At 43.9% G+C, this 54,864-nt stretch carries 69 protein-coding genes and 2 other annotated features (1 of these 71 cut by a window edge); of the genes, 20 read left to right on the top strand and 49 right to left on the bottom strand.

All coding sequences use genetic code 11. The features are described from left to right. From E2491_RS13985 to E2491_RS13965, 5 genes are all read right to left on the bottom strand, one after another. Window positions 1-31, bottom strand: the beginning of a protein-coding gene (locus E2491_RS13985; RefSeq protein WP_134376230.1) for a sigma factor-like helix-turn-helix DNA-binding protein. The gene continues 617 nt to the left of window position 1, outside the view; 31 of the gene's 648 nt are visible here — the first part of the coding sequence; it begins with the start codon at window positions 29-31; its stop codon lies off the left edge, out of view. Window positions 32-252: 221 nt separating this feature from the next. Next, entirely contained in the window at window positions 253-795 is a 543-nt protein-coding gene (locus E2491_RS13980) for a DUF2812 domain-containing protein (RefSeq protein WP_134376229.1), read from the bottom strand. Then, complete coding sequence (locus E2491_RS13975) at window positions 795-1,130, bottom strand: PadR family transcriptional regulator (RefSeq protein WP_134376228.1); 336 nt, start codon at window positions 1,128-1,130, stop codon at window positions 795-797. The genes E2491_RS13980 and E2491_RS13975 overlap by 1 nt, the downstream gene beginning before the upstream one ends. Window positions 1,131-1,235: 105 nt before the next feature. After that, window positions 1,236-1,742: a GrpB family protein gene (locus E2491_RS13970; RefSeq protein ID WP_134376227.1), complete on the bottom strand. Its 507-nt coding sequence runs from the start codon at window positions 1,740-1,742 to the stop codon at window positions 1,236-1,238. After that, a complete protein-coding gene (locus E2491_RS13965) occupies window positions 1,726-2,373 on the bottom strand; it encodes an NUDIX hydrolase (protein ID WP_134376226.1) in 648 nt (215 codons plus the stop codon). Before E2491_RS13965 ends, E2491_RS13970 begins: the two co-directional genes overlap by 17 nt. A 72-nt stretch (window positions 2,374-2,445) precedes the next feature. Here E2491_RS13965 and E2491_RS17560 point away from each other — a divergent pair, with 72 nt between their 5' ends. From E2491_RS17560 to E2491_RS13955, 3 genes are all read left to right on the top strand, one after another. Further along, on the top strand, window positions 2,446-2,598 hold the full coding sequence (locus E2491_RS17560) for a hypothetical protein (RefSeq protein ID WP_166805893.1): 153 nt from the start codon (window positions 2,446-2,448) through the stop codon (window positions 2,596-2,598). A gap of 131 nt (window positions 2,599-2,729) precedes the next feature. After that, window positions 2,730-2,924, top strand: a complete 195-nt coding sequence (locus E2491_RS13960; RefSeq protein WP_134376225.1) for a hypothetical protein — start codon at window positions 2,730-2,732, stop codon at window positions 2,922-2,924. Between the two features lie 68 nt (window positions 2,925-2,992). After that, window positions 2,993-3,184, top strand: a complete 192-nt coding sequence (locus tag E2491_RS13955) for a hypothetical protein (RefSeq protein WP_134376224.1) — start codon at window positions 2,993-2,995, stop codon at window positions 3,182-3,184. A gap of 34 nt (window positions 3,185-3,218) precedes the next feature. Here the strand turns inward: E2491_RS13955 and E2491_RS13950 are convergent, their stop codons facing one another. Continuing rightward, the gene (locus E2491_RS13950) at window positions 3,219-3,701 is read right to left on the bottom strand and encodes a GNAT family N-acetyltransferase (protein ID WP_134376223.1); all 483 of its coding nucleotides are present in this window, start codon (window positions 3,699-3,701) and stop codon (window positions 3,219-3,221) included. Window positions 3,702-3,792: 91 nt separating this feature from the next. Between E2491_RS13950 and E2491_RS13945 the strand changes: the two genes are divergently transcribed. Further along, the gene (locus E2491_RS13945) at window positions 3,793-4,929 is read left to right on the top strand and encodes a M14 family metallopeptidase (protein WP_134376222.1); all 1,137 of its coding nucleotides are present in this window, start codon (window positions 3,793-3,795) and stop codon (window positions 4,927-4,929) included. 437 nt (window positions 4,930-5,366) lie between these two features. Then, window positions 5,367-5,615: a binding site (T-box leader), on the top strand. Window positions 5,616-5,673: 58 nt separating this feature from the next. After that, entirely contained in the window at window positions 5,674-6,885 is a 1,212-nt protein-coding gene (locus E2491_RS13935) for an MFS transporter (RefSeq protein ID WP_134376220.1), read from the top strand. 115 nt (window positions 6,886-7,000) lie between these two features. Here E2491_RS13935 and E2491_RS13930 read toward each other — a convergent pair whose 3' ends face one another. From E2491_RS13930 to E2491_RS13900, 7 genes are all read right to left on the bottom strand, one after another. Then, window positions 7,001-7,534: a GNAT family N-acetyltransferase gene (locus tag E2491_RS13930; RefSeq protein ID WP_134376219.1), complete on the bottom strand. Its 534-nt coding sequence runs from the start codon at window positions 7,532-7,534 to the stop codon at window positions 7,001-7,003. Between the two features lie 4 nt (window positions 7,535-7,538). Next, window positions 7,539-7,955: an NUDIX hydrolase gene (locus E2491_RS13925; protein ID WP_134376218.1), complete on the bottom strand. Its 417-nt coding sequence runs from the start codon at window positions 7,953-7,955 to the stop codon at window positions 7,539-7,541. A 65-nt stretch (window positions 7,956-8,020) separates the two neighbouring features. Further along, window positions 8,021-8,494 carry a hypothetical protein gene (locus E2491_RS13920; RefSeq protein ID WP_134376217.1) on the bottom strand — a complete coding sequence of 158 codons (474 nt, stop codon included), beginning with the start codon at window positions 8,492-8,494 and terminating at the stop codon, window positions 8,021-8,023. Window positions 8,495-8,540: 46 nt separating this feature from the next. After that, window positions 8,541-9,443 carry a Nif3-like dinuclear metal center hexameric protein gene (locus E2491_RS13915; protein WP_134376216.1) on the bottom strand — a complete coding sequence of 301 codons (903 nt, stop codon included), beginning with the start codon at window positions 9,441-9,443 and terminating at the stop codon, window positions 8,541-8,543. A gap of 16 nt (window positions 9,444-9,459) precedes the next feature. Continuing rightward, a complete protein-coding gene (locus tag E2491_RS13910; RefSeq protein WP_134376215.1) occupies window positions 9,460-10,242 on the bottom strand; it encodes an ABC transporter permease in 783 nt (260 codons plus the stop codon). Continuing rightward, a complete protein-coding gene (locus tag E2491_RS13905) occupies window positions 10,242-11,006 on the bottom strand; it encodes an ABC transporter permease (RefSeq protein ID WP_134376214.1) in 765 nt (254 codons plus the stop codon). The genes E2491_RS13910 and E2491_RS13905 overlap by 1 nt, the downstream gene beginning before the upstream one ends. A gap of 2 nt (window positions 11,007-11,008) precedes the next feature. Continuing rightward, window positions 11,009-11,959, bottom strand: a complete 951-nt coding sequence (locus E2491_RS13900; RefSeq protein ID WP_134376213.1) for an ABC transporter ATP-binding protein — start codon at window positions 11,957-11,959, stop codon at window positions 11,009-11,011. 190 nt (window positions 11,960-12,149) lie between these two features. On the opposite strand from E2491_RS13900, the gene E2491_RS13895 reads away from it, so the two are divergent. The 3 genes from E2491_RS13895 (at window position 12,150) to E2491_RS13885 (ending at window position 14,870) form a co-directional block, all read left to right on the top strand. Continuing rightward, window positions 12,150-12,956 (top strand): inositol monophosphatase family protein, encoded by an 807-nt coding sequence (locus E2491_RS13895; protein ID WP_244093963.1) that lies wholly within the window; start codon window positions 12,150-12,152, stop codon window positions 12,954-12,956. A gap of 120 nt (window positions 12,957-13,076) precedes the next feature. After that, a complete protein-coding gene (gene ccsB / locus E2491_RS13890) occupies window positions 13,077-14,282 on the top strand; it encodes a c-type cytochrome biogenesis protein CcsB (protein ID WP_305778195.1) in 1,206 nt (401 codons plus the stop codon). A 24-nt stretch (window positions 14,283-14,306) separates the two neighbouring features. Further along, window positions 14,307-14,870: a DUF6434 domain-containing protein gene (locus E2491_RS13885; RefSeq protein WP_134376212.1), complete on the top strand. Its 564-nt coding sequence runs from the start codon at window positions 14,307-14,309 to the stop codon at window positions 14,868-14,870. A 664-nt stretch (window positions 14,871-15,534) separates the two neighbouring features. Here E2491_RS13885 and E2491_RS13880 read toward each other — a convergent pair. The 3 genes from E2491_RS13880 to E2491_RS13870 form a co-directional block, all read right to left on the bottom strand. Next, window positions 15,535-16,101 (bottom strand): hypothetical protein, encoded by a 567-nt coding sequence (locus E2491_RS13880; RefSeq protein ID WP_134376211.1) that lies wholly within the window; start codon window positions 16,099-16,101, stop codon window positions 15,535-15,537. A 64-nt stretch (window positions 16,102-16,165) separates the two neighbouring features. After that, window positions 16,166-19,225, bottom strand: coding sequence for an isoleucine--tRNA ligase (gene ileS / locus E2491_RS13875; RefSeq protein ID WP_371414483.1), 3,060 nt, complete (start codon window positions 19,223-19,225; stop codon window positions 16,166-16,168). A 63-nt stretch (window positions 19,226-19,288) separates the two neighbouring features. Then, window positions 19,289-19,523, bottom strand: a binding site (T-box leader). A 391-nt stretch (window positions 19,524-19,914) separates the two neighbouring features. Then, the gene (locus E2491_RS13870; protein WP_134376209.1) at window positions 19,915-20,388 is read right to left on the bottom strand and encodes a GNAT family N-acetyltransferase; all 474 of its coding nucleotides are present in this window, start codon (window positions 20,386-20,388) and stop codon (window positions 19,915-19,917) included. Window positions 20,389-20,484: 96 nt separating this feature from the next. On the opposite strand from E2491_RS13870, the gene E2491_RS13865 reads away from it, so the two are divergent. The 4 genes from E2491_RS13865 (at window position 20,485) to E2491_RS13850 (ending at window position 22,586) form a co-directional block, all read left to right on the top strand. Then, window positions 20,485-20,805, top strand: coding sequence for a YqfO family protein (locus tag E2491_RS13865; protein ID WP_134376208.1), 321 nt, complete (start codon window positions 20,485-20,487; stop codon window positions 20,803-20,805). A gap of 62 nt (window positions 20,806-20,867) precedes the next feature. Then, window positions 20,868-21,176 (top strand): hypothetical protein, encoded by a 309-nt coding sequence (locus E2491_RS13860; RefSeq protein WP_134376207.1) that lies wholly within the window; start codon window positions 20,868-20,870, stop codon window positions 21,174-21,176. A 346-nt stretch (window positions 21,177-21,522) separates the two neighbouring features. After that, a complete protein-coding gene (locus tag E2491_RS13855; protein WP_134376206.1) occupies window positions 21,523-22,029 on the top strand; it encodes a hypothetical protein in 507 nt (168 codons plus the stop codon). Window positions 22,030-22,106: 77 nt separating this feature from the next. Then, a complete protein-coding gene (locus E2491_RS13850; RefSeq protein ID WP_134376205.1) occupies window positions 22,107-22,586 on the top strand; it encodes a GNAT family N-acetyltransferase in 480 nt (159 codons plus the stop codon). A gap of 70 nt (window positions 22,587-22,656) precedes the next feature. On the opposite strand, the gene E2491_RS13845 is transcribed toward E2491_RS13850, so the two are convergent. Further along, a complete protein-coding gene (locus tag E2491_RS13845) occupies window positions 22,657-23,256 on the bottom strand; it encodes a YdhK family protein (RefSeq protein ID WP_244093962.1) in 600 nt (199 codons plus the stop codon). 148 nt (window positions 23,257-23,404) lie between these two features. Between E2491_RS13845 and E2491_RS13840 the strand changes: the two genes are divergently transcribed. Further along, entirely contained in the window at window positions 23,405-23,737 is a 333-nt protein-coding gene (locus E2491_RS13840) for a four-helix bundle copper-binding protein (protein WP_371414481.1), read from the top strand. Window positions 23,738-23,762: 25 nt separating this feature from the next. On the opposite strand, the gene E2491_RS13835 is transcribed toward E2491_RS13840, so the two are convergent. The 8 genes from E2491_RS13835 to E2491_RS13800 all read right to left on the bottom strand — a co-directional run bounded on the left by E2491_RS13835 (window position 23,763) and on the right by E2491_RS13800 (window position 31,455). Continuing rightward, on the bottom strand, window positions 23,763-24,041 hold the full coding sequence (locus E2491_RS13835) for a glutaredoxin family protein (protein WP_134376203.1): 279 nt from the start codon (window positions 24,039-24,041) through the stop codon (window positions 23,763-23,765). Window positions 24,042-24,057: 16 nt separating this feature from the next. After that, window positions 24,058-25,482 (bottom strand): MATE family efflux transporter, encoded by a 1,425-nt coding sequence (locus E2491_RS13830; RefSeq protein ID WP_134376202.1) that lies wholly within the window; start codon window positions 25,480-25,482, stop codon window positions 24,058-24,060. Window positions 25,483-25,558: 76 nt separating this feature from the next. Next, window positions 25,559-26,443: a hypothetical protein gene (locus tag E2491_RS13825; protein ID WP_244093961.1), complete on the bottom strand. Its 885-nt coding sequence runs from the start codon at window positions 26,441-26,443 to the stop codon at window positions 25,559-25,561. Between the two features lie 16 nt (window positions 26,444-26,459). Continuing rightward, on the bottom strand, window positions 26,460-28,874 hold the full coding sequence (locus E2491_RS13820) for a heavy metal translocating P-type ATPase (RefSeq protein ID WP_134376201.1): 2,415 nt from the start codon (window positions 28,872-28,874) through the stop codon (window positions 26,460-26,462). A gap of 88 nt (window positions 28,875-28,962) precedes the next feature. After that, window positions 28,963-29,172, bottom strand: coding sequence for a copper chaperone CopZ (gene copZ, locus E2491_RS13815; protein WP_134376257.1), 210 nt, complete (start codon window positions 29,170-29,172; stop codon window positions 28,963-28,965). Window positions 29,173-29,207: 35 nt separating this feature from the next. Further along, window positions 29,208-29,528 carry a thioredoxin family protein gene (locus E2491_RS13810; protein ID WP_134376200.1) on the bottom strand — a complete coding sequence of 107 codons (321 nt, stop codon included), beginning with the start codon at window positions 29,526-29,528 and terminating at the stop codon, window positions 29,208-29,210. A gap of 130 nt (window positions 29,529-29,658) precedes the next feature. Continuing rightward, window positions 29,659-30,432, bottom strand: a complete 774-nt coding sequence (locus E2491_RS13805; protein ID WP_134376199.1) for an arylamine N-acetyltransferase — start codon at window positions 30,430-30,432, stop codon at window positions 29,659-29,661. Window positions 30,433-30,504: 72 nt separating this feature from the next. After that, window positions 30,505-31,455: a phosphatidate cytidylyltransferase gene (locus E2491_RS13800; protein WP_134376198.1), complete on the bottom strand. Its 951-nt coding sequence runs from the start codon at window positions 31,453-31,455 to the stop codon at window positions 30,505-30,507. A 35-nt stretch (window positions 31,456-31,490) separates the two neighbouring features. Between E2491_RS13800 and E2491_RS13795 the strand changes: the two genes are divergently transcribed. Beyond that, window positions 31,491-32,045: a hypothetical protein gene (locus E2491_RS13795; protein WP_134376197.1), complete on the top strand. Its 555-nt coding sequence runs from the start codon at window positions 31,491-31,493 to the stop codon at window positions 32,043-32,045. Window positions 32,046-32,722: 677 nt separating this feature from the next. Here E2491_RS13795 and E2491_RS13790 read toward each other — a convergent pair. Further along, a complete protein-coding gene (locus E2491_RS13790) occupies window positions 32,723-33,466 on the bottom strand; it encodes a class I SAM-dependent methyltransferase (protein WP_134376196.1) in 744 nt (247 codons plus the stop codon). Window positions 33,467-33,487: 21 nt separating this feature from the next. Next, window positions 33,488-34,192 carry a DUF459 domain-containing protein gene (locus E2491_RS13785; RefSeq protein ID WP_134376195.1) on the bottom strand — a complete coding sequence of 235 codons (705 nt, stop codon included), beginning with the start codon at window positions 34,190-34,192 and terminating at the stop codon, window positions 33,488-33,490. A gap of 162 nt (window positions 34,193-34,354) precedes the next feature. Between E2491_RS13785 and E2491_RS13780 the strand changes: the two genes are divergently transcribed. Continuing rightward, window positions 34,355-34,900, top strand: coding sequence for a GNAT family N-acetyltransferase (locus E2491_RS13780; protein ID WP_134376194.1), 546 nt, complete (start codon window positions 34,355-34,357; stop codon window positions 34,898-34,900). Between the two features lie 43 nt (window positions 34,901-34,943). Here E2491_RS13780 and E2491_RS13775 read toward each other — a convergent pair whose 3' ends face one another. Together E2491_RS13775 and E2491_RS13770 are read right to left on the bottom strand one after the other, a co-directional pair. Further along, window positions 34,944-35,345 carry an RDD family protein gene (locus E2491_RS13775; RefSeq protein WP_134376193.1) on the bottom strand — a complete coding sequence of 134 codons (402 nt, stop codon included), beginning with the start codon at window positions 35,343-35,345 and terminating at the stop codon, window positions 34,944-34,946. Further along, entirely contained in the window at window positions 35,342-35,773 is a 432-nt protein-coding gene (locus E2491_RS13770; protein ID WP_134376256.1) for a DUF1801 domain-containing protein, read from the bottom strand. The genes E2491_RS13775 and E2491_RS13770 overlap by 4 nt, the downstream gene beginning before the upstream one ends. Before the next feature lie 110 nt (window positions 35,774-35,883). On the opposite strand from E2491_RS13770, the gene E2491_RS13765 reads away from it, so the two are divergent. Next, the gene (locus E2491_RS13765) at window positions 35,884-36,168 is read left to right on the top strand and encodes a hypothetical protein (protein ID WP_134376192.1); all 285 of its coding nucleotides are present in this window, start codon (window positions 35,884-35,886) and stop codon (window positions 36,166-36,168) included. A gap of 36 nt (window positions 36,169-36,204) precedes the next feature. Here the strand turns inward: E2491_RS13765 and E2491_RS13760 are convergent, their stop codons facing one another. The 6 genes from E2491_RS13760 to E2491_RS13735 form a co-directional block, all read right to left on the bottom strand. Further along, on the bottom strand, window positions 36,205-36,678 hold the full coding sequence (locus E2491_RS13760; protein WP_134376191.1) for a glutathione peroxidase: 474 nt from the start codon (window positions 36,676-36,678) through the stop codon (window positions 36,205-36,207). 84 nt (window positions 36,679-36,762) lie between these two features. Further along, window positions 36,763-38,100 (bottom strand): HAMP domain-containing sensor histidine kinase, encoded by a 1,338-nt coding sequence (locus E2491_RS13755; protein WP_134376190.1) that lies wholly within the window; start codon window positions 38,098-38,100, stop codon window positions 36,763-36,765. Then, window positions 38,097-38,768, bottom strand: coding sequence for a response regulator transcription factor (locus tag E2491_RS13750; RefSeq protein WP_134376189.1), 672 nt, complete (start codon window positions 38,766-38,768; stop codon window positions 38,097-38,099). Before E2491_RS13750 ends, E2491_RS13755 begins: the two co-directional genes overlap by 4 nt. An 11-nt stretch (window positions 38,769-38,779) precedes the next feature. Further along, entirely contained in the window at window positions 38,780-39,943 is a 1,164-nt protein-coding gene (locus E2491_RS13745) for an ABC transporter permease (protein ID WP_244093960.1), read from the bottom strand. Beyond that, window positions 39,936-40,616, bottom strand: coding sequence for an ABC transporter ATP-binding protein (locus tag E2491_RS13740; RefSeq protein WP_208528077.1), 681 nt, complete (start codon window positions 40,614-40,616; stop codon window positions 39,936-39,938). The genes E2491_RS13745 and E2491_RS13740 overlap by 8 nt, the downstream gene beginning before the upstream one ends. 5 nt (window positions 40,617-40,621) lie before the next feature. Beyond that, a complete protein-coding gene (locus tag E2491_RS13735; RefSeq protein WP_134376187.1) occupies window positions 40,622-41,491 on the bottom strand; it encodes a permuted SH3 domain-containing protein in 870 nt (289 codons plus the stop codon). 270 nt (window positions 41,492-41,761) lie between these two features. Here E2491_RS13735 and E2491_RS13730 point away from each other — a divergent pair, with 270 nt between their 5' ends. Beyond that, entirely contained in the window at window positions 41,762-42,976 is a 1,215-nt protein-coding gene (locus E2491_RS13730; RefSeq protein ID WP_134376186.1) for an MFS transporter, read from the top strand. A gap of 355 nt (window positions 42,977-43,331) precedes the next feature. Here the strand turns inward: E2491_RS13730 and E2491_RS13725 are convergent. The 7 genes from E2491_RS13725 to E2491_RS13695 all read right to left on the bottom strand — a co-directional run bounded on the left by E2491_RS13725 (window position 43,332) and on the right by E2491_RS13695 (window position 47,579). Then, a protein-coding gene (locus tag E2491_RS13725) for an IS3 family transposase (protein ID WP_134376185.1) occupies window positions 43,332-44,902 on the bottom strand; the annotation gives its coding sequence in 2 pieces (ribosomal slippage) (window positions 43,332-44,239 and window positions 44,239-44,902; 1,572 coding nt in all). Between the two features lie 103 nt (window positions 44,903-45,005). Then, entirely contained in the window at window positions 45,006-45,344 is a 339-nt protein-coding gene (locus E2491_RS13720) for a DUF3147 family protein (RefSeq protein ID WP_134376184.1), read from the bottom strand. Continuing rightward, window positions 45,335-45,748: a MarR family winged helix-turn-helix transcriptional regulator gene (locus tag E2491_RS13715; RefSeq protein WP_134376183.1), complete on the bottom strand. Its 414-nt coding sequence runs from the start codon at window positions 45,746-45,748 to the stop codon at window positions 45,335-45,337. Before E2491_RS13715 ends, E2491_RS13720 begins: the two co-directional genes overlap by 10 nt. A 70-nt stretch (window positions 45,749-45,818) precedes the next feature. Next, on the bottom strand, window positions 45,819-46,532 hold the full coding sequence (locus E2491_RS13710; protein WP_134376182.1) for an MOSC domain-containing protein: 714 nt from the start codon (window positions 46,530-46,532) through the stop codon (window positions 45,819-45,821). Between the two features lie 14 nt (window positions 46,533-46,546). Further along, window positions 46,547-46,822, bottom strand: a complete 276-nt coding sequence (locus E2491_RS13705) for a hypothetical protein (RefSeq protein WP_134376181.1) — start codon at window positions 46,820-46,822, stop codon at window positions 46,547-46,549. A 14-nt stretch (window positions 46,823-46,836) separates the two neighbouring features. Continuing rightward, on the bottom strand, window positions 46,837-47,094 hold the full coding sequence (locus E2491_RS13700; RefSeq protein ID WP_134376180.1) for a hypothetical protein: 258 nt from the start codon (window positions 47,092-47,094) through the stop codon (window positions 46,837-46,839). Beyond that, window positions 47,091-47,579, bottom strand: coding sequence for a GNAT family N-acetyltransferase (locus tag E2491_RS13695; RefSeq protein WP_134376179.1), 489 nt, complete (start codon window positions 47,577-47,579; stop codon window positions 47,091-47,093). Before E2491_RS13695 ends, E2491_RS13700 begins: the two co-directional genes overlap by 4 nt. A 164-nt stretch (window positions 47,580-47,743) precedes the next feature. On the opposite strand from E2491_RS13695, the gene E2491_RS13690 reads away from it, so the two are divergent. Genes E2491_RS13690 through E2491_RS13680 form a run of 3 tightly spaced genes read left to right on the top strand, consistent with a single transcriptional unit; the run spans window position 47,744 to window position 51,059 of the window. Continuing rightward, window positions 47,744-48,418: a response regulator transcription factor gene (locus E2491_RS13690; RefSeq protein WP_134376178.1), complete on the top strand. Its 675-nt coding sequence runs from the start codon at window positions 47,744-47,746 to the stop codon at window positions 48,416-48,418. Further along, window positions 48,415-49,878, top strand: a complete 1,464-nt coding sequence (locus E2491_RS13685) for a sensor histidine kinase (RefSeq protein WP_134376177.1) — start codon at window positions 48,415-48,417, stop codon at window positions 49,876-49,878. Before E2491_RS13690 ends, E2491_RS13685 begins: the two co-directional genes overlap by 4 nt. A 59-nt stretch (window positions 49,879-49,937) precedes the next feature. Further along, window positions 49,938-51,059, top strand: coding sequence for a hypothetical protein (locus E2491_RS13680; RefSeq protein ID WP_134376176.1), 1,122 nt, complete (start codon window positions 49,938-49,940; stop codon window positions 51,057-51,059). Between the two features lie 95 nt (window positions 51,060-51,154). Here the strand turns inward: E2491_RS13680 and E2491_RS13675 are convergent, their stop codons facing one another. From E2491_RS13675 to E2491_RS17555, 7 genes are all read right to left on the bottom strand, one after another. Then, entirely contained in the window at window positions 51,155-51,703 is a 549-nt protein-coding gene (locus tag E2491_RS13675) for a GNAT family N-acetyltransferase (protein WP_134376254.1), read from the bottom strand. 13 nt (window positions 51,704-51,716) lie between these two features. Further along, entirely contained in the window at window positions 51,717-51,950 is a 234-nt protein-coding gene (locus E2491_RS13670) for a hypothetical protein (protein WP_134376175.1), read from the bottom strand. Beyond that, window positions 51,950-52,570: an HAD family hydrolase gene (locus E2491_RS13665; RefSeq protein ID WP_134376174.1), complete on the bottom strand. Its 621-nt coding sequence runs from the start codon at window positions 52,568-52,570 to the stop codon at window positions 51,950-51,952. The genes E2491_RS13670 and E2491_RS13665 overlap by 1 nt, the downstream gene beginning before the upstream one ends. A gap of 18 nt (window positions 52,571-52,588) precedes the next feature. Continuing rightward, window positions 52,589-52,957, bottom strand: a complete 369-nt coding sequence (locus E2491_RS13660) for a YybH family protein (RefSeq protein ID WP_134376173.1) — start codon at window positions 52,955-52,957, stop codon at window positions 52,589-52,591. Window positions 52,958-53,002: 45 nt separating this feature from the next. Further along, window positions 53,003-53,452, bottom strand: coding sequence for an NUDIX hydrolase (locus E2491_RS13655; RefSeq protein WP_134376172.1), 450 nt, complete (start codon window positions 53,450-53,452; stop codon window positions 53,003-53,005). A gap of 348 nt (window positions 53,453-53,800) precedes the next feature. Continuing rightward, complete coding sequence (locus E2491_RS13650) at window positions 53,801-54,325, bottom strand: DinB family protein (protein ID WP_134376171.1); 525 nt, start codon at window positions 54,323-54,325, stop codon at window positions 53,801-53,803. 18 nt (window positions 54,326-54,343) lie between these two features. After that, complete coding sequence (locus E2491_RS17555; RefSeq protein WP_166805892.1) at window positions 54,344-54,496, bottom strand: hypothetical protein; 153 nt, start codon at window positions 54,494-54,496, stop codon at window positions 54,344-54,346. Window positions 54,497-54,864 lie beyond the last annotated feature (368 nt).

Here is a 54,864-nt window from a genome sequence, read left to right as displayed (position 1 = left end):
GGCCTTTCACTAATGTCAGGTTTGCGCGCATAACCTTCCCTCCTTCGTACTCTCACCCCTGAAACGAACAGGCTCTGCAAAAAGATATGGGTAAGTGTGTTTTCTTTAAATGTATACCGGGTCAGAACGATGAGCAAATTTGAAACGGGCTGTCAATCAAACGTTTGTTTTACGCTCTAAGGTGTACAGTTGTTATAACTAGCCCTTTCTCCCGCTCTGCGAAAGGTTCTTGATTTAAGTGAGTCAAAGACTTTATCTGAGTTTATATATTTTGTAAACGTAGCCCAGGTACGGAAGACCCGTAAAAATCAGGCTGATGAGTGAGAGGCCCAACAAAACAGACAGGCTGACTGATAAAACAGCTTCAACAGCATCAGGAAACGTTAAGGTATTCACTAAATAAAGCAGCAGTGCGATGCACAGTGTAACTGCCAGAGACCAGATTGCTCCTTTTTTAACGAAGTTCTTTTCATTGGAGTACTTCTCAAGTGTTGAAGGACGATCTGTGTAGATCGGCGTAACACCCGGCTGTGATGTAAAAAGATGAATATAATTCGCCTGAGATCCTACATGTGTCCAACCCGCTTCCTTAAAGAGCTCAAAATACTCTTCATCCGGATTGCTTCTGTAATCAATCGCAAACTGAAGCTCTTGAGGCTCACCTTTTTTGAGGATATATCCCATAAAAGCAAAACGGTCAAACACCCATCCTTTTTTTGAAAGTCTCGATAGTTTCATCATATCCTTTTCTTCACTAAACGCCAGTCCGCCACTCATGATATACCTTCTTTTCATCAAAAATCCTCTCCTTTCTGACTGAATATCGTTTTGGCCTGCTGAATCATTTCTTCTCTTCTTTTAATATCATTTTTCAGAAGCGATATGCCCTGTTCTGTAATGATGTAAGTCTTTTTATCCTTTTCTTCCTCAAGCTGCTCAATCATGCCTGCTGATAAAAGCTTTTTTATCGAGGTGTACATAGATGCCGGACCCACGGTAAAGCTCCCTTTCGTCAATTCCTCGATCGTCTTCATAATTAAATAGCCATGTCTCGCCTCTACAAGAGCCAGCAAAATATAATAATACGTGTCAGTCAGTTCACCAGTCTGAAGTACATCGTTTCTAGCCAAGCAGGAACCTCCTCTACTATATCGTTTAATGATATATCATTAAATGTATTATATCGTTTAATGATATATTAAGCAATAAAAAAAGCAGGATGAGAAAATCCCGCTTTACTCATTAAGTAATATTCTTTTTATAAACGCCGTCTTCCGCTCCGCATAAAGATGTTTGTCATTTTGATGAGCGTCTGCCAGCTCGCGCTTCAATGACTCGTATTCTCTCATGACCTGCTCATCATTCCTCAAAATATCCCGAAGCTTCAACTGTTCTTCCAAATACGGACTTCCTGTTTCGTAAACGTGGATCTGATGCGTTCTCGGCTCTCCTTTACTAAAATAATGACGATCAGGTAAAATCGCTGTCCCTTTATAGTCGTAATCAAGCTTCTCCAGAGGCGCAATGCAGGCTTCTCCAAGCTTAAATGATTCTACCTCGACCGCCATATCAAGGATCGGTTTTGCGCTGAGCCCGGGAACGGACGTGCTTCCAATATGATGCACCTCCAGAATAAACGCACCCGCCAGCTCTTCAATACGCTTCTTTTCAGATTCAAATTCACGCTGCCAACCTTCTGTCCATGGCACGAGAAAAACTTCCCCTTTAGGCAATCCCAGCACGTTTCGCCACCTCAATTTCTTTTTGAAGCCCTTTGATGACCTCATCATAATAAAATGCAGGGTGAGGAACAAAGTTTTCCCTTTCTGCAGGTTTTTTCAGTTCAGCTTGCTCACCATGTTCATCAATCTCAAATCCCTCAATGAGCACCTGATCACGCTTTCCGCTCCAAAGCTCCGCGAATGCATCAAATGGGATTTTCACCATTCCTGCTACTTCTTCGGGCTGCAGAACGAAAGCTCGGATTGGTGTAGTAGATATGTAAACGTATGTATGTGCCAGCTCGCGGTCAATCAGCGCACCATTTTTCACAGCATACGGAATGACGCCGATCGATTTCAAGTCAGACAGTTTCACCCTCAATCCGATCTCTTCCTCTACCTCGCGGACACCCTCCTCCACTGTCTCACCCGCAAGCATATGTCCAGCTGCCGCGATATCGAGCAGTCCCGGGTAATCTTTTTTAACCGCACTGCGCAGCTGGAGGTAAACATATGGAACATCTTTCTCAAAAGCAATGATCCAGCAGTGAAAAGCTTCGTGCCAGTATCCCTTCTCATGAACCTCACGTCTCGTTGCCTCTCCGATTTTTTCATGTTGCTCATTAAATACCGTTAATTTTTCTGATTCCATTCATAAACCTCTTTTCTTTCTTGACATTTGGTACACTTAGTTTAACAAATGATTCCATACAGGAGGAACCCGATGACCATTTTATTCCTGATTCTAGGCGCGGCACTTTTTTGGGCAGGTCTCTTCACGCCCATCAGCAACTTATATACAATGCCACCTGCATTTTTGTTTTTCGCTGGTGCGATTGTTTTGAGTATTACGAGGCCGGGAAAAAAAGAAACATAATTAGTAACGTATCTTCCAACGCCTAATTTCATTTCATCTATTTACCAAAAAACATAAAAATTATTTAAAAAGTACTGGAATTTAATTCTAGAGAAGGTTAAAATGGTAAATATAAGAAGTGAGGTGGGCGTATGGAACTGATGTATATCATGATCATTTTTGCTGTCGTTATTGGTGGCATGGCTATCTATCAACTGTTTAAACAAACCGGATTTTCTTTTTCTAATCAAAATCCAAACTTACTTTTTGCCAAACAGCTGACCATTACCTTGCTTAGCATCTATATTCTCATCGGTTCTGCTTTGGCGTTTGTTTTATTTATGTAGACAATGGAATAAATGAATCTTAGAGATCCCTTTATTCGTATCGAATAAAAAAGAATTGGGGGACTGACATGAATATAAAAATTGCTGCTTTTTTCTCGTTACTTACTGTAGGCTCATTATGTCTTGTATTTTCTAACCTATTGGACCTTCCGGGAATCATCAAAACGGTCATGTTGATTTTAGCTGTTGGTTTGAACATGACAGCGGCAGTTGGCTTGTTTGGAATCGTCCAGAAACAGAAACTTCAGGCTGATGAATAAAGGAAAATCCCCTATAGAACATGAGGGGATTTTTTTAGTTTAGCTGATTTACAAAAAGAACGCGGTCCTGCCCATTACCATCGTAGTCCGGGAACACCGAAATCTCTCCTGCCTGATCAGGACCTTCCTGAATGGAAAATCCCATTTTCCGATGAAACGCAATGGACCGCTCATTTACAGGTGAAGTAACCGCTTTGATGAGGGTGCGGTTTTTCTTTTGAGCCGTCTCAAAGAAGGTCTCATATAAAAGACGCCCTACCTGGTGCCGGCGATAATCCGGGTGGACACCAACAAAGTGGATATACGCTTCCCGTGAATGGCTTTGAGAGAAAAATCCGCAAAGAAAACCGATTACTTCCCCCCTATCCTCTGCAATAAAGCTTGTCTCGTTAAAATGAACGAAAAACAACCTCGGCAGCATGTCCGCCATCCGGCGACCACTCCACCACTCATTTATTACTGGTGAAACACGTTCAAAATCAGATGCCTTCAGCTGTCGAATCAAAACGGATGACATGATCTTTCCACTCCTTTTTTCTATCATACCAAAAGAAGGTTTCAGCCTTCCTGAAAAGTGGAAACCTCTTTATAGGAGAGGAGTGCGTGATATGAAGACCATCGATGAATATTTCCAGAGAGATTATGAAACGTCCAGAGCTGTTTTCCGAAAAAACTTCGAGAAAATCAAGCGCATCTGGCCGAATGCTGAGATGACCACTCATTTTATCGGACAGGAGTCTGATGATAATACAATTGACATGATTTATACAGAGGGCACACATGAGAACGAACGGGTGCTTTTTATGACGACTGGAGAACATGGGATTGAAGGGTTTGCTGGAGCTGCGATGCTCGATGTGTTCGCTCATGAGCTTGCCTATCTGCTCGATGAAAAAAGAACGGGACTATGTCTGATCCATGCCGTGAATCCATGGGGTATGCGTCACCGGAGACGGGTTACTGAAAACAACATCGATCTGAACCGGAATTATCTCGTTGAACCTGAGCAAGTACCCGAAAACGCAAATCTTGAATATGAAAAGCTGCAGGAGTTATTTTTGCCATCTGGGAAGATCGAAAGCCTGCTCGTGGAGAAATCAAATATACGGAACCATATGGCAAAAGGCGCTGTAAATGAAGGCTACAGTGGCTTAATGTCTGCTAAAGGCATGGGCCAGTATGAGTTTCCGAAGGGTGTCTACTACGGTGGCAAGGAAAAAGAAGAATCGGCCATCTTTCTGAAAGGCATTCAGGAAAAACTGCTGGCAACTTTTGATCGTGTCATTCATTTAGACTGGCACACAGCCCTCGGGCCCTCCAATGAAGTCACCATGGTGATGAGCGACCGTGATGGACGGACCGTCAAAGAATTGAAAAAGACTTACGGGTTAAAGAATATTCAGGAGTATGATCCCGAGGATGTCAAAGGGGACTCGACCAACCACTTTTACGCCATCAAAAACCGGATGTATCCTGATAAATACTTATTCTCTGCACTGTTTGAATTCGGCACATTCGGAACGAGTATGTCCGCCACCATCCGTGAATTCCTGACGATCATTCTGGAAAATCAGCTGTATTGGGAAGGCGCCGTCCACGAAAAAGACCGCCAGGAAATCCTCGATGAATTCACAGCCATGTTCTACCCGGATGACCATGAATGGCGCCTCGCCGTTCTTCAGGAAGGCCGGAAAGCAATGGAGAGTGTGTTTCGGAATGAAGGATTGTATGTGATTAAAGGATAAAAGATGTGACCCGGCTGCGGCCGGGTTTTTTGTTGGTTTGACGCGGAGATGGGTTGGTTTTTGACGGAGGTGGTTTCGCGGCAAACTGGGGGTTCGGGGATCAAGAGACCCGCGCCGGATTCCTTCACTCGCTTCAAGGATTCAGGCTTTTGAAAAATTAATTGCCTCGTTTCAGATTTTAATTCCTTCTTTCTGGATTTTTATTCCTTCAATAGACCTTTGAGCCGTTTTTATTCCTTCAATCCATACTCGGATTCCTTCACTCCCTTACCTGAATTCCTTCACTACGATCAATAATTCCCTCACTCCCAAACACACGCCCTGACCGTTTGACGCGGCACCACCCCTGCTGATCGCAAAACAGCTGTTTCCGCGGCAAACTAAAAATCCAAAAAAAGGTGACATTCATTTCCATCGTGTGGTATGATCAATGAAATTTATTTGCGATGAAGAGAAGAGTAGGTAACCAGAATCCTCAAAAGAGAGCTCCGGCTGGTGAAAAGGAGCAGGCTGACGGTTATTGAAACAAGCCTCTGAGCATTTTGCCGGATCCTAAATGGGTGATGGCAGAACGGCTGCTTCCGTTATCGAGCTTGGGTATACGCATAAAGCTGTACCTGAAAAGGTTGATATGGCGACATATGAACAAACTGAGGTGGCACCGCGAATCAAATCTCGCCCTCAAGACAACAGTCTTGGAGGTGGGGTTTTTTATTTTTCAACAAACGAAAAGGCGGTGTTCACATGAGTGTTGCAGCTATACGACTATTGATTTCCATGGGTTTTGCAAGCCTAGGGGGCTGGATTTACTTTATTGCGTTAAACCTGATTATTTTTAACGAGACGGGATCTGCAGCCGCCGTAGCCGCTCTTTACATGATCCGCCCTGTGTCAGCATTGCTGACGACTTTCTGGGGTGGCAGTCTGGTGGACCGTGTTTCTAAAAAACGGTTGCTGCTCTCACTGTTCATTGGTCAGAGTATCCTCGTGATAGGGGTTGCGTTCTCTATTGAATATATTTGGATTTGTTATGTGCTGGTGTTTTTTCTGCAAATGCTGAGCTCTCTTTATGAGCCGGCAATGCTTACTTTCACAGCTGAAATGATTCCTGACCACAAGATGCAACGCTTCAATTCAATCCGCAGCTTACTTGACTCAGGGGCTTTTCTTTTGGGACCTGCTGTGGCTGGAGTCATCCTGATGGCCGGGAGCCCGATGCTTGCTATTTACATGAATGCGTGTGCGCTTGCAGTGGCGGCTGTGCTCATTGCATTTATTAAAGAAAAAGGAAAAAAGAGTGTGTCGATCCCTTCTTTTTCGATAAAAACGGATCTGGTGGCAGACTGGAAACTCGCTCTGTCGTTTAGATACGATCAACCTGTTGTCGCGATCGCATACTTTCTGTTTACAGGCTTTGTTGTAATGCAGACAGCTGTTGATTCTCTGGAGGTTTCGTTTTCAAAAGAAGTACTGCTGCTTTCAGACAGTGATTATGGATTTCTTGTCAGCGTTGCGGGAGCCGGGATTCTAATTGGCTCCGTGATCAATTTGTACGGCGCTGACCGATTCAATATCAGAACGATGATCCAGGCTGGTGCTGTGATGACCGCAGTCGGTTATATGATCTTTGCCACTTCAAATCACTTTATTGTTGCCTGTCTGGGCGTGTTCATCATCGGACTCGCTTTATCTTTTGCGAATACAGGATTTCTGACGTACATTCAAACACATATTCCGGTCGATCGCATGGGCCGTGTGTCCAGCCTGTTTGATTTTATCGGAGCTCTTGGCATTGTCATGATCACAGCTCTGTTCGCATACTCAGCTGAATTCATCTCAATCAGAATGACTGTGTTAACAGGTTCGATGGTCATGCTATTGATCACGATTCTGCTCGGGAGGACACAGTCAGAAACAGGATTTTCTGGTGCAGTCAAAATAAAAAGTGGCGTGTGAAGTTAACAGGGGGGACGGAGCGGGTGCGCCATTTGCCGTGCTCTGTCCCTATAAACATTACTGTTCAACAGGGGACAGGTCTCAATAAAAGGAACACTTCCTCCGTCCCCCTGTTTTAGTATTCATTCTCAAGCAAACTAAACAAAGAGGAGTCCCTCCAGCCATCTCTAATGAACAAATCATCCCGTAACCTGCCATCGTATGTCATGCCTAGTTTTTGTAATAGATTTGAAGAAGCTGTATTTCTGGGATCACATGTGGCAAAGATTTTATGCAGCTCAAGTTCTTTGAATCCATACGCAACCAGCCTTTTCGCTGCCTCTGACGCAAACCCATTACCCCAGAATTCAGGGTGAAGAATATAGGACAGTTCTCCACTTCGATTGTATTCCTTTATATTTAACTCGACAGCACCAATCAGCTGCTTCGTTTCTTTCAAAACAACGCCAAGTGCATATCTTTCTCTCGGTTGATGAAGAGCAGCTTCTAAGGCTTCTATGACGAATTCCCGTGTCTCTTCTTCCGTATTGGGACCCCAAGGTTGATATTTGCTCACATCAGGAATAGAAGCGTACTGATGAACCTCGTACCAGTCTCCATCTTCCAAGTCTCTCAAGATCAATCTGTTTGTTTGCAGTTGTATCTTCATCGCGCTACCTCCTCAATAAATAAGGTACCGTCTTCATTTCCTTAAGCAATCCTTCCTGCTTCACCACAAGTGCATGTTTTTCAGCTTCTTTTAAAGACTGCCATTCAACGGATTCAATTTCTTCCGGGTTTGAAAGATCAATGTCTCCCCCTTTGATTTCCCCAGAGAAAGTAAAAAACACCGCATGATGATTTGGCTCATCAAAAAAGGCTTCTGTCACACATAGGATATTGCCGACCTTTACCTCATATCCTGTCTCCTCTTTCACTTCACGCTCAGCTGCTTCAGCAAGCGTTTCACCCTGTTCAACCGCTCCGCCTGGCAAAGTAAAATAAGACCCGTTCTTCCCTCTATTCTTCACCATCAACACATTTTCATGATCATCATTCAGTACGACATAAACAACATCTACACGTTTCATATAACCATCCTTTTTTAATTCAACATTTAAAAGCGTAGACTCAGGGTCTGTCCCTTAAGTCTACGCTACCTACCTTCCTCCCACTCCCTCAGCAATTCATTGAGGTTTTCTCCTTGTACGTCTTCAGGGGAGCGGCCGTCAATAGAACTGGCCGACCCTGAGATGCCTTCTCCTGTTGGAGATGAGGTGCCGCCGATGATTTGATCATTGAGCATAAAGACCCTGACTTCGACTTTGTCCCCGAAGCCTTCCTGATCTGAATAAATTTCATTAAGTGGATGATCTTCTACAAGGAAGATTTGCTGTGTGATTTCTTCCCCGAAGTATGGCTCTGGTGAAGTTGATTGCACTGCCCAGATGAAATTATGAGGCATGTTGCCAAGATCACCTTTTGTAAATGAGTACGGCTGACTGCCTTCGTATGACTTTACGTCGTATCCAAGATCGATTAAATGCTGCTGTGCCGTTTCAGCGTTCTCGTCTAACTGAGTGCAGCCAGCGAGACCAAGGAAAAGTATAAAAAACAACACCCTTTTCAAAGTCATTCCTCCCGGATCATTTTTACATCTAAAAGACAGTCAGGAATCACACCCACCACCTGCTCTGTGGCAGCAGTTTTGTCTGCACACCTGCTTGTTCAAACCATTCCTTCATGAGTGTCTTTTTCACAAGATATTCTGAGGCTGAATGAGAGACGCCAATCAGTGACATGCTGGTTTCTTTCACATAATGCATGATTTGGCTATATTTCATTTGTCCATAGTTATTATCAATATGGCAGTGAATTTCACCCGATATATATGCCTGTGCGCCTCTTTTTTCAGCTTCCTGTATCCAGTCCACCTTGTCACCGCATGCGGCCACTACCGCAATTTTTGTTATGGACTCAATCTCACAGCCTTCAAAATCAACATACGGAATCTCAAAAATACCCTTAAGCTTTTTCACAAGCCCTGCAGTGGATATCGGATCAATTTCAACTATATGAATCAGAGGATTTCCAAATTCATCAGGTTCAAAACCATCTGTAATGGTTCCCTGTAATTCTGCGATAATGGCTCTGCTCGTATTTAACACGGGATGATAATCCATCGGAATGTGACATGTGTAAATGGATAGCTTTCTCCGTCTGATTTCAGTTAGATAATAACCGTCTATTGGAACAAATCCTTTGCCTGATACACCAAGTGGATCCCCACATTCCATCACAAGCGGGTGATGCATAAATAACAAATCTCCTTCTTGTCCCTCTTGTAAAAACCGTTCCAGTACTTCCTCCGTTGGAAATACAGCCAGAAAAACGGACTGAACCTCCGGCGCCCCTTTTATCATCAGTCCGTTAAATAGCTCATTGAATTCCTTCTCAAAATAAGACTCCCAACCTGGCGAGTACACCTGTGGTATAAAACGGCTGAAGGCTGGGTCCTTGCCGTATTGATGAATAGAAAACTCTTGATTTAATGCTTGCGTCAGCTGTGAAAGCTTCATTCTTACACCCCTTTATTTAAGCCGACTTCACAAGCGCGCCACTTCTTCTTGCGGCGTATTCCATCACTTTTACGATTAAAATTGCGACGGTCAGATAACCGAGACCGATCAGTGCTTCTTTCATTAAGAGACTTTGGACGTTGTAGGCTTCCAGTCCGTAAAGGGTTCGAAGCGCTTCAATGCCGTGAGTCAGCGGCAGTATTCTGGAAATGCTCTCGATCCAGGCCGGTAAAAGATGCGCTGAGAAGTGAACGCCACACAAAATTTGCAGCCCGCCGAGGACGAGATTTAAAAACAAATTGATGTTTGAAAACAGCAGACTCAGGCACGCAAAAAACAGACTCAATGACAGAACCGAAAAGGTCACAACTAACACGATAAGCAGCAAATTCCCTAATTCATCCCAAGGAATATTGACCTTGAACAGCAGCTGTCCAATCAACAATCCAAATAAAAAAACAAACAGTCCATCAGCTAACGGCACAATTGATTTTCTGAAAATGACCACAAACGTATTCATGGGTGCCGCAATATTCAGCTCAAGTGTGCCAAACCGGCGCTCCATCCTGAACATCGTAATGAAATTGATGATCATGATTTGGGCAGCGTAAAAAGCGATGTTACCTATGATGATGTAAGATAAATAACCTGATCCGACAAGTGCGCTTGCAATCGCCGCAATGAATACATAATGCAGCATTGGATCAATAAGGCGAAAGAAGAAAAACAGTCTGACAGAATGAAAGGAATACAGTGCTTTAAACGATAAATACGAAAATCCATTTAACCTACCCGTCATCACATCACCCCCCAATTCCCTTTACTCCGGAGCGCGATCTCAATGCGTCTATAAAATAATAATCCAACAATTAAGTACACCCCACTCAGTAAAAGTGAAAAACCGGCCTGCTGATACACCTCAGATGACAAACTGAGCGAGCTATAGACAGCCTCCACTCCCCAGGTCATCGGAATGCAATAAGCCAGCACCTGCAAAAACAGCGGGAAGCTTTCAACTGGCAAGAAGACACCACAAAGAACGATCAGCGGTGTGAGAATCAAATTCTGAAAAGCAAACACATTTTCAAAAGCTGAGAAAATAAACGCCAGCATTAAGCCAATCACACTGAGAGAAAATACGAGAACGAGAACGCTCCCGAAAAACAGCCAGACATTCGGAATATGAAGGTCAAAACGAAAAATCACAATACTGTAGATAAACGTAATGACCATGGAAATAAGGGCAATGACAGCATTACTCAGCACTTTTGACAGAATCACTGAAAACAGCGAAACAGGCGCTACAACAAGCATTTTCAGCGTGTCACTCCACTTCTGGCTGACGAGTGCAGAGCCGGATGAATAGAGCACATAGCTCCACATACTGATAATGGCTGAAGCAACAATAAAACGTTCCACTTCTATTCCCTCTCTCATTTGCCCGAGAAAATAAGTAATGGTCAGGAAAACAAGCGGTTGAAAGAACAATAGAAATTGATACATTTTATTATTGAAGTTTGTAAAATATTTAATCTCTCTCATTAACAATTCAGCTGAGTTCATCTTCACCCAAGCTCCTTCATATGAGAGATATAAGCATCCTCAAGTGACATTTCCTTTTGAATGACGTGAACGACTTCACCATATTTAGAGAGGATCTGTTTGATCTGATGAATGTCCATTTCTTTCATTTTCACTTCAAATGTAATGGAATAAAACAGCTGCTTCAGTTCTTCCATTGTATGAATGGAAATCGTCTGCTCTTTCTCGATTTTTTCTATCTCCTCCATTTGAACAATGGCTTCAAACATTCTCGTGTGTCCACTGCTTCGCTTAATCTCCTTTGCACTTCCGATCAGACTGATTTTCCCGTCTTTAATAAAGGCAATTCTGTCACAAAGCTCATCCGCTTCCTGCATATAGTGGGTCGTCAAAATAATCGTAATGCCATCCTTCTGGAGCTTTTGAATCAGGCTTCGAAGCATCCGTGCGCCAACCGGATCAAGCCCGATGGTCGGTTCATCCAGAAACAAAAGCTTCGGCGAATTGATCAGACAGCGACTGATATGTAAACGTTGAATCATCCCTTTAGAATAAGTATGTATCTTTTTATCCGCGGCCTCCGTCAGTCCAACCAGCTCCAGCAATTCAGCAATCATGCTGCGCTGTTCCTTTCGCGGAATTTTATATAACGTACAAAAATAGTTCATATATTCAGTTGCAGTCAACCTGCCGTAAACACCACGTTCCCCACCGTAAACAAAGTTAATTAGCTTACGGATTTCATGACTCTCAAGATGGACGTCATAACCAAATATTTCAGCCCTTCCCTCTGTCGGCAAAAGGAGTGTTGTCAGCATCTTAATGGTCGTCGTTTTCCCGGCACCGTTCGGCCCAAGCAGACCGAATACTTCTCCTTTCTTCACTTCAAAGCTGATCCCATCCACAGCCTGTTTGACCTGTCCCTTTGTTTTAAATGACCTGGCTAAATTTTCAACCTTAATAACCGTTTCCACCCATTCTCCTCCTAAAGAAATTTCTTACAGTAATTATGAAGGTTCATTTTCAGCTGCGTCAATGTATTTTCAATATTCATATCATTTGAACAAAAAAAGCATTTGATTATTTTGGCTTCATTGACAGCATGAAGTGTAGCCACTACCATTAAACTGCAGTAAAAAACCATTTTAATGGAAAGCGGTGAAAATGATGGAACAGGTTTTAATCAAAGCAAGAGAGGTTGCCTCAAAAGTGGTGGTTGAGGCTGGACAGGCTGCACTGTCGGCATTTGACCGTTCGGTGCAGGTTACAGAAAAGGATGAATTCGGTGATGTGGTGACGGAAGCGGATCACGCAGCGGAGTCGATTATTCTAAAGCAGCTATCGAAGTCATTTCCGGACCATGCGATTATCAGTGAGGAATCAGGTCACAATGACGTGAAGAGTGACTGGACCTGGCAAGTGGATCCGCTTGATGGCACGAACAACTTTGCGATCGGCCTGCCCGTATTTTCATCCTCTATAACTTTAATACATAAAAATCAGCCGGTTCTTGGCGTGATTTATGAACCCGTCATTGACCGGTTGTATGTGGCAGATACACTCGCAGGTGCGTCCTGTAACGGCCAGACGATGCAGGTCCAAAAGCGCCAGAACCCTAACCGCTTTACCATCGCCTGGATTCAGGGACATGCCGTGCGAAACGAAGCCAAAGCCGTCCAGCTTCGCCAGCACCTAGACCTGAACTGTAAACGCATGCTACGTACATGGGCACCAACCTTATGCTGGGCACTGCTGGCTAAGGGTGAAATTGATGGGGTCGTGCTCTACAATTCCGAAGGAGAAGACCTCTACTCAGGACTACTCATGGTCCGGGAAGCAGGCGCACTCGTATTCGACTTCGATGGCAACGAGTTCACAGGCATCAAATCCGACACCCCTTATTTTATCGCCTGCCACCCGGAAAATCGGGGTTACTTTTTGGGATTGGTGAGGGAAGGGTTGGGTTTATAAGGTTTAATTCATTTCCATATTCATACACATAATTGACTTATTTTACATCTCTCCTCGACTTTAATATTGATATAGTTAAGATGAGTCTACTTACCTATTTTTCAAAAGAGGAGTGTCAATATGTCACCTGGTTCCATGATATCTTTAAGCAGTTCATCATTATACGCTTCGTTCATTTTATATTTAATTGCCATTATTCCTTTTGGTATTGCCGTTCGATCACGGAAAAAGGTTGCGGTTAAAATAGGCATGACCTTGACAGTCATTGGGTTTCTGGCACAGCTGAATTACTTTGTTTTCAGGTGGATGGCAGCCGGCCACGCACCGGTGAGCAACCTGAATGAGTTTTTAACCTTCTTCGGCATGATGCTGGTGGGAAGCTTTTTTGTTTTTTATTACCTTTACCGCCAGGCAGTCGTTGGATTGTTTGTATTGCCTGTTTCATTACTAATCATTGCGTACGCAAGCATGTTTCATAATGACGTGTCTCCGCTTATTCCAGCCTTACAAAGTCACTGGTTAACAATTCACGTCATGACGGTCGCCATTGCCAGTGCCGTATTATCAATTTCTTTTATCACAGGGCTCATCTACTTGTTGAAAAAAGTGAACACGCACGAAAAAAGCAAAAGTTCTTTCTTTTTAGAGTTGGTCTTATATTTTATGGTTGTTGTAATAGGTTTTATATTGGTTACTTCTTCATTTAGAATCATGGATTATCAGGCAAGCTATCAATTTGAAAATATGGATGGAGAAATGCAGGTGTACGATTATCAAATGCCCGCCATCGTCCTGCCAGTTGATTCAGAGCCTGTTCATGTGTTAGAGAATTCACCGGGAAGCTATGAACCAGCGAGTCATTTTAGTGGGGGAATTGAAATCCTAAACATCATTGACGCTGCTAAACTAAATTCCGTCCTTTGGTCATTCCTTGCCGGATCCATCCTTTACTTCTTCATCCGGATCATTACGAGGAAAAAGATTGCTCAACTGCTCCAGCCATTTACGCATAAAGTCGACTTATCTTTAATGGATGAGATCTCTTATCGCTCAGTCATGATCGGTTTTCCTTTATTTGCACTCGGCGGACTTTTCTTTGCCATGATTTGGGCCCAGATTGCCTGGACCCGCTTCTGGGGATGGGACCCTAAAGAAGTGTGGGCCTTAATTACCTTCCTGTTTTACGCTGCCTTCCTCCATCTGCGTCTTGGCAGAGGCTGGGCGGGAGAACAAACAGCCTGGCTCGCCATCATCGGATTTGGCACCATTGTTTTCAATCAGGTCTTTGTCAACCTGGTCATCGCTGGTTTGCACTCTTATGCGTGATTTTTAAGGGAGGATTTTTAGAATATGAGACCTATTCTAACAAAAGAGATTAGTCTAATCAGTTTTAAAGATTTTTATTGGTTGAAAGAGGAATTACAGTCTTTTTGTAGAGAAAACGGTATAAGCACTTCCGGTTCAAAGATAGAGATTTCTGATCGGATTGAAACGTTTCTCCTTACAGGAAAGATAGAACAGCCAATTAGAAAATCAAAAGGAAATATCAAGTCGGAGCCACAGGTGGAGTTAAGTCTTGATACAGTCATTCTAGAAAATCATCGATGTAGTCAGAATGTGAGAGCCTTTTTCAAAACCGTGATCCCTCACTTTCATTTTTCTACCTATATCCAAAACTATTTAAAAAACAACATCGGAAAAACGTATCGAGATGTTGTAGATGCCTGGTATAAGGAAGAAGAACGAAAGAAAGACCCGTCGTATAAGAAGGAAATTGCTCCTCAATTCGAATACAATCAGTTTATTCATGACTTTTTTGCTGACCCAAATAATCAAGGAAAAAGTCGCGAGGAAGCGATTGAAGCCTGGAACAAGATCAAAAAACTTCCTGGCAGCAACAAGTACATTCATTAATGGAAACATAGGGACGTATATCTTGTTTCGTTCGATGTACGAAACAAGATATACGTCCCTTTTTGAACAGGCAGATGGGATTGACGGGCCTGAGCTGGATCCCTTCACTCGCTTGAGTTATTCAGGCTTTTGAAAAATTAATTCCCTCGTTTCAAAATTTGATTCCTTCTTACTGGATTTTTATTCGTTCACTAGACCTTCGAGCGGTTGTTTTTCCTTCACTCCAGACTTGGATTCCTTCGTTCTCTTATCCGGATTCCTTCACTACTGACAATAATTCCTTCACTCCGTAACCACCCCAGTGACCGTTTGACGCGAAGCCGTGCCGGTAAATTGCGAGCAGTTGGTTTCGCGGCAAACTTGATCGGCGGGCTTTTGTATCGTTCTCAACATTCATTCAATCGTTTCAATTTTTTTATGTATCGAGCCATTAAATAAATGTTCTGTTCTAAAAAATATTTGTATCGTTGACAATGTGAACGACCTTAATTGTCTCGCTGCAAAAGCTTTTTGTACTGTTTCAAATTATTATTGTATTGTCCCACAAATGATTTGTATCGATCCTTTTGACGCGAAGCCCAACTGACTGATCACATAAAGCTGGTTTCGCGGCAAACTAAGAGAAACACAAGGACGTATATCTTGTTTCATTCGACATGTTCACTTACAGCCCCACCACCTTCCACTCACGAACAAACCCACGATAAAACTGAAACAGAAATGCACCCTTCAATATCAATAAAACAGCCGTCAGCGTCACCGAGACACCCGGAACTGCCTGGAATAAGAAGTAGCTGACTGCTACCAGAGTAAAAATTAACATCAACCCTGCACAAATGGTTTTTAACTTTCTAACAGATACTGAGCTGTTTTCATCCTCCTCAACAACTTTAATCAGCATGGAAATAATCACAAACACCATGAACATACCCGTGATCATCAACGCCAGTCCAACGACTGTAATGATGGCCCAATCTGTATTCAATGGAAGATGAACAGGTGAGTACCCGAAAACGCTCAGCAGAAAAAAGACCGCGCTATGAATGATCATGAACAGGACGTATGGCTGGATCTTTGATGCCCCGGTATACTGCTTTTCCATCACCCTGATCCCGGACCAGATCAGCGCATATCCAAGTATATTGCACAAGTAATCGATCACACCGAGATCAAGAAAGTTAAGATTCGGATTGAAAAAGATCAAAAGTAACCCCCAAAAGATGTTAACCATGCATTCTCCCCCTTAATGAAGTAAGAGTGTAGACATGAGGACAGACCCCATGTCTACACTCTTTTTATTCTATGGCAATCTCAACGCGATGCCCATCAAATTCCAAAGTTTTCATATCATTCTTTTGTTCAAATTTGATGGTTTTCAGCAGCAGGTTGTTTTCGAGTAGCTGCTGGTGGGTGGTGATGACGTGTTTGATTTGGTCGTTTGTATGGAAGCTGAGTGTGACGCGCTGGTCGACGGGAAGGTTGAGTTCTTTCCGGTATTGCTGGACGCCTCTGATTAGTTCCCGTGCGAGTCCTTCTGCTTTCAGTTCCTCTGTTAAGACAGTGTCAAGCAGGACGGTGTAGACGGCATTGGAGGCGAGCTCGAGTCCTTCGTCTGCCTGCTGGCGGATCTGGAGATCTTCTGCTTCAATTCTCTCTCCTTCGACGTCCGCATACCCCTTCTGCGCAACGCCCCTCGCTTCCTCTGAGCTCAGCTGCTGCAGTGCTTTTTGAACCGCACCGACTTTTTTGCCGAGCTTCGGTCCTGCGGTCGGGAAGTTCAGCTTCACTTCGTAGCGTACAGCCTCACCCGCTTCCTGACTCAGCTCTACCGCTTTTACATTGATTTCGTCCATCACAATCGCTTCATATTTTCTCAGCGGATCGGTTTCTTCTTTTGACCCGATCAAGGTCACTTTTGCGAGCGGCTGCTTTGTTTTCAGGTTTGTTGTATTGCGCAGCTGACGGGACAGCTCCACGACCTGCAGCACACGATCCATATCCGCTTCAAGCTGTTCATTGACCAGATTCAGGTCAGCCTGTGGAAATTCTGATAAGTGCACACTTTTTCCAGTCAAGTGTACGTGAATATCCTCTGCGATAAACGGTGTAAAAGGTGCCAGCAGACGACTCACATTTACAAGGACAGTGTGGAGTGTGTGATAGGCAGCGCGCTTATCATCGTCTAACCCCTCTCCCCAGAAACGGTCGCGTGAACGTCTGATATACCAGTTGCTCAGCTCATCTACAAACACAGACAGCTCCCGTGCACCTGCTGTAAAGTCGTAGTCATCCAGATGCTTTTTCACCTTCACCGTTACTGTATTCAGCCTCGACAGCACCCATTGATCTAAAAGTGCCTGCTCGCCTTTCCCATGAACAGCCGGGTCAAAGCCGTCGATCTCTGCATAAAGCGAATAGAACGAATGAACGTTATGCAGTGTATCAACAAGCTTCGATTTTGCCTGTGCAACAAGATTTGCTGAAAAACGCTTGTTGTTCCATGGTGCACTATCAGCTAAAAGCGCCCAGCGCAGTGCATCTGCTCCGTATTGTTCGACCAGCTCCATCGGATTGATGACGTTGCCTTTACTTTTAGACATTTTACGGCCGTCCTCATCCAGGATATGTCCGAGTGACAGCACGCGTTTATAAGGCGCTTTCCCAGTGAAAAGCGAGGAAACGGTCAGCAGGCTGTAAAACCAGCCGCGCGTCTGATCGACCCCTTCAGCAATCACATCAGCCGGGAATTGCTTTTCAAACAGCTCTTTATTTTCAAACGGGTAATGATACTGGGCAAACGGCATCGAGCCGCTGTCAAACCAGACATCAATCACCTCTTTTGTGCGCGTCATGGACCCTGCACATGATGGACACGTCAAGGTGATCCGGTCCACGTAAGGCTTGTGCAAATCAAGGTCCTCACTGATTTCCTGTTCGGCATGATGCCTTAGATCTGCCACGCTGTCAGGTGCATGCTGATGCCCGCAATCCTCACATACCCAGACATTCAGCGGCGTGCCCCAATAGCGGTTCCGCCCGAGATTCCAATCGACCATACTATCAAGGAACTTACCGAAACGGCCGTCTTTCATATGCCCCGGGTGCCACTCGACAGACTGATTATTGGCAATGATCGTATCCTTAATCGCGGTTGTTTTGATAAACCAGCCCTCCATCGCATAATAAATCAGGGCAGAATCACAGCGCCAGCAGTGCGGGTAGCTGTGCTCATATTTCTCTTTTTCAAACAGGCGGCCATTCTCAGCAAGCAGCTTGATGATCGCCACATCCTGATCCTTCGCCTTTTCCCCTGCAAATGGGGTCACTTCAGCTGTGTAACGTCCTGCTTCATCGACTACTTTGACAAAATCAAGCCCGCTGTCCTTGATCGCCTGATAATCGTCCTCACCATGCGCCGGAGCCAGGTGAACGATACCTGTTCCGCTGTCATCCGTGACAAAATCAGCAGCGATGACTTCGTGTCCTTTTTCAAGCGTAAGATATTGCAATGGTGGCTCATAAGATAACCCGGTGAAGTCACTTCCTTTATGCTCGCTCACGACTTCAAAGCTGTCTTTAAAAACCTTGTCTGCAAGATTTTTCGCGACGATATAAACCTCTTCACCCTGCTTCACTTTTACATAATCGAGATCACGATTCACAGCTAGCGCTACATTAGATGGCAGCGTCCACGGCGTTGTGGTCCAGCCAAGGAAGTATTCATCTTCGGTCCCTTTGACTTTAAATTTTGCCGTTACAGAAAGGTCCTTCACATCCTTGTAGCCCTGTGCAACCTCATGTGAGCTGAGGGAGGTCTGACAGCTCGGACAGTATGGGACGACCCGGTGTCCCTGTTCTAAAAGACCGCGTTTATGAATACTCGAAAGGATATGCCAGACGCTTTCGATATAGCGATTTTCCAGCGTGACATATGGCTTCTCCATATCCACCCAGTAGCCAATCGCGTCGGTAAATGTTCTCCACTGCCGCTCGTAATCGAAAACACTTTTCTTGCACTCCTCAATAAATTTTTCCACACCATATTCCTCAATCTCACGTTTACCGGAAAGGCCAAGCTTCTTCTCCACTCCAAGCTCAACCGGCAGGCCATGCGTATCCCACCCGGCTTTTCTTAAAACCTGATAACCGCTCATCGTTTTATAACGCGCAACAAAATCCTTGATCACACGGCCCAGCACGTGACCGGCATGCGGCAGACCATTCGCCGTTGGAGGGCCTTCATAAAAGACAAAGGTCTCTTTTCCCTCCCGCTGATCAATCGACTGCTGAAAAACCTGCTGCTCGCTCCAGTAGTCCTGAACCCGCTTCTCACGCTCCGTTGCCGTCTCCTGCATTTGACTTCTAACCATATCCGTTCCTCCTTTTTTGCATACAAAAAAGCCCGCCCCTAAACAAACGTTAGGGACGAGCTTAGCCCGCGTTACCACCCTGATTCCCGGAAAACATCCCGGACACTCATTCAACGTACCATCATACGCGTTCCTTGTAACGGCGGAATCCCGTCGGCACCTAAACACACTCAGCACCGCTTCTCGGAGAGGATCTTCACAATCGCCTGAACACTGACTCACACCAACCGTCAGCTCTCTTTGCTTCAGCACCATCGCTACTCTTTCTCGTCATCGAATGTTAAACATTGGGTTTTGTTAGACATAGCTTATGCTAAGTCGTTGGAGATTGTCAAGAGATGGAGAGTCGCGGGGACGGAGCGGCCGTTCCTTTCGCCAGGCTCTGTCCCCCTTTATTGTAGGGTTTAGGGACAGACACTGACTCTACGGTTGTGTGGAACAACGGAACGATACATTTCCATTTTGAAACAGTACAATTATGATGGCTAGCGATACAATTCAAGTGTCGAACAAAACAAAAACTCTCTGGTAAAAGGTGAACGATACAATAAAAATCTGGAACGATACATATATTTTCTGGAACACGACAATAAAAAGTTGATTCGATACAAAAACTGCCGTGAACCGTACATTCCCATTTAGCGTAGACCCAGGGACAGACCCCCACTCTTCACTCAGCTCATCTTCATCCATTCAAAATAAACAAAGTCATCGTCCTCATGTGTCCTGCGGAAGCCGTTCTTTTCCATGACGCGCTGGGAGCCGATATTGTCCGGAGTTGTTTTGCCAATCATCCTCGTTACGCTCAGGTCTTTCCTGAGAAGCTGCTCAAGCGCAGTAGACGCTACCCCTTTTCCTGCATCAGACTCACCAATGCGATAGCCAAGAAAACCGCGTGCGTTTTTAATCTCAACGACATTCATCCGGCCAATAACCCGGCCACGATCGTTTTTGATCAGATAAAATTCAGACTGTCCTTCAAGCTGCTCATTTAACAGATACTGGTACTGCTCCCGGAAAAAGTCCTGTTCAAAATAGTCATCCCCTCTGTCCGGAATAAACCGGGCGAAATAAGCACGGTTCATTTTTTCAAACTCATAAACTGCTTTTAAATCAGCATCGTTCAACGCTACAAGAAAAATATTCATCTTCACACCAACTTTTTAAACGGATTATGAAACTTTTTCCTCATTTTAGTATACTAATGACTATATCAGGAAAAAGCGATGAAAGGATAGAGGAAGTTGAGATTCTCATTTGTAAAAATTGAAGTATTACTCCCTGAGGACATCATAATTCCGTTACGAAACCGTCTGAATGATGCCGGCATTTTGCATGTCGGACATTACGACCATGTTCTGTCCTATACTCATACAAAAGGCTACTGGCGGCCACTAAACACCGCCAAACCTTTCAACGGAAATCAAAACGAAATATCCTTCGGAGAAGAATGCAAAATGGAGTTCAGATGCCCAATTGACAAACTTGCACTGGCAAAACAAATCGTTAAAGACATTCACCCATACGAAGAAGCAGTAATGTACATCATTCCGTTGTTGGATTAGCGTAGACTTGAGGTCTGTCCCTGAAGTCTACATTTACAAAATATATAGGAGGCAAAAAAATAATGGGTTATTTAAATCTTGGAAGCTTACTACTCGGACTGATTGCGTGGGCAATTCCACTTGTGTTCCTGGCATCAAGGAAACCTAAAATATCAATATCCATGACAATTTTTGCGAGTTTCACTGCCTGCACGATCGCACTTCTGTTCCAATTTCTTTACGAACAGCACCTGGTGAATATCGAAGACTGGTCCGCACTCTCAGAAATCAGAGCCGTGGTTGTAGCGTCATCAGTCCTTATTGCTTTCACAATATTATTTAATGCATTTGCACTTGTTAGACATCAACGCAGCATGAAGAGAACAGCGTAGACTTGGGGTCTCTTTACTGTAGAGTTGGGGTCTGTCCCTGAAGTCTACAGTAAACTGCCCCCTGTCAAAAAGGAGTGAAAAGTGATTTTAAAGCCTTCGTTTTTAGATGTAACTATCTTGTTTTATGGGTTTTTACTTTTATTCAGCTTGGTCATGGGGATTGATATTAATGTGAAAAATCTCATCATTATTTTAATCTTTTCTGCTGTTTTCTGGATATTAACTGTCCAACAATACAAAGTAAGGAAGAAGTTTAGAAAATAATGATAGTTTGAGGTAGCTTGAATTATCCTTTTTTCTTATCCACACCGATCGTTGCAATCTTCAAAGAAACGGAGTGAATTGTTTGAAAAGAATCTGGTTTATCTTTTTCATCTTATCTTTCGCTCTCTTCATTGCCGGATGCATCAATGAAAATACAGCGGAGTGGTTTGACACACAAAATGAAGCGATTGAATCTGGCTTGGCACAAGAGGGGGCTGGTCTTGAATCAGTTTTAAGCACAGAGAAATTTCAAGGTGAAACATTTGTTTTCTATGAAAGTTCAAGTGGGCTTGGCATTGGAAATATCATTGAAAAAGATGGTGCATACAGTTGGAAAAGAACCGATCCGATCGTTAACTTTGAAGTTGAGGGCGAGTTACCTTACTCTACTGCCGCATTTCCATTTCAAACAGACAGTGGAATATCCGCCTCTATTCTCACTGGCAAAGCTTTCGATCACACCATTCAGGAAATGAAGCTTTCAGGGGATGGTGAAGAAAGAAACCTGAGGCTCCGTGGTGACGATCGATTCTTTTACGCCCTGATCAAAGTACCCTACGAGGAAATCTCACTCACTCCGGTTCAATAGATTGATTAATCGTGTAGAGTTGGGGTCTGTCTCTGAAGTCTACACAACAGCAGAAAGCAAATTGAGAGGTAACAGTTATGAATATAATGATTCGGACCGCCAAACAAAATGATTACAAGTCACTACTGCCTTTATTTAAGCAGGTACACGATTTTCACGTTTCAGCAAGGCCGGATATATATAAAGAGAATGCAACCCCAGTTGAACAGGCGTTTTTCGAAAGTCAGCTACTGGATGATAAACAGCATATATTTGTCGCTGTGATTGCTGAAGATATCGCTGGTGTGATCGTGACGAAGGAAGAAGAAATAAATGAGAATACTTTTGTTAAGGCAAGGAAAGTTTTATACATACAGAGTTTATGCGTTTCTGAAATCCATAGAAAAAAAGGAATCGGTAAAAAGCTGACAAAATACGTATTTGATTTTGGAAGAAGTCTTGGAGTTAGCAGTATTGAATTGGGTGTGTCAGAGGCAAATACATCCGCAATTGAATTTTATGAATCGCTCGGCATGACGACGATGAGTCGTAAAATGGAGTTTAAATTTAATGAATGAGACGAGATAATCATTTGTCGTCATAGAAAAAGGAGCCCGTATATCAGGACTCCTTTTGAACATGTTAGTCTTATTCAGCAGACAATTCACTCTCTGTTACCCATTTGTGGTTTGTGACTTCTTCTCCGTTTTCAAGTGTGAAGTCGACCATGTAAACGGTGGTTTGTTCAGCGGAGTCGATTTCAGCTGTAGCGCCTTCCATGCCTTCCATGTGTGTGGCTTCGACGGTTACTTCATCGCCTTCTTCGTAAGGTTCTTCCTGTGCATCTGCGATTTCTTCATGGATGATCCATTTGTGGTCTTCTACGCGTTCGCCACCTGTGGTTGGATCATAGGAAATGGTGTAGACGACTGTATCATACGCGCCAACAATCGTTGCTTCTGCTCCCTCCATACCTGGCATATGTGCATCAGTAATAATGGCTGTGCTGCCTACTTCAAAGGCCGGATCAGCTGCTTCCTCGAGTCCTTCAGGCACCTCACCTGAACCGGACATCTCCATGCCGGAGTGATCCATGTCAGAATGATCCATGTCAGAATGATCCATTTCTTCAGATTCCATTTCCATCATCTGATCTTCATTTGCTTGATCATCAGCTCCGCAAGCAGCTAATAATGCACTGACTGCTAAAATACAGGCTCCAGTTAAAAACGTATTTTTTATTTTCAAGGTTGTTCCCTCCATCATAAATGTTTTCGATTTCATTATACCCCTTATACGTATATTTGAACACATCCTCTGGTAAAAATGATCAAATATTCGTTTATCTTATAAATAGTCGGGAATTCCTACACTAGTACTTATTTTAGAGGAGGAAATGAAGATGAGCCATCAATTTGAAGACTGTCTGAAAGCCTGCCAGGAATGTTTGGAAGCCTGTAATAGGTGTTTTTCCGCCTGTTTGAATGAAGAGGATGTTAAAATGATGGCGGCGTGTATCCGATTGGATCGGGAATGCGCCGATGTATGTCAGCTTGCGATCACAGCTATGCAAACGAACAGCCCGCACGTGAGAGAAATCTGTGGATTGTGTGCAGAGATTTGTGACGCGTGTGCTGATGAGTGCGCCAAGCATGATCATGACCATTGTCAGGCATGTGCTGAAGCCTGCCGCAAGTGTGCCGACGCCTGCCGTCAGATGGCAGCATAACTCCAGCAAGCCATAAAGAGCGGCCTCAGCCGCTCTTTATGGCTTGCGATAATTTTCTGACTGCGGCTTCATTGCGTTCGAATCCTATATAAACGTCTCTCTTTACTTTAATGCCAAAAAACAATTGTTTTGAAAAAACAAAAGCCGGAACAATGCCCGTTCCTGTCACAGCCCTCAGTTCACCTTCCTTGTCAGGCTGATTCGACAGATCAATTTCTGTATAAGGGATGCTTTCTTCCTTCAAGTATTTCTTCGCCTGCTGACAATCCGAACAGGTTGGTCTTGTATAAAGTGTCAGCTTCATGCCGATTCCCTCTTTTCTAATAATTGTTTACACATCTTGATAATCTGGCGTTTCTCGTTTTCGGGTGACAGGGAGACAACTTTTCTTTTTTAACAGAAATCCAGCGGTCCTTTGTAAATCGGATCCATAGCACAATGGCCCGGAAAATAATATCAAGTCCAATTGCGATCCAGACTCCTGCAATCCCCATCTCAAATGTGATCGCGAGAAGATAAACAGCACCTGTACGTATCGTCCACATACCGATCGTTGTCAAATACATGGGAAACTTTGTATTGTTCGCTCCCTGAAATCCACCTGTTAAAACTAACACGACAGCTAAAAACGGCTGGAAGATGGCAGCAATTTTCAATGCAATATCAATATCTGCGATGACCTGCTGATCGTCTGTAAATAAAGTACCTGCCCATCCTCCGAAAAAGAATAGCAGTAATCCGAAAAATGACATGAAACCAATTGCCAGATACGTACTTAATTTTGCATATTCCTTCGCAGCCTGATGATCGTTAGCACCAATATGTTTACCGACAAGGATCGTTGCCGCTGTTGCAAAACCGTAGGCCAGCATGTAAGAAAACACTTCAAGATTTCCGGCAATCTGGTGTGCAGCAAAAGTACTCGTACCCAGTGCAACAATAAATCCGAAATACACGATCTGTCCGGCCCTCATGACAAGTCTCTCCATTGCAGCCGGACTTCCCAGATTCAACAGCTCCAGCTGATGCTCCCAGTCCGGCTTCCAGAAATCTCTGCGAAACGAAACCGTTGATGTTTTGCGTATATAACGGAGTAGTAATACAGTTCCGGCTATTCTTGCCATTACTGTTGCAAGCGCTGCACCGAGAATGCCCATGCCTGGAATCATCCAGAAACCGAAGATAAAAACATAATCCAGCATAATGTTAATCAAGTTAACAGCGATACTGACTTTCATTGGTGACGTCGTATCTCCAGCTCCTCTTAAAATACTGCTCAATGCAAACATCAGTGACATGAAAACAGAGGGTATTCCTACTACCTTAAAGTAAATACTCGCTGCAGCAAGCACCTCTTCTTCGATCCCCATCAGCAAAAGCAGCGGTTCAGCGAAGAATAATGTCACCAGTCCAAACAAGACTCCGAGTAAAACGGATAAGATAACAGCCTGCTGGGCAATATGACGTGCCCTTTCTACTTTGCCTGCTCCTAAATTATTCGCCACGTAAACATTAACAGCGACACCCACTGCCATAAAAACAGCAAAATAAATGGCCAAGATGGCATTCGTTACGCCTACTGCCGAAACTTCTGCCAGCCCGATTTGAGATACAAACAGTGTATCAACAAATCCCAGTACGGTTTGAAAAAAGTTTTCTGCCACTGCCGGAATGGCCAACAGTAGAATGACTTTTATTTTATCCTTTCTTGGTGAAACTTCATCAAGCACCTGTGTTGTGTCCATTTCCTCACTCCCTTTATACCTTTACGGGGTATAAAAATGATTACAGGAAGCCATACAGAATTGTATGGCTCCAGCCTTATTCAGTTACTTCTATAACAAATGGATACACATGGACCTGTTCACCGAACATAAATTCTCCCCATACCTTGTAAATGCCCGGCTTGCTGAAGCGGGTTTCAAAAACGGTTTCATCCTCTGAGGAAGGGTGAACATGAATAAACTCCTCTGCATCCTCATCCAGAATCACCACGTGACCCAATGCGCCAAGATACGGATCAGGCTTCCCATCTTTACTTGTATATGTGAAAACTGTTGGCTCATTTACTTTTAAGGAGTTAACCGAAAGCGCTACAGTGCGTCCATCTACTGTTTTTTCAAACTCTGTATCTACTGAGAGATCATTATCAGCTGAATGATTCTGATGTTCACCCACATGCAGTTCAACAGGTTTGACCTGATAGGCAAGTCCTTTAGGTTTTATATCTACAAAGACTTTATACATTCCGTCAGATAACTCATAGGCCTGCTCAAAAACGCCGTTCTCTTTGCTGACCGGATGAAGGTGACGATACTCACTTAAATCACTTTTCACTACAATTAAGTGAAGGTCTTTTTCATGATTTGTTTCAAGAACCGGCGCATTACCTTCCGGGTCCTTTAGTTCCACCACAATCTTTCCATCCTCATACGCTGCTGTTACAGATACCTCATTTTCAACTGCTGCATGATCGTTATGTGCCGCGTGCTGATGGTGCTGATGATTTTCCATCTGTTCATTCTCCTTTTCATTTTGATTAGCTTCATGTTCATGTGAATCTCCTTGTACTTCCATTGCTGTTTCTTCATGAGCATCAGAGTGGGGCTCTTCTTCATTCCCCACAAAAAGACTATACCCAATTATAACCAGCCCTAAATAAGCTATACCGGAAACAGTCCATATTTTTACTGATTTTTTCATCATCTTCACTCCTGTCATGTTACAGCTTTACTTTTTGAAGTCTCAGCGCATTCAGCACAACGGATACTGAACTGAATGCCATTGCTGCACCGGCAAGCCATGGAGCAAGGAATCCTGCTGCTGCAATCGGTACACCCAAGCTGTTATAGGCAAATGCCCAGAACAAGTTCTGCTTAATATTTCTAATCGTTTTCTTACTCATGAACAGGGCATCCCCGACACTCATCAGATCTCCTCTGATTAATGTAATATCTGCCGCCTCCATCGCGACATCTGTTCCTGTACCGATCGCCATTCCAATATCTGCGGTTGCAAGAGCAGGAGCATCATTAATTCCGTCTCCGACCATCGCCACTTTTTTCCCGGCCTGCTGAAGTTTTTTGACTTCCTCGGCCTTACCTTCGGGCAGAACCTCTGCAATGACACGATCGATACCCACACTTGCTGCAATCGCTTGTGCAGTCTGTGGATTATCACCTGTCATCATAATGACTTCCATTCCCATTTCTTTTAATCTTGAGATGGCTTTGGCAGATGAATCCTTTACAGTATCAGCTACGGCGATAATGCCTGCAAATCCTCCATCAATTGCGATCAGCATTGCTGTCTTGCCTTCTTTTTCGAAATTCGTTACTGTTGATAAATGATCCTCAAAGGAAATATCGTGCTCCTTCATCAGCTTTCTCGTTCCGGCAATCACCTTTTTTCCTGCAACCGCTGCGATAATTCCGTAACCAGGGATGTTTTCAAATTCATCGGTCTTTTCAAGTGAAATTCCTTTTTCTTTGATCCCTTCAACAATCGCTTCAGCCAGAGGGTGCTCTGACGGCTGCTCTGCTGATCCAACCAGGCGCAGCACCTCTGCTTCGTTGTGTCCGGAAGTGAGATACACATCTGTCAATACAGGTTTACCATTGGTTACTGTTCCTGTTTTATCAAGTACAACGGTATCAATCCGGTGTGCGGTTTCAAGGTGCTCGCCGCCTTTAAATAAAATGCCTGCTTCTGCAGCGCGTCCTGAACCTGCCATAATACTTGTAGGCGTTGCTAAACCAAGCGCACATGGGCAGGCGATAACCAGAACGGCAATCAGTTTCTCAAGTGCTCCTGCAAAATTACCCTGGTCAATGACCAGATACCAGACGAAGAAGGTTATAAACGCAATCCCTACAACGATTGGAACAAAAACCCCAGAGATACTGTCTGCGAGCCTCTGGATCGGCGCTTTCGATCCCTGTGCCTCTTCAACAACGCGGATAATCTGTGACAGCGCAGTATCTTTCCCAACCTTGGTTGCTTTGATTTTGATAAATCCATTTTTGTTGACTGTCGCGCCAATGACTTCATCTCCCGTGACTTTATCCACGGGAAGACTTTCGCCAGTAATCATGGATTCATCAAACGCAGATCTCCCTTCCAGAATAATACCGTCCACCGGTACTTTTTCACCTGGTTTTATAGAGATGATGTCACCGGTTATAACCTCTTCGATAGGGATCTGAAGCTCCTGTCCATCACGATAAACAGTGGCTGTTTTTGCCTGAAGACCCATCAGCTTTTTAATCGCTTCAGAAGATCGTCCCTTCGCTTTCGCTTCAAACAGCTTTCCTAAAATAATTAATGTAATCAATACCGCACTCGTTTCGAAATAAAGCTCGACCATATGACCGGTTGATCCGATTGAAAGAACACTCAGATAAATGCTGTAAAAATATGCAGCCGAGGTTCCCAACGCTACCAGCACGTCCATATTGGCACTCTTATTCTTTAGTGCTTTATAGGCTCCTTTGTAAAACTGACCACCCACGATAAATTGAACAGGTGTTGCAAGTGCCAGCTGAACCCATGGATTCATAAACATTTCAGGTAACCATATAAATGATGTGAACTCAAAATGGCTTACCATTGCCCAGAGCAGAGGAACAGACAAAATACTAGAGAAGATAAAACGGCTTTGTTGTCTTGCAATCTCCTTCTCTCTATAATCTGCTTCACCAGTTGCATCCTGTGATTTTTGATGAAGTTCATATCCAAGTTTCTTCACAGCTTTCTGCATATCTGAAAAGGATGTATCTTCCGGGCGATAATGTACCTGGACAGATTCCATGGCAAAATTAACAACTGCTGATTGAACGCCATCCATTTTGTTTAACGTCTTCTCAATTTTGTTTGCACATGCTGCACACGTCATTCCCGTGATACTAAACTCAGCTTTTTGATTCACTACCTTATATCCGAGTGATTCGATTTTTTGCTCCATCTCCCGCAGACTCGTCAGTTGATCATCATAAACGATAGTTGTTTTCTCCACAGCAAAGTTAACCGCAGCTTCCTTCACACCCGTAATTTTCTTTAATCCTTTCTCGATTCTGATCGCACACGACGCACATGTCATCCCTTCAATACGAAGGCTGGCTTCCTTAAAATCACTCATAGTTCTTCACCTCTTATATACCCATATGGGGTATATTTTATTTTTAAATAAATCGTGCTGACTTTATGCAGCACGATTTATTTTGTTTTTATTGCTGGACCTCATAGCCTGAATCTTCAATGGTTGCAATGATCTGCTCTAATTTAACCTCTGAGGATTGAAACACAACATCCACTTTTCCTGAAGACAGGTTAACTTTTACACTTTCTACACCCTGAAGCTCTCCAACATTTCCTTCAATTGATTTCACGCAATGGCCACAAGACATTCCTTTTACCTGTAATGTTTGATTTGTCATCATAAATCCCTCCGCATATACCGCTATAGGGTATATTATTTTGTAAAATTTTTTATAAACGCTTTTAATGTGTCTTCTGAAGCAGAAGGTGCAACCTCTCTGCCTGTCTCTTCACCATCTTTAAATGCAATGAAGGTTGGCAGACTCATGACACCGAACTGTTCAGCTAATTCAGGTTCCTGATCCACATTAACCTCGTAGAATTTGACTGAATCACTATATTCCTCTGATACTGCTTCAGCCACAGGGGCAATTTGACGACAGCCTGAACACCAGTCTGCTGAAAACTTCAAAACAACAGGTTGATCCATCAGTTTCATTTGATCGTAAAATTGATTAGCTGTTATTTGCACCATTTCTTCACCTCCCTCTCCATATACCCCGTGTGGGTATATTTAATATACACCCCTTTTCCTTTTTTGTAAACAGGAAAGCTCAAAAATAATTTCAGCCCCTGAAAACCTTTCGGATCAAGGGCTGGATGTATCAGTATGGTTTAACATTTTTTCTTTTTACAAAAATGCTCACAGCTTTTTTGTAAAATTCCTCATTAACTTCAAATTTTCTCACCCAACCCATTACCTCTTCCGGATTCAGCATGTGATCCTCGAAGCCTGATTCCCTGAAAATACGAAGCTCATGATTACGCAACGATACAGGCACCCCATCCAGGTATCCAAAAAGCTTTAGCGATTGAAAAGCAAAGCCGTCTTTCCAGTCATACGTTCCTTTAATATGGGCTTCAATTTCCTGCCATGAAACAGGCTCAGGGTTAAGGGTTTTAGTAGGACCAGGACTTCTTTCAACGAGTATCTTTGACTCCATTACCGTATAAGTAAAAGTTTCTGCCGGCGCCACAACTTCAAAGGATTCAAACATAGGATAGGCTTTAAATAAAGGCGCACTGTATCCAACATCCACGTAATAAGGTTCCCCTTCGAGATCCACTCTCAGGCATAAATGATTTGGCTCCACAAATAAATAATTCACATCAAAACCAAGCTCACTAAGAAGCCAATGAAACCCCCTTGCCAGTGTATAACAGGTACCCCCTACCCCTTTATTGATTATTCGATCAATGTAAGAGTCCATTGATGGCAGATAAGCGTCTGCCGGACTTAAGTTCTCGTAATCAATAAACTTAGATAGTGTCTCCCACCTAACCTTCGTTTGATGAGCGTGGATCAATTCGTTTAAATAAGAAAGAGACGGCTCCTTTTTCTGTACATCCAGAAATGTAAGGAAACGATCAATCAGCATACGATTCCCTCCAGTCTGACTTTATGATAAAGAGACAATGCTGCGTCAGTCCAACAGGAAGCTTTTTATTCGTTAGAAAATATAATAGTAAACAAGATGGAAAAATACCGGCGCCGTATAAGTCAGGCTATCTATTTTATTAATAAACTTGCTCTCTGCCACTTTACCCCCGTTTTCACGAAAGAAGAAGTTCCGCTTTAACACAGAAACCACAAGCGTTCCAAAAAACCCGGTTACCCCGATGATCAGACCGGACACGATACTGAAACCGAGCGACATCGGCGTGATATAGGGTGCGATGACTATGGATAAAAGAATCGTTGCAATGACGCCACACACAAACCCCTCCCATGTAAGATTAGGATTTGCAGCCGTCAGCACTTTTCTTCTGCCGAACTTTTTAGACACCATGTAATGCACGACATCATTTACTTGTGTGAGAGGAACAAGATACAACACCATTAATGCCCCGTATTGCGTTGCGATCGTGACATCGTGCCGCGTGATCTCAGGCATTTTTGCAAAAAGGGCGAGGTGACTGATCCCGAACACCATCAGCATCAGTCCCCATTGCGTCACACTGACCGACTTCAAAAATCCGATACTCCCGCCTCTGAAAATGCGTGCCAGCGGCAGAAACAAAAACACATAGATAGGGATAAAGACAATAAACATGCCGTACCAGCCAATATAAATCCAATAAAAGTTAAGCGGGATCGCCAGGTAGGCCCAGATAAAAATCCTCCGGTCCTGCTTCCGCGTATCCATCATGGAAAAATACTCTTTCAGCGCAAGAAAACATAAAATCATCAATGACATGAGTGATACATTCGGATGAAACGCAATCGACAAACAGAAGATCACGGCCATCCCCCACCAGAGACGTGTCCGGATCACAAGCTCATCATATTTGTTAACGCCATGATTTTTTCTCTTTTGATAAAAGGTAATCAACGAGACGAGTAAACTGACCGATATTAAAAGAAGGAAAATAAAGTATATGTATTGAACTATATCATTCATACTGACAGCCCCATTCATAAAAGGAGTGACATCCCATGGCTAAAAAGATTTATATCCTGTTATCAGACACGGGAACGATCTTCACCAAAACCATTAAAAAATACACAAAAGCCCCCTACAACCATTCCTCTCTCTCATTAGATGCAGAGCTAATTCAATTATATAGCTTCGGGCGAAAAAATCCTAATAACCCCTTAAATGGCGGTTTTGTACAGGAAGATGTGCTTTACGGCACCTATAAGCACTTTCCGAAAACCACCTGTGCCGTCTATGAAATTGAGGTCACAGACCGCCAGTACAGCAAGGTGGTCAGACTGATTGAACTGTTCAAACGAAATGACCGTAAGATGATTTATAATTTACTGGGCGTTTTTGGCGTGGCGATGAAGGAGCCATTTGAGCCAATCGGGATGTATTTCTGTTCACAGTTTGTCGCAGACATTTTGCACCGCGCAGACATCAGACTCTGGGATAAGCTCCCTGCACTTGTTGAACCGAATGATTTCAGGGAATCAGATCAGACTGTATTGATCTATGAAGGGCTGCTGACGGAGTATCCGCCAGTTGCGGAGAGGAAGCGTTTGGGGTGAGGCGGGTTTGACGCGGAATGGAGAGCAGCTGCTGGCCGGGACGTCCGCCGCGGGAACGGGTTACACTACACTGTTGGCCAGGACCGTCCGCCGCGGAATTCCATCTCAACCGCTAACAATACCTTCTTTCTGGAAAATCATTCAGGCTTTTGACATGTTAATTCCTTCTTTTGAAAAATTAATTCCTTCACTAGGCCTCACACGCTACTGTTTTCCTTCATACCGTAATGTCAATTCCCTCACAACCAGACGGAATCCCTTCACAACTGCACATGATTCCATCACTCGTCACACGACTAATTTGGCATGAATTTGACAGGTAGATTTCAGGGACAGACCAACCTCTACACGAGAGTGTGTTCAACACCGAACAATACATTTCTATTTTGAAACAGTACAAATATGCCCGTGAACGTTACATATCAAAGTTGAAACATAACAAAAATGCCACTCTGAACACGGAACGATACAATTAACAGCTGAAACAATACATATATTTACTGAAACATAACAATAAAAAATTGATTCGATACAAAAACCACCGTGAACAGTACATTCCCATTAAGAGCAATTCAAGGGGACGGAGCAGCTGTTTCTTTTGTCCCCCTTTTCCAAATCGCATACAAAAAGGACAGAGCACGCTGAATGGCACAGGCGCTCCGTCCTCATCTTCTTCATCATTTCCTCATCCCGTAAAACACATAGCTGTAATCATCCGGATGCTGTTTGAACAGGTTGATTTCCTGCTCAAGCATCGCCACAACGTTCAGCGCTTCTTCGTTTTCAGGGTATTTTTCCTTCATTTGCTTTAAGCGGTCAGCGAGTGGCGCGTAATATTCAACAAGCCAGTCTGATTTAGGTAAAACAAACGAGGCTTCAAACGCATATTGGTTCGCTTCAACCTGAATAATTTTATTTGGGATTGTGTTCATTTCGGCGTAGCCCTGTTCCCAGAAGGCGCGGCTTGATTCGGATGGCATGGCATGCAGCCAGGAGATCTCGCTGCAGAATAAATACCCTCCATCTTTTAAAAGAGAACGCCAATCCTTCAGCCCAGACTGAAATCCTGCAATGTAGATCGTCCCTTCAGACCAGATCAGGTCAAATGTACCTTCCGGGTAGTCAAGATCAAACATCGATTGGTTTTTCACCTGAATCCTGTCCTCAAGCTGAAAGATTTTCAATTTTTCCTTTAATACTTCCAAATGTTCTTCACTGATATCAATCGCTGTGATATCAGCCTTTGGAAATGCCTCTGCAAGGAGCATTGTGTGAATGCCTGTCCCACACCCAATATCTAAAATACGGATTGCCTGATCTTTTGGCAGCGGGACAAGAGAAATCGCCTTTTTTGTTGACGCTTCACTTCCCGGTCCAAGTCTGACTAACCCTCCAAACGCTTCATGGAAATACTGTTCCATTGCGTATACACGCTCCTTCTATTAAAAATCATACTCTCTGATGATTTCATCTGTTATTAGTTCATACCCTTTACTGTTAGGGTGTAGTGCATCACTGAAATAATCGGTGCTCTTTTCTTTTAAAAGACCGTCTGTCGCGATGAATTTCACCCGCTCGTCATCCGCAAGCAACTCCTGCGTCAACCCGTTCCATTCGGTGATAACCTGCTGAATCTCCTCAGACTCAGGATACGGATTAAACAGCCCTAAAAATAATATGGGTGCATCAGGATTTTCTGCACGGATCATGGATAAAATCTTTTCTACATTCTTTCTGTAATCTGCTTTCCCCGCTTCGATCCGGTCTTCATACAGAGGATTTAAGTCTCCTCCATTCGTTTTAATCAGGTCGTTGGTGCCAATAAATATTGTAAAGTATTCCGCATGCTTCAGCGTCTTTTTAACATCCTCATCCTGCAGCTGCTGAAGAAGGCCGTCTGTCTGCTGGCCCGGGATCCCATAGTTATATACGGTTAAGGGAGACGATTGGGTTTCATTTAAACGCTCCTCCAGTTCATCTGCATACCCCTGCCCCGTTTGATCACCTACACCATAGGTCAGAGAGTCTCCAAGCGCGACCATCTCACGACCGGACTGCGGTTGAATCGTTTTATCAGTATACCAGTAAACGCCTCCTGCCGCCGCTAAAATAAGAGCCACAAGAGACAACATTTTAAATTTCGACATAAAAAAACCTCCTAAAGAATACAAGATTCCCCGGAAGGTCAGGATGCAAACGATATTTATGAAGCTGTTATGAGATTGTTATGTAAACGACGTATCTGACGCATTATCAGGAACACCTCTGGCTTATGATATGATCAAGACAAAACTGAAAGGATGTTATTTATGGATCTTATACATAAACCTGTTATAACAGGACAAAATCTTACTTTGCGCCCTTTTAAAGAAGATGATCTCCAAGCTATAAAAATATCACTGCAAGATCAGGAAGTCATTCGATTAACAGGTAGTTCAGGTGAGTTTGATGAGGAAAAAGTCAACCAATGGTATCTAACCCGCAACAGTCAAGCTGATCGTATTGATCTGGCTATTGTAGATCACGAAACACAATCCGTTGTCGGTGAAGTTGTGGTAAATGAGCTGGACTTTTCATCAAATAGTATGAATTTCAGAATTTTGATTGGACAAAAAGGACGCAACAAAGGCCTCGGTACAGAAGCTCTATCCCTGATCACCAAGTATCTATTTGAGGAAATCAAACTGGATAAAATAACATTGAGTGTTTTTTTATTCAATCCACGTGCCCTGCACTTATATAAAAAGGCTGGCTTTACAGAAGAATACATAGAAAGAACAGAGCTTAACCATGGTGAATTTGCAGATGAGGTTTTCATGTCCCTGTCAATAGAGCAGTGGAAACAGAGTCATTAGAAGAACCCTAGAACAAATGATTCAAATTCATATTGAATTCGAATCATTTGTTGTTAGTAACCTCTTTCACAACCAGCCCACTAAACCGGTCGTGAGGCATTACTGAGCCGTCTTCTCCTTCAAACGCTTCGCGGTCCTTCAAATAAGAGATGGTGCCAACTGTATCGCGATAGGCCACGCGTTTTAACAGCTGCTCGGATGTAGGTAATGTCCCGTCTTCGTTTTCCAGCACAAGACCCATCTTTTTGTAGCCAAGTGTCTGACCGGACTTTTTCAGCTGGGCGATTTCGAGTGCATACATAACAACAGTTGGCGTCACAAGTGCATGAAAGGCTTCATTTTTGATTTTTCTGCGGAGCAGCTGTTCAATGGCAAGTGTGGCGACTGTTGAAACAGCAAAATCGATCATGATGGCTTTTGCACGTTTTTTCGTTAAATCCTTCATGTTGTTCCCTCCGGATACGTTTTTTGTAAAAAGGTCATTGATTGCAAAATGAGTTCTTTCAGGACTTCTTCATCAACATCATCCAACTTGTTAATATACACACAGGCTTTTCCGGTCGTATGCTTTCCGAAACGTTCTAGAAGCGCTGTGCGATCAGGATCTCCCGTTGCAAAGTAAAGGCTGATTTTCGCTTTTCTTGGAGAGAATCCAACTAAAAACATGTCCCCTTCATGACCGGACTCATATTTGTAATGATAAGATCCAAAGCCGATCATACTGGGACCCCACATTTTTGCCGGATAGCCGGATGTTTCAGTGAAAAGATCAAGCAGGCGGTAGGCGTCTTCTCTCTTTTTAGGGGAATCAACGGCTTCAATAAATTCAAAAACATCACCGTCATGCTCTTTCGTTTTCAGCTCATAAACCATCATTGATTGCCTCCTTTTTACGTATATATTCAGTGTACCGCACTTTCAATTTTATTCCTATTCGCTTCATGAACATGTTACGCTTATGTAAATGATTGGAGGAATCTGATATGCCTGTTTCACGTTCCGGTAAGGTTGCAGCTGTCATGTTGTTCATCCTCATCACACAGTTTCTCACACTCGCACTTCTGACGTTTGAGAACCCATTTGGCGCGATTGTATATTTTATCGTTATTACACCCTTTACCGGATTGCTTGGACTTATTTTCGGGATTTTGGGTGTCATAAAAGAGAAAGGAACAGGGAGAATTCTGCCTGTTCTCACTCTGATTGTCAGTTTGATCTTTATTGCACTGGAGCTATCCTTTCTTTTTGGTTACTCTTTCGAGGGTTAAAAAAACCCCGAACATTAAGCTCGAAGTTTTCAAAAGTTATAAAACTGAACGAATTTCGTCTTCTATTTTGTCAGGCGTTGTCGTCGGGGCAAAACGCTTCACCACATTGCCTTCACGATCTACGAGAAACTTAGTGAAATTCCATTTGATTTCTTTTGAAAGCAGTCCTTTCTGACGATCCTTCAGATAATCAAATAAAGGGTGCGCATCATTCCCGTTGACATTCACTTTCGCAAAAATCGGAAATGTGACGCCATAATTCACCTTGCAGAATTCAGTCGTTTCTTCGATATCTTCGAATTCCTGGTTGTTAAACTGATCACATGGAAATCCAAGAATCTGCAGTCCTTCACTGTGATACGTTTCATGCAGCTTTTGAAGCCCTTCAAACTGAGGTGTCAGTCCGCACTTACTTGCCGTATTCACAATCAGCATCGGCTTTCCTCTATACTCCTTCAGACTAGTCGATTCACCGTTTGGTTTATCTACAATAAAATCATACACAGACATCGTAAAGCCTCCTTCGCCATCGTATCCAACCCTATTTTAGCGCAACAGAATGGCCTGATTCGATTTTTAAGGCGCTGTGAACTTTTATGGTCGTTCACTAAGCGGAAGGATCACGGTAAATAAAGCGCCCGCTCCCGGCTTACTCTCGACAGCGACACGTCCGTCATGAAGCTCCACAATCTTTTTGACGAGCGGCAGTCCAAGCCCTGTTCCTGAAGAGTGTCTTGTTTGATCAGCCTGATAGAAGCGGTCAAAGATCCGGCCTATATGCTCAGGTTCAATCCCCTTTCCCTGATCTTTTATCATGATCTGGATTTCACCCGGTTTATGAGACAGTGTAACTGCCAACTCGCCTCCATGATTAGAGTGCTCAATCGCGTTTTTCAAGATATTTAACCAGACCTGGGACATCAGCTCCTGATCAGCCGTCAGCGTTATTTCCTCCAGCTCAATGTTCAGCTGAAGTTCCTTTTCCTCCCACTGCGGCTGCAGCGTCAGCAAGCACTCCCTGATCTGTTCATCCAGCATATACGTTTCTTTTTCCAGCCGAACAAGCTGGTGATCAAAGGTGGACAGCTTTAGAAGCGCAGAGGACAAATTGGCAAGCCTTCTTGCTTCACGTTCAATGACTGATGCGTATTCAAGGCGCTTATTTTCAGGCAAGTCCTCTTTCTTTAATAACGCAGCAAAACCTATCATAGACGAAACAGGCGTTTTAAATTCATGCGCCATGGTCGCAGACAATTCTTTGTTCAGGTATTCATTTGATTCAAGCTCTTTAGCCATCTGGTTAAACTGACGTGCCAGATCACCGATTTCATCATTCCCCTTATCTTCAATCCGCACAGAATAGTTCCCCTCGTAAACCTGTCTGGAGGCCTGACTGATCCGCTTCAGCCTTTTAGTCAGGAATGAGATCGCAAATAATAGAAGGATGGAGCCCACAACAGCCACTCCTAAAAAGCTGTATATCGTCATTTCCCGAAACTGTGTAATTTGATTGTTGTTCAGATCAGGAGAAATCATATAGATTGCCCCGTTTTGCTCGAAGGCTGCATAAGGAAGCTCTCTGAAGTCAGCTAGAACGCCTGTGACTACCTCCCCATCTGTCAACTGCTCAATGGTCTGCCCTGTGTAGACCGCCGTATCTGAATTTCTCCACTCAGCAGCGGAGGAGTAGACCTCTGCAATCAGCAGATCACTGACGACCAGATCAAGCGCTTCTTCTTCTGTAAAGGTATTTGATTCAATAAGCGTTTGAACAACCTCTGCCTGATCCTTGATCTGTGCGGTTACGTCCTCTCTGATTTGCCCGAGCTGAACAGTAAACAACACTGCAAATGAAATCATCATCGGAATTAATAAAAGACCGATAAATATAACAAGGAAACGCCCGTAAATAGTATGAAAAAAGCGCTTCATTTCTGAACCTCCAGCCGGTACCCAAGTCCCCAAACCGTTTTCACTTCTATATCCTCTATATGCTCAAGGCGTTTCCGAATACGTTTGATATGAACATCAATCGTGCGCAGGTCGCTTTCCGCCTCATAGCCCCATATATCATCCATCAGTTGCTGACGGGTAAAGATTTTCCGGGGATTCGATGCCAGCTTAAACAGAATATCAAACTCCTTCATCGGGAATTCGATTCTTTCGTTTTCATAGATCACAACCCTTGCAGCTTCTTCTATGACCGTTCTTCCAAAGGCAATCTTTTTTTCTCTTGCAATATTTGATCTCCGGAGCAGAGCGTTGACTCTGAGAAGCAGCTCTTCAAGTTCAACCGGCTTTACCAGATAATCATCTGCTCCAGATAAAAATCCCTTCTTTTTATCCGTAATGGATTCAAGGGCTGTCAGCATCAGAATAGGGAAAACGTATACTTCCCTAAGTTCTGATGTCAGTGTCACACCATCCAGGTTTGGCATCATCACATCTGTAATCATCAGATCTATCGCCTGTTGATCCAGCAGGTCCAATGCGTCCGAGCCATCTTCAGCTTCGATGACTATGTAACCTGCCTGACTCAGTCCCTCCTTTAAATAATGACGAAGTCCTTCATCATCCTCAACGATTAAAATCCGGACCATCTCATCTCCTCCTATACGCTTCGGAGTGCCACAATTGGATTCAGACGGGAAGCTCTTCTCGCCGGAATAAAGCCGAATAGAACACCGATCCCCACTGAAAACCCGACAGCCAGCAACAGGGCTGTACCAGATAATGTGAACCCGATTCCCATAGCTAAACATACGAGATACGCAAGCCCCATTCCAAAAGCAATACCAATTGCACCTCCCAGTAATGATAAGAACGTTGATTCCAGTAAAAATTGCAGCTGGATATACCGGGGTGATGCACCGAGTGCTTTTCTCAGCCCGATCTCGCTCGTTCTCTCTGTTACTGACACAAGCATCATATTCATAATTCCAATTCCGCCTACCAGCAGAGAAATAGAGGCGATTCCAACAAGCAGCATCGATAGCATTGAATTAATCTGATCGATTGAAGCCAGGGCATCCTCAAAATTCGTAACCGTAAATACATCCTCTCTCTGATTAAAAGCCCGCTGCAAAATGACGGTCGTCTCATCTACAATCTCATTTGCATCTGCGCCAGTATCCATATATAGATCAGCCTGGTTTACAGACGTAACGCCCAGCACGCGCTGTGCAGTCGAATAAGGTGTGATCACCATATCATTAACTGATGTGACGGAAAAGCTGCTCGATGGGGCCAGTACCCCAACGACTGTAAACGTACGTCCATTCAATTCAACCGTCTCATTAATCGGGTTTTGTGTCGGAAACCATTCATCTGCAAGCGATGACCCGATCACTGCTACAGCCGTTTCCTGCTCAACATCGGCTACTGTAATGCCTCTTCCCCTCTCCAGTGCATCAGGAGTCTGATTGAAGTAAACATCACTTCTACCCGATAACTGAATTTGTTCGGTGGAAAATGCATTTGAAACAAGTCCATTTACTGACGGAGAGACACCCTTGATATCCTCCATACTACTTAACTCTTCGACCTCACTGGCAGTCAATCCTGCTTTTAATTCGGTACCCTGAATCTGTAGACTCACACGATCGGCTCCAAAAGTGGATATTTCTTCATTTATGGATTCGGTCGCACCATTCACGATCGTCATCAGGGCAATGATCGCTCCGACACCAATTACAATTCCAAGCATCGTCAAAAACGAACGCATTCTGTTTGCAGCAATATTCAGCCAAGCCATACGTATATTTTCTCTAAACATGGGCGACATCCTCCTCTCTTATTTCTCCGTCCAACAGATGTATAATCCGGCTCCCATAACGGGCAATCTTTTCATCGTGCGTGATCATGACAATTGTTTTCCCTTCACGGTGCAGCTGGACAAAAAGATCCATGATCTGTTTTCCGGTTTTCTGGTCAAGAGCACCGGTCGGTTCGTCCGCCAGCAAAATAGCCGGATTGGTCACCAATGCACGCGCAATGGCAACACGCTGCTGCTGACCACCTGATAATTGATTAGGACGATGTGTCAGCTTGTCGCCAAGCCCCACTTTTCCCAGAAGCTCAGTCGCTCTTTGTCTCCTCTCTTTTTTAGAGACTCTGGAATAAATCAGCGGGAGCTCTACATTTTCCAGAATAGACAAACGTGGTAAAAGCTGAAATTGCTGAAACACAAATCCGATTTCCTTATTTCTCAGGATCGCAAGCTCTGCTTCTGTCATTTCAGATACACTTTGGTTACTGATTTTATATTCACCAGAGCTAGGTGTATCAAGACAGCCAATCATATTCATCAGTGTTGATTTTCCTGATCCGGAGGGTCCAAGCACCGAGATGAAGTCCCCTTTATGAATGATAAGGTCAATAGATGTCAGCACCGTTTGCAATTCCTCGCCCAGCTTGTAGGTTTTGGTCAGTCCGTTCATTTCGACAATGGTACTCATTGTCCTCCCCCTCCCATCATCGGGGGTGCAAAACCTCCGCCTGCTGACGTTTCTTCAATCACGATACGGTCACCGGGCGAAAGACCTTCTGTTATCTCAATGCGCATACCATCCGTTAAACCGGTTTCAACAAATCGCTTCTCGAGATCACCTTCATCATTCTCCACCCAGACAAAAGCCTGATCCTGGTCGTCATATTCAATTCCATCTAAAGATAGTGTAGGAACCTGAACCGACTCATCCCTCACCATCATTGCCTCAACCGTCATTCCCGCACGCATTCCCTCAAGCTTCTCAAGCTCTACCTCAGCAGTAAAGTAAGCACGCGCACTCGGCGTTTGATTTGCAGATGCCTCATTGGATACCGTAACAATCGTTCCTGTTACTTCCTCACCTGATGCAGAAATCCGGACCGTCATCTCATCACCCTCAGAAACGGAACCAATATCAGATTCATCTATTTGAACAATCGCCTGTAACGACTGATAATCCACAATCTCCATCAGAGGAGCCCCCTGAGTCACCGGTCCATCCTCTGCCTGAACACCATGAACCGTACCTGATTCAGGCGCAGTAATCGTCGACTGACTTCCTTCCGCCAGTACATCACCTTCAGAAACCTCCTGTCCCTCCTCAACCACAATCGTCAGCGTATCCATCTGATCGGCTCTCACAACCGTACGTTCAGCAGGACTCAAATTCCCAGAAAAATAATTGTACGTAGTAACCGTTTCCTCAAGTACCTCCTCCGTCTTCCTTTCACCCTGATCCTCCGCTGCAAACAAAGGACCCGCAATCGCAACAGCTGCCACCACCACAATCCCTCCTATCATCCAGCCTCTTTTTTTACGTTTATTTTTTGACATGTTATTTCCTCCTTTTGGTTGATGAGGATAGAATAGTGGGTAGTTATGAACGAAATATGAACGGAAGGAAGGTTTTTGAGGACTTTTATTGCTTTGAGGTGCTTTGAGGTGCCAGGCACCTCCCGAAAACTGTCGAATGCATCAGACAAAATTCGACGGGTGCCTGTCACCTGAATATGGTAGTATGTAAAAAAACAGATCGGAGAACAAACGAGTGTAGACATTCATTTTCCCCTTTATCAAACTGAATAATGAAAAAGGAGCAGGAAAATGAGGAATCATTCGTTTCGTTTCCTGTGGATGGGTCAGTCGCTGGCGAATCTTGGGGATGTGTTTTATATTGTCTCTTTGATCTCAACGATTTATTTGCTGACGGGTTCAGCTGTTTATATAGCGCTGCTGCCATTTTTCAGTATGAGCGCCCGCTTTTTTGGTGCGCTCGCAGCCCCGTATGTGATGGATCGTTATTCTTTGCCGTCACTGCTTGCTTGTTCACAGGGTGGTAAGACTTTATTGTTGCTGGTGCTTGCCATCAGCTATCCGTATTTAACAAAGGAAGCGATCCTTGTGACCTTTTTATTCGTCATCGGGATTGCTTTTTTAGATGGTTGGGCGACGCCTGCGAGTTATGCGCTGATTCCGAGGCTGGTGGAAAAAGAGCGCCTTGTGAAAGCCAATGGATGGATGGGCGTCGTCACACAGACGATTCAGCTGAGTGCATGGCCGCTTGGCGGAATTTTGGTCGCGTTCTGGTCTCCTGAGTCAGTCATGTGGATGACTGTTTCCCTTTATGCCGGATCAGCCATGCTTGCCGGAATGCTTGCGAAACGTCACACCGTCAGCGCTGTCCAAGGGGATCATTCATCAAAAGACAGGCGTGCCGGATGGAAAGCCATCTGGAAAAGCCCCTTTTTGAGACTTGTTACATTCGTGGATATGATCGAGGTTAATGCGGGTGTGGTCTGGGTCGCAGCCATTATGTACGTATATGTGGCTGAGGTGCTGCAGACGAGTGAAGCCTGGTGGGGTTATATTAATTCAAGTTTTTTTGCCGGACTGATCATCGGTGGACTGATTGCCATCAAAGTGGATCAGCTGCTTCACGAGCAAACGCGAAAGGTAGTCATATTGACTGCATGGATTGGCGCATTGTCCACTCTTACCTTCGGCCTGATCACCAATCCCTGGACTGCTTTGGTGCTATCAGCCCTGTTTGGTTTCGCTTCACAGATCAAAGGCATCACACAAGACACACTCTTACAACTCAAAGTAAAAGAGCACGAGTTACCTAAAGTATACGCTGCACAGGAGGCAGTCAGTTTTTCAACCTACGCCATCTCCACGCTGCTGGCAGGTGTACTTGTAGAGGCAGCAGGTGTGAGATTTGTGTTTTTATTGGCTGGGGGCATGCTGATATTTGGGGCAGTCCTGGTGGTGGTGTTTAGAAGATTCATCATATTTGAAAGTGTGAAAAATCCTTCTTAATATGATTTGTAAGTAGAGGAGCATTTTGAATTTCATGTCGCTCAATGATGCCGGTTCGTCTGTCGACAGATCCCTCGGTGCTATCAACAGATATGGAAGAGCTATCGACAACAATAACGAGTCTATTAACATTAAAGCCTGCGCTAACAACAAATTCAGCCCATTAAGAGAGTCGATCAACAGAAAAAGCCTACCTATCGACAGAAATAAGCTTGCTAGCGACATCAAAACAATTACGCTAATCTAAAAAATGAAGAATGACCTGTCACGTTATTAAGATAATCATCATGGAAAAAGCTCCGGCATAATTGAACTGCCCCCTGTCAAGTAGACAGTAAAAAAGAAAAAGCTAGAACTACGCTACGGCCTGGTACCGATATTCCATCGGTGCCAGGTTGTTTAATTTCTCTTGATAACGTTCCTCGTTGTAAAATCGCATATATTGATCAATGTCGTTGACTAATTCTTCATAGCTCTTGTACGGTTTCAATGTATATTTCTCACATTTGAAGTGACCGAAAAAGCTCTCTATCGGTGCGTTGTCGATACACTTCCCGACACGGGACATACTGCGCGTAATCCCTGCCTGTGTCGTGATGTAGCGGTATTCCTTCGATGTATACTGTGATCCACGGTCGCTATGGAGTAGGGGGTTCGCGTCTGGGTTCGCTTCGATGGCTGCCTTCAGCGTATCCATCACCAAGGCGTTGTTGTTGAAGTGACCGACCTTATAGGCCACGACAGACCCGTCATACAAGTCCTTGATCACACTCAAATAAGCCTTGTTCCCAAGACCGTAATGCAGGTGCGTGATGTCCGTCACCCATTTCTGATTGGGCTGGCTCGCTGTGAACGCGCGATTCAAGACGTTATCCTCGATGTTGACATAGCTGGTCTTCGTACAATAGCCGTTCGACCGGCGAATGAAAGACTTCAAGCAGAGCTTGATCATCAGACGACGAATCCGTTTGCGATTGTACTGCTTCTTGAACCGACGGTTGATGAACACGGTGATCCGTCGGTAGCCCAGGATCCCTTGATGCTTGTTGAACAACCTCTTGATCTCTCCGAGTAGCCATTCATTTTCCTCCTGTTGGTCAGTCGGTGTATGGTTCAGCCATTTGTAGTAACCGGATCGTGATACTTCAAGCAGTTGACAAAGCAGTTGGATCGACGCTTTTGTCTCTTCATGATAGTCATGGATCGCCTGAAACTTATGCAGATGAATCCCTAATCGCGCATGCTGGCCCTCCTTTCGATTTCCTTCAGCTTTTTTAACAGACCGTTCTCCGTTTCAAGGTATCGGTTGCGATGGTCCAGTTCTTTGATGCGCAGCTTCAATTTTTCCACTTCTGTCAGATTCGACTTTGACTCCAAGGTCTTACCGCGTCGATCGTGAAGTCCTATCTCTCCATCAGCCTGATATTTCCGTACCCATCCATAGACCTGTTGATACGAGACCTGATATTTCTCCGCAGCCCCATGATAGTCAAGGTCGTGGGCGATTGCGTATTGGACGATCTCTATCCGTTCCTGTAGTGTTGTCTTGCGTCCTGTGCTCATCTTTTTATTCCCCTCACTAGTGGATTTTAAGTCTTTTCCACTAGTGTAACGCTTTATCCATCTTCGTAAAACAGAGGAAGTTGAAATGTTGAAACGAGCACAGGTCTCACTGAGGCTCCCTTGACCCGCCAGATAATAATCCACTGCCTGTCGTTTCAATTCCTGTGAGTACGCTTTCCAGGTCTTCGATTCCTTCAATCCGTCGATTCCATCAGATTGATATTTACGGACCCAAGATTTGATGGTCTTTTCAGCGATCTGGTAATCTCTTGATACCACACCCATCGACTTCTTCTCATCTAAGACAGATAATACTGCTTTTAATTTTTCATCTAATGTATGGCCAGTCGTTCTTTTAGACACAAAAATGCCCCCTTCAGAGTAGTAGAGAATTTTTATTATTTCTCTGTCTACTTTGAAGGGAGCATATCATAATCGCCGGAGCTTTTTCTCATCATACAGTGTATTAAATCCATCCCCGAATAACCTTCTCCTGCAGCATCAGAAAGAGCACCCAGCCGCTTATCCCAAGCCCGAGTCCCACAAAGAGGTTCAGCGAATGTTTTAGTGACAAAAAGACAATCAGCAGCAAAACGGCTGTTGCCGGAAAGCCCCATAAAACGCCAAGCGCAAATTTACTGAGCTCTGTCTTCTCAGTTCCCTGAACATATAACCAGAAAATACTGAGCAAGCTGACGAGGGGCAGCGCAGCAATGAGCCCTCCGTAGGTTGGGAAACGGCGTGCAACCTCCGTCACCACAGCAATGATTACAGCTGAGACGAGTATTTTAACGACTAAAAACATGATTTTGCCTTCTCACTCAAAAGAGCAAACGCATTCAACACTGATTCCCGTTCCTTGTCAGATAAAGATTCCAAAAGCATTTGAAGCTTTTTCTCATCAAGACTTGTATGTCGGTGTAAAACGGACCTGCCTGACTCCGTCAGAGCTAACACGACTCTTCTTTCATCATGCTTACTTCTGAATTTTTCTATATATTTTTTATCAATCAGGCGTTTTACATGTTCTGATCCCGTATTGTGAGAAACTCCCAGAAAAGCAGCTATCTCCTTAATCCCAATCTCATCGGACTTTTCAAGCAGCTGCATAATCCGGACTGCCTGGTGAGAAATTTTCTCTTCGTGATGATAATGCAGATTGAAATATAGATCGGTCCAGCATTCGTTCAGTTGTTTTACTTCTTTCATCTGGCGCACCTCGTTTATATCGTATAGTGTGATTATATCTTATTTTACGATATAAATGAAAGATGCAGCTTTAATTCTTCTTTAAATCATCCCCAACACGCACTCTGCCAGCCTTCAGCACTTTCGCATACATGCCAAAGCAGTTTTCGTACTGCTGATAAACTGTTTTCAAAACAGCAGGATCGGTGTGTAGTGTTTCCGGATCGATATTGATGATGCTGCAGCGCTCACACGGTCGGACGATTTCGATTCCCGCTTCCCCTAAAGAAATCTTTTGTCCGATCAGCTTTTCCTCTGAAAACGGCACATCGTCATTTAGGGATACGATCAGATTCGGACGAAATCTTCTCCAGTCGATCTCCCTTCCAAGTGTTTTTTCAAGATGCTCAATGGAGGCTGCATTGACGATCAGCAGATGCTCTTCCTCAATCGCACCAAAAGGAACGTGCTCCGGTGTGTAGGATTGCTGTGTTAAAGGCTTTCCAGCCAGCTCTTCAAACGTTGATAAGCAGGCTGCTTCATGCCAATAAAATGTCTGTTCTTCCGGGCCGTAAATCTTAACAGGTGGATATTTCTTGTCCTGCTCCTCACCATCAAACGCTGCATGAAAGCCGAGTAGTTCTTTATTTTGTGTAGCGGTGTAAAAACGATCGCCATCCATCAGTGCATGACTGCGATCTCCATACAGCCCGTAGTTCATGATCCTTGTCTCCGCTACCTCTTCACCGCGCAAGGACTTAACCGGATGACGCATGATTGTGGTTACTTTACCGATTGACGTCATTTTAATCACCCCTATTAAACAAAAATGGCCTGATAAGCCAAAACCAGAAATAAGATGGAGAATACAATATTGAACCAGTATTTCTTACCTTCTTTATGTCTGATCCCTTCAACAACCTCTATAAGACTGTGAACCACCGCAAGGACAAACCCGACTGCCAAAGCAGGATCGCCTGTATCTGTAAACAATCCTAGTAATATAAAAAACAAACTGATCACGATTAAGGTGATCTGAATCGTCGTCACTCTTTTAGAAGACTTCGTCTCACTATTTTCGAAAAAAATTCCCATTTCCCGCGACCCCCTTATACCGTTTTCTTAAACGACTGCGCATACACAATCGAAAATGTACTGACAAACAAAAGCAGCATCACAACACCAACGATTATAGGGAAATACGTAAATCCATTAATCATTTCCTGACTCGTCTCCCAGTAGCCGGCATTTCCGGGCCTCGAAAAATTAACTGCCAACCGTTGTCCATTAAAACCAATGAGTAAAAACACAATACCCAGCACCAGAAAACCGCTCGGCACCTTAAATTCTTTCAATACCCCACTCATCGCACACCCGCTTTCTGCCCGAGCATCAGACTCAATATTTTCATTTCTCCCTTACGTCCCATCTTCCTGCGCCCGTAATCAATGTAGCCGTTTTTCTCATAAAGTGACTGCGCTAACAAATTGTTCATATTTACAGCCAATACGATTTCATTAATATGCGGGTAGTGCTCCCGCACAAAGTCCGGGAGCAGCTTTATGGCAGCCTTCCCATAGCCTTTCCCCAGATACCTGACATCTGTTGAAAACGTCCGCATTAAAATAGCCTGGGGATTATCGGAATAAGGAGCCGCTCCATCTTTTTCGTGTAAAACAAAATACGATACAAGCTTTCCTTCATCCATCAGCAAAATGCACCGCCGCTGATCATCCTGCTCAGCTAACTTGATGCTGTTCTGCGGGGCTCCTGTGAAATTCAATTGCTCCTTTGAAAGCTGATATTGTTCAATCAATGATGTTTCCTTCTCTGTGTAGAAAATGAGTTCCATGTTTTATTCCCCTGTCTATTCAATGTCCTCATTTGTATTTCGCTTCCAAATGACTGTTATCCTGCAAAACTTCGTGTTCTGGACATCTTTTTAAAGTTGGAAACAAATTCGATACAATTTTCCAGTAAAATAATAGAAGAATGATTTTCAAGGACGGTGTCTATATGAACAAATCGATTTTAATTGTGGAGGATGAAGAATCCATTTTCGATATATTATCTTATTCTCTCAGGCAGGAAGGATATGCTGTAAAGGGGGCTGCCACAGGACACGAGGCGCGCAGGCTGCTTCAGGGCACTCGCTTTGATCTCGTTGTGCTGGATGTGATGCTTCCGGATACGAACGGATTTGAATTATGTAAGGAGATTACCGCATCAACCAGCCTGCCTATTTTGATGCTGACGGCACGGGGGGATATTGTGGATAAAGTGCTCGGCCTGGAACTTGGTGCTGATGATTACCTGACAAAACCGTTTGACATCAGAGAAGTGCTGGCCCGTATCAAAGCACTGCTGCGCCGGCAGAAACAGGATGCGACTTATCAATACATACCGCTTGATCATGAGATCGTTGTAAATCCTTCAGCCCACACCGTTCTAAAAAAGAATGAAGTCGTGGCAATGAAGCCAAAGGAGTTTGAGCTACTATTATTGTTTGTCCAGCATCCAAACCGCGTATTTTCCAGAGAGGAAATTCTTGATCATGTATGGTCTTTTGATTACAGCGGCGGGGACAGAACGGTTGATGTCCATGTGCAGCGAATCAGACAAAAGCTCCATCCTGCTTTAATTGAAACTGTTTTTGGAGCGGGATACAGAATGCGCAGGCATCACAGATGAAGTGGACGATCAGCAGAAAGTTTTTTATTGGTTTCTCACTGATTTTTTTAGCAGCCGCTCTTTTCGCTTATTCCGTTATTGAAAAAATGCTGGAGGAGCACGTTCATGAGCGCATTACGACTGAAATGCAGACCCTGCAAAACACTTCCCGCCAATACCTGCTCCAGTTTGCAGAACTTCAAGGGGCGGACCTTGGTATGTTTAATGAATACAGCAGGCCTATTGCCAATGAATTAAGCAGAATCAACAGCATGGCCGTCTCTATTTACAATGCTGACGGGACCTTTTTGTATGAAGCGATGCCATTACAGGAGTCACTCCTGATTGACCATCAGGAATTCCATGTCGATCTGTCAGAAACGGAGCATGCAGAGCTGCTTCAGGCATTTGACGATAAAGCCGCCTACACCCTGACGCCGGTAAATGACGGAACCATTCTTTATTTCGCTTACCCATTTTATGTGAATGGTGACTTTTATGGCGTAGTGAGATTCACGTCAGACTACACAGCCATTTACGCTCAAAATAAAGCTTTACTGGAGCGTTTGACACTGATCACAGGCATCATATTCTCAGCGATCCTGGCCTTCCTTATGATCTTTACGAATCAGCTGATCAAGCCGTTACATACGCTGACAGCAGCAGCCAAAAGAATCGCACAAAGAGATTTTCAAACCATCCCAACTGTCAGAACGTCAGATGAACTGAACGAGCTATCCATTCAATTTCAGCACATGCAACAAAACATCACGCACTATATCCAGGAACTTGAAATTGAAAAACAACGTGTACTTACCGCCGAAGAAAAGCGCACCGTCTTTTTCCAGCACGTCACACACGAATTAAAGACACCGCTCACCACCATTTCCGGGTACGCTCAGATTATTGGTGCTGAATCCTTTGACGATCAGGCTTTTCTGCAAAAAGCGGCCGGTCGGATTCACCTTGAAAGTCAGCGTCTGAACGAGATGGTTAGCAGGCTATTGTCCCTTTCAACGGCCGAAACGGGTCCGCGCAGCACCGAAGAAATCGACCTATATTCTTTTACACAACACATCCTTGAAGATCTCGAACTGAAGGCGGGCAAATACGGGATGACGTTCAAACTGTCAGGTGAACCCACGATCCTTTCAGCAAACAGAGATGAGATGAAACAGATCATGATGAATGTGCTTGATAATGCGATTAAGCATGGTACACCCGGACACGCCATTGATATTCATGTGTCTCACGAAATCACTGTATCCAACCATGCACCCCGCCTGACTGCGGAAATAAAAAGTCAGCTGTTTGAACCATTCGTTCTCCGGTCTTCCAAGGACAGTCATGGCTTAGGTTTATTCATTACAAAGCAGCTTGTAGAGTCCAATCGCGGCACGATTACAATGGAGCAGCAAGATCAGACCGTTCAAGTCAAAATGACTTTCCCGGCCGGAAACAAACTGGAAACAAGTGCGTAAAGGTTGGAAAAATCCTTCCCTTACTCTATAGAAGAACTTACTTTTGAGGAGGATATCAAATGAACAAACCAAAGAGTCTTTCTATTGCACTTGTAGCTGCCAGCCTCGTAACAGCCGGATGCGCCATGAGCTCAGCAGCTCAGGAAACCGTCACTGTAAAAGAGGACATCAAAACAGAAAGTATGCTGACGGATCAAACGCTTGCATTTACTCATGAACAGACCTTCGACACCGAGTTTTTCACCGAGGAGTTTTATAGCTTCCACGGTACTTCGACTTTCTTTTCTGATGGTAACAAAATGATCCGTGTTGATACAGAAACAGGAAACCATACTGAGGTCTCCGACAAGCCTTTTTTCAAGGTTTCGAGGGATGGAAAAATGGCGCTGTCGATAGAAGATGAGCTTTTATTTCTGGCTGATCTGGAGTCAGGTGAGGATACGCTGATCGGAACGCTTGGTGAGGAAGGATTAATTGATCAGCCTTATTTTTCAGGGGGAGAAAGTCATTTAATCATCAACCCTGCAAGCTATTACACGGACGGTAAGATTGAAGTCATTGATACCGCTACAACGGAAACCAGCGAGTGGATAATGGATTCAAGGTTCGTAGCGGACTCCATTCACCCTCAAAACTTTCAGGTCAGCGAGTCCGATCTTTTGTTAACTGGAAAACTCAAGGATGGCGCTTATGGTATTTATCGATTGGCCAAGGGTGGAGATCCGGAGCTTTTGCTTGAGCTGGCACTGGATCAGGATAAGGATTCATTTCATGAATACGTGTTGTTGGATCAGAAAATCATATTTAACGGCATGATGGATGGTCAATCAGGCATTTTCATCAAGGATCTTCAAACTGACGAAATAGAGATGCTCGTTTCCGGAGGGAAAACTGAGGAAGGAATCTGGACACCATCCTTTAATCTCTCTCCTGACTGTCAATATCTTTTATTTGATACAGCCATACAGATGGGAAGTGAGTTCTATAGCAATGTCTATGTCGGTCGACTGGATGATCTTCAGCTGACCCACACCTCTCTAGTGATGGAACACGCAGACTCATATGCCGTCATTTCCTACAGCGGTTACTGGACGGAGGATTCTCAGCAATTTTATGTTCAAACGTATGAGCCGGACAGCCCTGAAAACAAGAAGGTTGAACTATTTAGACTCGGACATTAAGCATTAAATATAGCGGTACACAAAACAGCAGAAGCCGGTGAGAGATGGCTTCTGCTGTGATTTAGGTTCCCAGATTCATCATACGTCCTCCATTTCTATAGCGATTCATCTGCCGGATTTAACAGGGACCACCTTTCGTGATCCTCCCAGACGCCATTTACCTTCATCATTTTGAACGTTGTCCCTTCGTAGCGAAAACCCAGCTTTTCGACAACCCGGATTGAAGGTTTGTTGGAAGGCATAATAGGTGCTTCAATTCTATGTAATGTAAGCTCTGAAAACACAAAAGTAACGACACCACGCAAGGCTTCTGTGATATACCCTTTTCCAACCATCGCGTGATCCAGCTTATAGCCGAGAATACAGGATTGCATGATGCTGCGCAGAATATTTTGAATTGAAACACAACCAATTACGCGATCAGATTCACCGTGTTCAAAGATCCAGAAACGATACGACTGACCGTTCAATTTTGCTGATTGATCATTTTCTAATAAAATGCGTTGCATCTCAAGTGTAAAAAACGCTTCTTCCCTTTCCGATTCCCATTCTGACAGGAATGTTCGATTTCTTATGTAATAGTCCAGTGCCATTTGAGGCTCAATCCGAGTCGTTAAGCAGAGTCTTTCTGTAAAAATCTTCATTTGATTCGTTTGTTTACCGCTCATTTGACTTGGACTCCTTCCGTTTGCGCCAAATGATTTCATAACTGCCTCTTACAAAACAAAGCACCGCCGATAAAACAGCTACACTAAGTGACAGGTAGGTACTAACCGGCACCTCTCCATCTCCAAGCGGACCTGTATCAACTTTAAAAAAGGAATCATAAATGCCATAAAAAACAAGCAGAAGGATGAACACTCCCCCTGCAATGAAAAACCATCCCTTCATTACTTAAACAACTCCGGCAATTCTTTCAACCCGTCAATCTCGTAATGGAAATCATCCACTTCGCCAAATCCATACTTTGCAAATACAAATGGAACACCCGCATGGCGCGCAGCGTTACGGTCTCCTTGTGTATCTCCTACATAAACCGGCGATTGTAGATTGTTTCGTTCCATCACCAGCTTAATGTTTTCTCCTTTTGTCAAACCCGTTCTCCCAGGATTTTCGTAGTCCTGAAAATAGTGATCAAGCTTGTGGTATTCATAAAAAGCCTCGATATACCCGTCCTGGCAGTTGCTGACGATAAACAATCGATATTTTTCAGAGAGTTTTTTAAGCGTTTCCTCCAGATCAGGGTACAGTTCTCCCCCATGCTGCGCCACGTAGGGAATTTCAATTTCCGTGCAGTAATCCATGATCTCCATTTGCTTTTTTTCATCAAGCTCTGGAAAAAACACCTGCGCAATTTCATGCATTTGAAGACCCATCGTCTTCGTTAAATCTTCCTGAGTCAGCATCTTATCAGTCAGCGAACTCTGGCTGATCGCCTGATTCCAGGAGGTTAACACCGTTTTTCTCGGATCCCATAGCGTTCCGTCCAGATCAAAAATAATGCTGTCCATTTGATCACCCCATCCTTACTATTTGATACTGCTCAAATGCTCATGAATCAGTTTCCACTCACCATTATCATCCACTTTAAACACATTCGTTGCGCGACCGTTCCCTGAGACCGGTTTTCCATCATAAATACCCCGGTAGTGATAGGCATACACACAAGTCGCAAAATGCTCATCAGCATGCAGCCACCGGATGTCCGTTGCCCAATATTCTTCATCACGAATGACTTCCCAGGTCGTTTCAAAATACGCCTGGATTTCAGCCGGGGTGGCACAGGTTTTATTCGTGAACCAATATAACGCATCGTCGTGCAGGTACTTCCGTACGTTGTTAAAGTCGTGCGTATTTGTCGCGTCTATATATTCCTGAAATGCTTTTTCGTAACCCATAGATAACCCTCAACTCCTCTATACTCTTTTCTCGTTAAGGTAGCGTTAACCCTTTTTTCTATTTGATTTCGCGATTTTGATATACCATGGATCCTGAAGAGACTGATGAATAAATGCATCAGGTGACTTCAGATAGGATTTGATCTGTTTTTTTCTATGAGGGATCATGAAGTATGGCAGTCTATTCTCCGAAAACCACCTGACCTCCGCAGTTTCAGGCCCATCCTGTATCGGATTTCCCCCTTCAAGGACACCTGAAAATATGTATTGAACATCTCTTCCATCAATCTCATATTGAGCGATTTGCTTTTGAATGGAAACAATATATCCGCTTTCTTCCCGGATCTCTCTTTCAGCACACCGGCTCAGCGTTTCTGCATCATCCAGCACACCTCCTGGAAGGTCCCAGAGAGGGTAGTCCTTTCTTTTAACCAGCAATACTTCCTCTTTTTCATTTTGAACAATTGTAAAACAGCCTCTGGATTTTGGGTGCATTGAAAGACTCCTTCTCAGACTGAGTTTCAGGTCTTGCATGGTAATATTTGAGTAATGGAATTAATTTTTTTATCGTGGAGAAGACCTGTTTGATTATGTATAAAATAAGAATGAAGTGACGCGGAATCAGACTCGTTAAAATGAAAAAGCTCATTCGCGGCAAATCGAGAAGTTGCGTCATAGGTCAATTATCACTGAACTCACGAATTTCTTCAGGAACTCACGAAAGTGGATGGGAAACTCACAAACTCATGCCGGAAGCTTACGAACTCTGGCGCTAACCTCACGAATTGGCGAGTGAAACTCACATTCTCTCAAACCTCTTCATGTGTTTATGTACTTTTCTAACTAAATTTCACTTTTAGATCTCAACTGCTTCTTAATCAGACGGATTTGTCCGCGGTGGCCTAGTTCGTCTTCCATGACGTGGTACCAGAAATAATAATGGTTCACTTTCACTCCGTTTGGCCACAGACCTTCTGTGTATAGCCACTCGTCTGTTTTCATTTTCAATTGTGACAGTGTATATTCGCGGACTTCTTTGAGTTTTTGCAGATAATAAGAGAGCGGAAATCCCTTTATTTCTGAGCGTCCCTTCTCCCCCATATCTATCGCGGCTCCCCACACTTTCCATTCTTCCTCAGAAAAATCACGGTTTTCAAATGTAATCAGCTGATGGACAAACTCTATCGCTGCCATGTGAGCTAATAACATCCCAATTGAATTTGCTGATTCATCTGTAAGATAGTCCAGATCTTCCACAGATAGACCCTCAAGATCCTTTAATGTTCCATCTCGTGTGATGTCAAGCATTGATACGAGTTCCCCGATTTTTTCTGTATAATCACCATTATTTTTGACCTGATAATGCATTTGAAACCCCCTTGTTCTTTAAGGCACTAGAAACCTTATAAATGTAATAATAAGACGAGGTACAAAAAGAATGACCTGAATGACGGCTTCACCAATGGCCCAGGCTCTAAAATCCCCCGACAAGCTTTCTGAATCATTTCTTTTCTTTTTTGATGAAGTTTTCTTCAGCATAAGATGCGATCTCCTTTTATTCCCATTATAACATGCGACAACTGGATGTGAGTGGAAGATTGACGCGGAACTGGCTTCATGCATTCACCGTTTCAGGTTCGCGGCAAATGGAGAGGTTTTGAGCATAGGTCTAATTTCACTAAACTGACGAACTTTTTTAGGAACTCACGAAAGTGGTGGCTGAACTCACGAACTCATCCCCGAACCTCACAAACTCCCACCACAAACTCACGAATCCGCCGCAAAACCTCACATTCCCTCCACTTCTTCAATAAAAGGAAGGCCGGAACCATTCCCGGTTCCGGCCTTCAAAATCATATTCACTTTATGTCCCACAATAAGTCTGATACCCGCGATCCGGATCACCC

This window comes from Jeotgalibacillus sp. R-1-5s-1, from assembly GCF_004405105.1.
GTDB lineage: Bacteria > Bacillota > Bacilli > Bacillales > Jeotgalibacillaceae > Jeotgalibacillus.
The sequence above is the reverse complement of the archived record's forward strand: the minus strand, read 5'-3'. Positions and strand labels throughout refer to the sequence as shown.

Excerpts from the sequence above, each read along its gene's own strand:
- E2491_RS13695 (WP_134376179.1), bottom strand. The coding sequence starts at position 47,579 with ATGGAACTCATTTTCTACACAGAGAAGGAAACATCATTGATTGAACAA.
- E2491_RS13785 (WP_134376195.1), bottom strand. The coding sequence starts at position 34,192 with ATGTCGAAATTTAAAATGTTGTCTCTTGTGGCTCTTATTTTAGCGGCG.
- E2491_RS13680 (WP_134376176.1), top strand. The coding sequence starts at position 49,938 with ATGAACAAACCAAAGAGTCTTTCTATTGCACTTGTAGCTGCCAGCCTC.
- E2491_RS13700 (WP_134376180.1), bottom strand. The coding sequence starts at position 47,094 with ATGAGTGGGGTATTGAAAGAATTTAAGGTGCCGAGCGGTTTTCTGGTG.
- E2491_RS13905 (WP_134376214.1), bottom strand. The coding sequence starts at position 11,006 with ATGAACTCAGCTGAATTGTTAATGAGAGAGATTAAATATTTTACAAAC.
- E2491_RS13965 (WP_134376226.1), bottom strand. The coding sequence starts at position 2,373 with ATGGAATCAGAAAAATTAACGGTATTTAATGAGCAACATGAAAAAATC.
- E2491_RS13660 (WP_134376173.1), bottom strand. The coding sequence starts at position 52,957 with ATGGGTTACGAAAAAGCATTTCAGGAATATATAGACGCGACAAATACG.
- E2491_RS13880 (WP_134376211.1), bottom strand. The coding sequence starts at position 16,101 with ATGGTTAACATCTTTTGGGGGTTACTTTTGATCTTTTTCAATCCGAAT.
- E2491_RS13895 (WP_244093963.1), top strand. The coding sequence starts at position 12,150 with ATGATGGAACAGGTTTTAATCAAAGCAAGAGAGGTTGCCTCAAAAGTG.
- E2491_RS13650 (WP_134376171.1), bottom strand. The coding sequence starts at position 54,325 with ATGCATTATCAGGTCAAAAATAATGGTGATTATACAGAAAAAATCGGG.
- E2491_RS13835 (WP_134376203.1), bottom strand. The coding sequence starts at position 24,041 with ATGAAGCTGACACTTTATACAAGACCAACCTGTTCGGATTGTCAGCAG.
- E2491_RS13870 (WP_134376209.1), bottom strand. The coding sequence starts at position 20,388 with ATGAATATTTTTCTTGTAGCGTTGAACGATGCTGATTTAAAAGCAGTT.
- ccsB (WP_305778195.1), top strand. The coding sequence starts at position 13,077 with ATGTCACCTGGTTCCATGATATCTTTAAGCAGTTCATCATTATACGCT.
- E2491_RS17555 (WP_166805892.1), bottom strand. The coding sequence starts at position 54,496 with ATGCTGAAGAAAACTTCATCAAAAAAGAAAAGAAATGATTCAGAAAGC.
- E2491_RS13665 (WP_134376174.1), bottom strand. The coding sequence starts at position 52,570 with ATGGACAGCATTATTTTTGATCTGGACGGAACGCTATGGGATCCGAGA.
- E2491_RS13885 (WP_134376212.1), top strand. The coding sequence starts at position 14,307 with ATGAGACCTATTCTAACAAAAGAGATTAGTCTAATCAGTTTTAAAGAT.
- E2491_RS13775 (WP_134376193.1), bottom strand. The coding sequence starts at position 35,345 with ATGAAGGATTTAACGAAAAAACGTGCAAAAGCCATCATGATCGATTTT.
- E2491_RS13765 (WP_134376192.1), top strand. The coding sequence starts at position 35,884 with ATGCCTGTTTCACGTTCCGGTAAGGTTGCAGCTGTCATGTTGTTCATC.
- copZ (WP_134376257.1), bottom strand. The coding sequence starts at position 29,172 with ATGACAAATCAAACATTACAGGTAAAAGGAATGTCTTGTGGCCATTGC.
- E2491_RS13670 (WP_134376175.1), bottom strand. The coding sequence starts at position 51,950 with ATGAAGGGATGGTTTTTCATTGCAGGGGGAGTGTTCATCCTTCTGCTT.
- E2491_RS13655 (WP_134376172.1), bottom strand. The coding sequence starts at position 53,452 with ATGCACCCAAAATCCAGAGGCTGTTTTACAATTGTTCAAAATGAAAAA.
- E2491_RS13730 (WP_134376186.1), top strand. The coding sequence starts at position 41,762 with ATGAGGAATCATTCGTTTCGTTTCCTGTGGATGGGTCAGTCGCTGGCG.
- E2491_RS13790 (WP_134376196.1), bottom strand. The coding sequence starts at position 33,466 with ATGGAACAGTATTTCCATGAAGCGTTTGGAGGGTTAGTCAGACTTGGA.
- E2491_RS13810 (WP_134376200.1), bottom strand. The coding sequence starts at position 29,528 with ATGGTGCAAATAACAGCTAATCAATTTTACGATCAAATGAAACTGATG.
- E2491_RS13710 (WP_134376182.1), bottom strand. The coding sequence starts at position 46,532 with ATGACGTCAATCGGTAAAGTAACCACAATCATGCGTCATCCGGTTAAG.
- E2491_RS13800 (WP_134376198.1), bottom strand. The coding sequence starts at position 31,455 with ATGAATGATATAGTTCAATACATATACTTTATTTTCCTTCTTTTAATA.
- E2491_RS13795 (WP_134376197.1), top strand. The coding sequence starts at position 31,491 with ATGGCTAAAAAGATTTATATCCTGTTATCAGACACGGGAACGATCTTC.
- E2491_RS13915 (WP_134376216.1), bottom strand. The coding sequence starts at position 9,443 with ATGAAGCTTTCACAGCTGACGCAAGCATTAAATCAAGAGTTTTCTATT.
- E2491_RS13745 (WP_244093960.1), bottom strand. The coding sequence starts at position 39,943 with ATGTTTAGAGAAAATATACGTATGGCTTGGCTGAATATTGCTGCAAAC.
- E2491_RS13935 (WP_134376220.1), top strand. The coding sequence starts at position 5,674 with ATGAGTGTTGCAGCTATACGACTATTGATTTCCATGGGTTTTGCAAGC.
- E2491_RS13715 (WP_134376183.1), bottom strand. The coding sequence starts at position 45,748 with ATGAAAGAAGTAAAACAACTGAACGAATGCTGGACCGATCTATATTTC.
- E2491_RS13705 (WP_134376181.1), bottom strand. The coding sequence starts at position 46,822 with ATGGGAATTTTTTTCGAAAATAGTGAGACGAAGTCTTCTAAAAGAGTG.
- E2491_RS13840 (WP_371414481.1), top strand. The coding sequence starts at position 23,405 with ATGAAGATGAGCCATCAATTTGAAGACTGTCTGAAAGCCTGCCAGGAA.
- E2491_RS13950 (WP_134376223.1), bottom strand. The coding sequence starts at position 3,701 with ATGTCATCCGTTTTGATTCGACAGCTGAAGGCATCTGATTTTGAACGT.
- E2491_RS13825 (WP_244093961.1), bottom strand. The coding sequence starts at position 26,443 with ATGATGAAAAAATCAGTAAAAATATGGACTGTTTCCGGTATAGCTTAT.
- E2491_RS13690 (WP_134376178.1), top strand. The coding sequence starts at position 47,744 with ATGAACAAATCGATTTTAATTGTGGAGGATGAAGAATCCATTTTCGAT.
- E2491_RS13960 (WP_134376225.1), top strand. The coding sequence starts at position 2,730 with ATGGAACTGATGTATATCATGATCATTTTTGCTGTCGTTATTGGTGGC.
- E2491_RS13945 (WP_134376222.1), top strand. The coding sequence starts at position 3,793 with ATGAAGACCATCGATGAATATTTCCAGAGAGATTATGAAACGTCCAGA.
- E2491_RS13760 (WP_134376191.1), bottom strand. The coding sequence starts at position 36,678 with ATGTCTGTGTATGATTTTATTGTAGATAAACCAAACGGTGAATCGACT.
- E2491_RS13750 (WP_134376189.1), bottom strand. The coding sequence starts at position 38,768 with ATGGTCCGGATTTTAATCGTTGAGGATGATGAAGGACTTCGTCATTAT.
- E2491_RS13850 (WP_134376205.1), top strand. The coding sequence starts at position 22,107 with ATGAATATAATGATTCGGACCGCCAAACAAAATGATTACAAGTCACTA.
- E2491_RS13720 (WP_134376184.1), bottom strand. The coding sequence starts at position 45,344 with ATGTTTTTAGTCGTTAAAATACTCGTCTCAGCTGTAATCATTGCTGTG.
- E2491_RS13860 (WP_134376207.1), top strand. The coding sequence starts at position 20,868 with ATGGGTTATTTAAATCTTGGAAGCTTACTACTCGGACTGATTGCGTGG.
- E2491_RS13955 (WP_134376224.1), top strand. The coding sequence starts at position 2,993 with ATGAATATAAAAATTGCTGCTTTTTTCTCGTTACTTACTGTAGGCTCA.
- E2491_RS13685 (WP_134376177.1), top strand. The coding sequence starts at position 48,415 with ATGAAGTGGACGATCAGCAGAAAGTTTTTTATTGGTTTCTCACTGATT.
- E2491_RS13675 (WP_134376254.1), bottom strand. The coding sequence starts at position 51,703 with ATGAAGATTTTTACAGAAAGACTCTGCTTAACGACTCGGATTGAGCCT.
- E2491_RS13830 (WP_134376202.1), bottom strand. The coding sequence starts at position 25,482 with ATGGACACAACACAGGTGCTTGATGAAGTTTCACCAAGAAAGGATAAA.
- E2491_RS13755 (WP_134376190.1), bottom strand. The coding sequence starts at position 38,100 with ATGAAGCGCTTTTTTCATACTATTTACGGGCGTTTCCTTGTTATATTT.
- E2491_RS13780 (WP_134376194.1), top strand. The coding sequence starts at position 34,355 with ATGGATCTTATACATAAACCTGTTATAACAGGACAAAATCTTACTTTG.
- E2491_RS13930 (WP_134376219.1), bottom strand. The coding sequence starts at position 7,534 with ATGAAGATACAACTGCAAACAAACAGATTGATCTTGAGAGACTTGGAA.
- E2491_RS13770 (WP_134376256.1), bottom strand. The coding sequence starts at position 35,773 with ATGGTTTATGAGCTGAAAACGAAAGAGCATGACGGTGATGTTTTTGAA.
- E2491_RS17560 (WP_166805893.1), top strand. The coding sequence starts at position 2,446 with ATGACCATTTTATTCCTGATTCTAGGCGCGGCACTTTTTTGGGCAGGT.
- E2491_RS13925 (WP_134376218.1), bottom strand. The coding sequence starts at position 7,955 with ATGAAACGTGTAGATGTTGTTTATGTCGTACTGAATGATGATCATGAA.
- E2491_RS13980 (WP_134376229.1), bottom strand. The coding sequence starts at position 795 with ATGAAAAGAAGGTATATCATGAGTGGCGGACTGGCGTTTAGTGAAGAA.
- ileS (WP_371414483.1), bottom strand. The coding sequence starts at position 19,225 with ATGCAGGAGACGGCAACGGAGCGTGAGAAGCGGGTTCAGGACTACTGG.
- E2491_RS13910 (WP_134376215.1), bottom strand. The coding sequence starts at position 10,242 with ATGACGGGTAGGTTAAATGGATTTTCGTATTTATCGTTTAAAGCACTG.
- E2491_RS13805 (WP_134376199.1), bottom strand. The coding sequence starts at position 30,432 with ATGCTGATTGATCGTTTCCTTACATTTCTGGATGTACAGAAAAAGGAG.
- E2491_RS13820 (WP_134376201.1), bottom strand. The coding sequence starts at position 28,874 with ATGAGTGATTTTAAGGAAGCCAGCCTTCGTATTGAAGGGATGACATGT.
- E2491_RS13735 (WP_134376187.1), bottom strand. The coding sequence starts at position 41,491 with ATGTCAAAAAATAAACGTAAAAAAAGAGGCTGGATGATAGGAGGGATT.